34 protein-coding genes are annotated in these 40,600 nt (G+C 71.9%); 23 read left to right on the forward strand and 11 right to left on the reverse strand.

Annotated elements, in window-relative coordinates; genetic code table 11:
- Window positions 1-696, reverse strand: a 696-nt coding sequence (locus C1I95_RS06745; RefSeq protein ID WP_111212902.1) for a maleylpyruvate isomerase family mycothiol-dependent enzyme, incomplete at its 3' end; no start/stop codon positions are given.
- Window positions 697-865: 169 nt separating this feature from the next.
- On the opposite strand from C1I95_RS06745, the gene rsgA reads away from it, so the two are divergent.
- From rsgA to C1I95_RS06760, 3 genes are all read left to right on the forward strand, one after another.
- The gene (gene rsgA / locus C1I95_RS06750) at window positions 866-1,891 is read left to right on the forward strand and encodes a ribosome small subunit-dependent GTPase A (RefSeq protein WP_111212903.1); all 1,026 of its coding nucleotides are present in this window, start codon (window positions 866-868) and stop codon (window positions 1,889-1,891) included.
- 107 nt (window positions 1,892-1,998) lie between these two features.
- Window positions 1,999-4,938 carry an excinuclease ABC subunit UvrA gene (uvrA, locus tag C1I95_RS06755; RefSeq protein WP_111212904.1) on the forward strand — a complete coding sequence of 980 codons (2,940 nt, stop codon included), beginning with the start codon at window positions 1,999-2,001 and terminating at the stop codon, window positions 4,936-4,938.
- Window positions 4,939-5,104: 166 nt separating this feature from the next.
- Window positions 5,105-5,587: a Rieske (2Fe-2S) protein gene (locus tag C1I95_RS06760; RefSeq protein ID WP_111212905.1), complete on the forward strand. Its 483-nt coding sequence runs from the start codon at window positions 5,105-5,107 to the stop codon at window positions 5,585-5,587.
- A 60-nt stretch (window positions 5,588-5,647) separates the two neighbouring features.
- On the opposite strand, the gene C1I95_RS06765 is transcribed toward C1I95_RS06760, so the two are convergent.
- Window positions 5,648-8,920, reverse strand: coding sequence for a penicillin acylase family protein (locus C1I95_RS06765; protein WP_199523630.1), 3,273 nt, complete (start codon window positions 8,918-8,920; stop codon window positions 5,648-5,650).
- Window positions 8,921-9,114: 194 nt separating this feature from the next.
- Between C1I95_RS06765 and uvrC the strand changes: the two genes are divergently transcribed.
- Window positions 9,115-11,184: an excinuclease ABC subunit UvrC gene (gene uvrC, locus C1I95_RS06770; protein WP_111212906.1), complete on the forward strand. Its 2,070-nt coding sequence runs from the start codon at window positions 9,115-9,117 to the stop codon at window positions 11,182-11,184.
- 86 nt (window positions 11,185-11,270) lie between these two features.
- Here the strand turns inward: uvrC and recQ are convergent, their stop codons facing one another.
- Together recQ and C1I95_RS06780 are read right to left on the reverse strand one after the other, a co-directional pair.
- Window positions 11,271-13,172, reverse strand: a complete 1,902-nt coding sequence (recQ, locus tag C1I95_RS06775; protein WP_111212907.1) for a DNA helicase RecQ — start codon at window positions 13,170-13,172, stop codon at window positions 11,271-11,273.
- Window positions 13,173-13,244: 72 nt separating this feature from the next.
- Window positions 13,245-13,880 (reverse strand): hypothetical protein, encoded by a 636-nt coding sequence (locus C1I95_RS06780; RefSeq protein ID WP_111212908.1) that lies wholly within the window; start codon window positions 13,878-13,880, stop codon window positions 13,245-13,247.
- Window positions 13,881-14,118: 238 nt separating this feature from the next.
- On the opposite strand from C1I95_RS06780, the gene rapZ reads away from it, so the two are divergent.
- The 8 genes from rapZ (at window position 14,119) to C1I95_RS06820 (ending at window position 21,145) form a co-directional block, all read left to right on the forward strand.
- Complete coding sequence (rapZ, locus tag C1I95_RS06785; protein WP_111212934.1) at window positions 14,119-14,967, forward strand: RNase adapter RapZ; 849 nt, start codon at window positions 14,119-14,121, stop codon at window positions 14,965-14,967.
- The gene (locus C1I95_RS06790; protein WP_111212909.1) at window positions 14,964-15,938 is read left to right on the forward strand and encodes a gluconeogenesis factor YvcK family protein; all 975 of its coding nucleotides are present in this window, start codon (window positions 14,964-14,966) and stop codon (window positions 15,936-15,938) included. Before rapZ ends, C1I95_RS06790 begins: the two co-directional genes overlap by 4 nt.
- Window positions 15,939-15,992: 54 nt before the next feature.
- Complete coding sequence (whiA, locus tag C1I95_RS06795; protein WP_111212910.1) at window positions 15,993-16,973, forward strand: DNA-binding protein WhiA; 981 nt, start codon at window positions 15,993-15,995, stop codon at window positions 16,971-16,973.
- A gap of 324 nt (window positions 16,974-17,297) precedes the next feature.
- On the forward strand, window positions 17,298-18,302 hold the full coding sequence (gene gap, locus C1I95_RS06800; RefSeq protein ID WP_111212911.1) for a type I glyceraldehyde-3-phosphate dehydrogenase: 1,005 nt from the start codon (window positions 17,298-17,300) through the stop codon (window positions 18,300-18,302).
- The gene (locus tag C1I95_RS06805; protein ID WP_111212912.1) at window positions 18,299-19,522 is read left to right on the forward strand and encodes a phosphoglycerate kinase; all 1,224 of its coding nucleotides are present in this window, start codon (window positions 18,299-18,301) and stop codon (window positions 19,520-19,522) included. The genes gap and C1I95_RS06805 overlap by 4 nt, the downstream gene beginning before the upstream one ends.
- Window positions 19,522-20,313, forward strand: coding sequence for a triose-phosphate isomerase (gene tpiA, locus C1I95_RS06810; RefSeq protein ID WP_111212913.1), 792 nt, complete (start codon window positions 19,522-19,524; stop codon window positions 20,311-20,313). Before C1I95_RS06805 ends, tpiA begins: the two co-directional genes overlap by 1 nt.
- 95 nt (window positions 20,314-20,408) lie before the next feature.
- Entirely contained in the window at window positions 20,409-20,663 is a 255-nt protein-coding gene (gene secG, locus C1I95_RS06815) for a preprotein translocase subunit SecG (RefSeq protein ID WP_111212914.1), read from the forward strand.
- A gap of 137 nt (window positions 20,664-20,800) precedes the next feature.
- Window positions 20,801-21,145, forward strand: a complete 345-nt coding sequence (locus C1I95_RS06820; RefSeq protein WP_111212915.1) for an RNA polymerase-binding protein RbpA — start codon at window positions 20,801-20,803, stop codon at window positions 21,143-21,145.
- 121 nt (window positions 21,146-21,266) lie between these two features.
- On the opposite strand, the gene pgl is transcribed toward C1I95_RS06820, so the two are convergent.
- The 6 genes from pgl to tkt are packed head-to-tail and all read right to left on the reverse strand — an operon-like array spanning window position 21,267 to window position 29,674.
- Window positions 21,267-22,031, reverse strand: a complete 765-nt coding sequence (pgl, locus tag C1I95_RS06825) for a 6-phosphogluconolactonase (RefSeq protein WP_111212935.1) — start codon at window positions 22,029-22,031, stop codon at window positions 21,267-21,269.
- Window positions 22,032-22,089: 58 nt separating this feature from the next.
- Window positions 22,090-23,106 carry a glucose-6-phosphate dehydrogenase assembly protein OpcA gene (locus tag C1I95_RS06830; protein WP_111212916.1) on the reverse strand — a complete coding sequence of 339 codons (1,017 nt, stop codon included), beginning with the start codon at window positions 23,104-23,106 and terminating at the stop codon, window positions 22,090-22,092.
- Window positions 23,107-23,137: 31 nt separating this feature from the next.
- Entirely contained in the window at window positions 23,138-24,652 is a 1,515-nt protein-coding gene (gene zwf / locus C1I95_RS06835; protein WP_111212917.1) for a glucose-6-phosphate dehydrogenase, read from the reverse strand.
- 37 nt (window positions 24,653-24,689) lie between these two features.
- The gene (locus C1I95_RS06840) at window positions 24,690-26,342 is read right to left on the reverse strand and encodes a phosphoglucose isomerase-related protein (protein ID WP_111212918.1); all 1,653 of its coding nucleotides are present in this window, start codon (window positions 26,340-26,342) and stop codon (window positions 24,690-24,692) included.
- A 51-nt stretch (window positions 26,343-26,393) separates the two neighbouring features.
- Entirely contained in the window at window positions 26,394-27,518 is a 1,125-nt protein-coding gene (gene tal, locus C1I95_RS06845; RefSeq protein ID WP_111212919.1) for a transaldolase, read from the reverse strand.
- Between the two features lie 17 nt (window positions 27,519-27,535).
- Window positions 27,536-29,674, reverse strand: coding sequence for a transketolase (gene tkt, locus C1I95_RS06850; protein WP_111212920.1), 2,139 nt, complete (start codon window positions 29,672-29,674; stop codon window positions 27,536-27,538).
- A gap of 266 nt (window positions 29,675-29,940) precedes the next feature.
- Between tkt and C1I95_RS06855 the strand changes: the two genes are divergently transcribed.
- From C1I95_RS06855 to C1I95_RS06865, 3 genes are all read left to right on the forward strand, one after another.
- Window positions 29,941-30,897, forward strand: coding sequence for a heme o synthase (locus tag C1I95_RS06855; RefSeq protein WP_111212921.1), 957 nt, complete (start codon window positions 29,941-29,943; stop codon window positions 30,895-30,897).
- Between the two features lie 272 nt (window positions 30,898-31,169).
- Window positions 31,170-31,505: a hypothetical protein gene (locus C1I95_RS06860; RefSeq protein WP_111212922.1), complete on the forward strand. Its 336-nt coding sequence runs from the start codon at window positions 31,170-31,172 to the stop codon at window positions 31,503-31,505.
- 22 nt (window positions 31,506-31,527) lie between these two features.
- Complete coding sequence (locus C1I95_RS06865) at window positions 31,528-32,445, forward strand: ATP-grasp domain-containing protein (protein WP_111212923.1); 918 nt, start codon at window positions 31,528-31,530, stop codon at window positions 32,443-32,445.
- 28 nt (window positions 32,446-32,473) lie between these two features.
- Here C1I95_RS06865 and C1I95_RS06870 read toward each other — a convergent pair whose 3' ends face one another.
- Window positions 32,474-33,445, reverse strand: coding sequence for a COX15/CtaA family protein (locus C1I95_RS06870; RefSeq protein WP_438941289.1), 972 nt, complete (start codon window positions 33,443-33,445; stop codon window positions 32,474-32,476).
- Window positions 33,446-33,543: 98 nt separating this feature from the next.
- Here C1I95_RS06870 and C1I95_RS06875 point away from each other — a divergent pair, with 98 nt between their 5' ends.
- The 8 genes from C1I95_RS06875 to C1I95_RS06910 all read left to right on the forward strand — a co-directional run bounded on the left by C1I95_RS06875 (window position 33,544) and on the right by C1I95_RS06910 (window position 40,501).
- Window positions 33,544-34,314: a helix-turn-helix transcriptional regulator gene (locus C1I95_RS06875; RefSeq protein ID WP_111212925.1), complete on the forward strand. Its 771-nt coding sequence runs from the start codon at window positions 33,544-33,546 to the stop codon at window positions 34,312-34,314.
- Complete coding sequence (gene sufB / locus C1I95_RS06880; RefSeq protein ID WP_111212926.1) at window positions 34,311-35,741, forward strand: Fe-S cluster assembly protein SufB; 1,431 nt, start codon at window positions 34,311-34,313, stop codon at window positions 35,739-35,741. The genes C1I95_RS06875 and sufB overlap by 4 nt, the downstream gene beginning before the upstream one ends.
- Window positions 35,742-35,818: 77 nt before the next feature.
- The gene (sufD, locus tag C1I95_RS06885; protein WP_111212927.1) at window positions 35,819-36,961 is read left to right on the forward strand and encodes a Fe-S cluster assembly protein SufD; all 1,143 of its coding nucleotides are present in this window, start codon (window positions 35,819-35,821) and stop codon (window positions 36,959-36,961) included.
- Window positions 36,961-37,287 carry a non-heme iron oxygenase ferredoxin subunit gene (locus C1I95_RS06890; RefSeq protein ID WP_111212928.1) on the forward strand — a complete coding sequence of 109 codons (327 nt, stop codon included), beginning with the start codon at window positions 36,961-36,963 and terminating at the stop codon, window positions 37,285-37,287. Before sufD ends, C1I95_RS06890 begins: the two co-directional genes overlap by 1 nt.
- Window positions 37,287-38,060, forward strand: a complete 774-nt coding sequence (gene sufC, locus C1I95_RS06895) for a Fe-S cluster assembly ATPase SufC (RefSeq protein ID WP_111212929.1) — start codon at window positions 37,287-37,289, stop codon at window positions 38,058-38,060. The genes C1I95_RS06890 and sufC overlap by 1 nt, the downstream gene beginning before the upstream one ends.
- Before the next feature lie 25 nt (window positions 38,061-38,085).
- Window positions 38,086-39,426 (forward strand): cysteine desulfurase, encoded by a 1,341-nt coding sequence (locus tag C1I95_RS06900; RefSeq protein ID WP_111212930.1) that lies wholly within the window; start codon window positions 38,086-38,088, stop codon window positions 39,424-39,426.
- Window positions 39,427-39,471: 45 nt separating this feature from the next.
- Window positions 39,472-39,948 carry a Fe-S cluster assembly sulfur transfer protein SufU gene (sufU, locus tag C1I95_RS06905; protein WP_111212931.1) on the forward strand — a complete coding sequence of 159 codons (477 nt, stop codon included), beginning with the start codon at window positions 39,472-39,474 and terminating at the stop codon, window positions 39,946-39,948.
- Window positions 39,949-40,024: 76 nt separating this feature from the next.
- Window positions 40,025-40,501: a metal-sulfur cluster assembly factor gene (locus tag C1I95_RS06910; RefSeq protein ID WP_111212932.1), complete on the forward strand. Its 477-nt coding sequence runs from the start codon at window positions 40,025-40,027 to the stop codon at window positions 40,499-40,501.
- The last annotated feature ends 99 nt before the right edge of the window (window positions 40,502-40,600 follow it).

Genomic DNA, 40,600 nt, shown 5'->3' on the forward strand with positions numbered 1-40,600 from the left:
GGGCAGGTGACCGTCGGGGGTGACGGACAGGGTGGTGCCGGCGCTACGGCCGGTGAGCCAGGCGGCGAGTTCGGCTGCCGGACCGGTGACGACGGGGGCCTGCTCGCGGTCGCCGACCACCAGTTCGTGGCGGCTGCCGTCGAAGCGCAGCACCATCGGCGGGGCGTCGTCGCGGCCGGCGAAGGCGGTGGCCACCTCGTGCAGCAGCCGGTGGCCGAACGCCTCCGACCAGTCCGTCGGCCGGTAGCCGGCGGCCAGGTCGACGTGGTGGATCTCCAGCTCCCGCAGCCGCCCCCAGACCAGCAGGGCGGCCGGCCAGGGGCCCCGTCGGGTCTCGACGGTGGCGCCCCACGCCGGCACCGGCATCGCCGCGACCGCCTCGGCGAACCGGTCCGCGCTGCGGCGCAGGTCGTCCAGGTGCTCCTCGGGTGGCCGGGCCGCGCCGGCCTCGATGTCGGCGGTACGCGCCTCGGCGCTGGCGTACATCGGGATCTGCTCGCCGGTGCGGGCCGAGGTGAGCAGGTTGACGAGACCGTCGGCGTTGCGGGCCAGGTGGGCGAGGACGTGACCGCGGGTCCAGCCCGGCAGCAGCGACGGTGCCGCGAGGTCGGTGGCGTCGAGCCGGGCCGCCGTCCGCAGCAGGCGAGTCGTCGCGTCGTCCACGTCGCCGATCAACAGAAGGGGGTCCATGGTCACGTACCCGACCCTAACCGCCCGCGCGTGCCGCGTCGCCGCGGAATTCACTTCCGGCGCGGCACCGCCGGCCCTACCGTCGAGATGGTTCGCGGCGCCGGAGCGGAGGAGGTGGTGGTCATGCCGGTCACCGCACGTCTGTATCACCCGCACCGACCCTGAACGAGGAGACATGACCGTCACGCTGACCGCCCTGGGTTGGGACACCGACCGGGCGGCGTACCTGCGTCGTATCCGCACCGATCACCGTCCGGGCCGGGTGGCCCGGGTCGACCGCGGCGTCTGCACCGTGCTCGCCGAGGACGGGCCGCTGCGCGCCACGCTGGGCGGGGCCGTGCTGGCCGCCGCCGTGGGCGATGCCACCAGACTGCCCTGTGCCGGCGACTGGGTGCTGCTCGGCACCTGGCCCGACGGGCGGGTGACGGTGGAGGCGGTGCTGCCCCGGCGTACCGCACTGATCCGCCGGACCGCCGGCAAGGACGCCGGCGGCCAACTGCTGGCCGCCAACCTGGACACCGCCGCGGTGGTGGAGCCGGTGCACCCCGCGCCGGACGCCGGCCGCATCGAGCGGCTGCTCTCCCTGGTGCACGAGTCGGGCGCCCGGCCGCTGGTCGTGCTGACCAAGACCGACCTGGCGGCCGACCCGGCGGCGGTGGCCCGCCAGCTCGCGGCCGTCGCGCCCGGGGTGCCGGTGCTGCCCATCAGCGCCGAGCGCGGCACCGGGCTGGACCCGCTGCGCGCCGAGGTGGCCCCGGGGCGGACCCTCGGCCTGCTCGGGCCGTCCGGGGCCGGCAAGTCGAGCCTGGTCAACGCGCTGGCCGGGGCGGTGGTGATGCCCACCCAGGCGATCCGCCGGGTCGACGGCAAGGGCCGGCACACCACCACCTGGCGGGCGCTGGTGCCGCTGCCCGGCGGTGGTGCCGTGCTGGACACCCCCGGCGTCCGGGCGGTCGGCCTGCTGGACGGTTCGGCCGGGCTCGATCGGGCCTTCGTCGACATCGCCGACCTCGCCGCCGGCTGCCGGTACGGCGACTGCGGGCACGAGACGGAGCCGGGCTGCGCGGTGCGCGAGGCGCTGGAGTCCGGCGCGCTGACCGCCCGGCGGTGGGAGAGCTGGCGTCGGCTGCAAGGCGAGGTCGCCCACGAAACCCGCCGCCGCGCCACCCGCCCGATCCGCCGACGGGGAAAGTTGTCGTAGGGCGGGTCTACAGTTGCCGGGGCGCGTTTCCGCGCCGGCACAACCGCTCGGATCACCCCGAAGCGGACAGATCCTCCTCTTCATTCTCACCCGGGAGTACACGGACCGTGGCCGACCGTCTGATCATCCGTGGCGCACGTGAGCACAACCTGCGTGACGTCAGCCTCGACCTGCCCCGGGACGCCCTGATCGTGTTCACCGGGCTGTCCGGGTCGGGCAAGTCGAGCCTGGCCTTCGACACGATCTTCGCCGAGGGGCAGCGCCGGTACGTCGAGTCGCTGTCGTCGTACGCCCGGCAGTTCCTCGGCCAGATGGACAAGCCGGATGTCGACTTCATCGAGGGCCTGAGCCCGGCGGTCTCCATCGACCAGAAGTCGACCTCGCGCAACCCCCGCTCCACCGTCGGCACCATCACCGAGGTCTACGACTACCTCCGGCTGCTCTTCGCGCGGGTCGGTGAGCCGCACTGCCCGGTCTGCGGCGAGCGGATCTCCAAGCAGAGCCCGCAACAGATCGTCGACCGGGTCCTCGCGATGGCCGAGGGGACCCGGTTCATGGTGCTCGCCCCGGTGGTGCGGGGCCGCAAGGGCGAGTACGTCGACCTGTTCGCCGAGCTCCAGGCCAAGGGGTACGCGCGAGCCCGGGTCGACGGCGTGGTGCACCAGCTCACCGAGCCGCCGAAGCTCAAGAAGCAGGAGAAGCACACCATCGAGGTGGTGATCGACCGGCTCAGCGTCAAGCCGAGCGCCAAGCAGCGGCTGACCGACTCGGTCGAGGCGGCGCTCGGCCTGTCCGGTGGTCTGGTGCTGCTCGACTTCGTCGACCTGGCGGAGGACGCCCCCGACCGGGAGCGCCGCTACTCCGAGCATCTGGCCTGCCCCAACGACCACCCCCTCGCCATCGAGGATCTCGAGCCCCGAGTCTTCTCGTTCAACGCGCCGTACGGCGCCTGCCCGGAGTGCACCGGCCTGGGCACGAAGAAGGAGGTCGACCCGGAGCTGGTCGTGCCGGACCCGGAGCGCACCCTGCGCGAGGGCGCGCTCCAGCCCTGGGCGACCGGGCACAACCTGGAATACTTCCTGCGCCTGCTGGAGGCGCTCGGCGAGGCGGAGCGCTTCGACGTCGACACGCCCTGGCGGGCCCTGCCGTCGCGGGCGCAGAAGACCATCCTGCACGGCTCCGACGACCAGGTGCACGTGCGCTACCGCAACAAGTACGGCCGGGAGCGCTCGTACTACACCGGCTTCGAGGGCGTGGTGCAGTGGATCGAGCGCCGGCACTCGGACACCGAGTCGGAGTGGTCGCGGGACAAGTACGAGGGCTACATGCGCGACGTGCCGTGCGCGGCCTGCGGCGGTGCCCGGCTCAAGCCCGAGGTGCTCGCGGTCACGCTGGCCGGGCGCAGCATCGCCGAGGTCTGCAACCTGTCGGTGGGCGAGTGCGCCGACCTGCTGGCCGGCATCGAGCTGACCGACCGGCAGAAGCTGATCGCCGAGCGGGTGCTCAAGGAGATCAACGCCCGGCTGCGGTTCCTGCTCGACGTCGGGCTGGACTACCTCTCCCTGGACCGGCCGGCCGGCACCCTCTCCGGCGGTGAGGCGCAGCGCATCCGGCTGGCCACCCAGATCGGTTCCGGTCTGGTCGGCGTGCTCTACGTGCTGGACGAGCCGTCGATCGGGCTGCACCAGCGGGACAACCACCGGCTGATCGAGACCCTGGTCCGGCTGCGTGGCCTGGGCAACACGCTGATCGTGGTCGAGCACGACGAGGACACCATCCGCACCGCCGACTGGATCGTCGACATCGGTCCCGGCGCGGGCGAGCACGGCGGCCAGATCGTGCACAGCGGCTCGGTGCCGGCGCTGCTGGCGAACCCGGAGTCGGTGACCGGGGCGTACCTGTCGGGGCGCCGGGAGATCCCGACGCCCACGGGCCGCCGCCCGCAGACGCCGGGGCGGGAGCTGGTGGTGCACGGCGCCCGCGAGCACAACCTGCGCAACCTGACCGTGAGTTTCCCGCTGGGCCAGCTGATCGCCGTCACCGGGGTCAGTGGCTCCGGCAAGTCGACCCTGGTCAACGACATCCTGTACGCCGTGCTGGCCAATCAGGTCAACGGCGCCCGGCTGGTGCCCGGCCGGCACACCCGGGTCGCCGGGCTGGAGCACGTGGACAAGGTCGTCGGGGTCGACCAGTCGCCGATCGGCCGTACCCCACGGTCCAACCCGGCCACCTACACGGGCGTGTGGGACCACGTACGCAAGCTGTTCGCCGAGACCACCGAGGCCAAGGTCCGGGGGTACGGTCCGGGCCGGTTCTCGTTCAACGTCAAGGGTGGCCGCTGCGAGGCGTGCTCCGGTGACGGCACGATCAAGATCGAGATGAACTTCCTGCCCGACGTGTACGTCCCGTGCGAGGTCTGCAAGGGCGCCCGGTACAACCGGGAGACCCTGGAGGTGCACTACAAGGGCAAGACCGTCTCCGACGTGCTGGAGATGCCGATCGAGGAGGCGGCCGAGTTCTTCTCCGCCATCCCGGCCATCCACCGGCACCTCAAGACGCTGGTGGACGTGGGCCTCGGCTACGTACGGCTGGGCCAGCCGGCGCCGACCCTCTCCGGCGGTGAGGCGCAGCGGGTCAAGCTCGCCTCGGAGTTGCAGAAGCGCTCCACCGGGCGGACGGTCTACGTGCTCGACGAGCCGACCACCGGCCTGCACTTCGAGGACATCCGCAAGCTGCTGCTGGTGCTGGAGGGCCTGGTCGACAAGGGCAACACGGTGATCACGATCGAGCACAACCTCGACGTGATCAAGAGCGCCGACTGGCTGATCGACATGGGTCCCGAGGGCGGCCACCGGGGCGGCACGGTGCTCGCCACCGGCAGCCCGGAGGAGGTCGCCGAGGTCGCCGAGAGCCACACCGGGCAGTTCCTGCGTACCGTGCTCAAGCTCGACGGTTCGGCGAAGGGCGCGGCGGCGGCCACCGCCCGGGCGGCCAAGGCCAACGGCAGCAGGTCCCGCGGCGGCCGGAAAGCCGCCGCAGCCCGCTGAGCCGGGCGCCCCGGTGCGCCGTGGTGCGGTGCGGTGGCGTCCCGCTGGCCGTCGCGCCGCCGCCGGCGAGTAGCCGATCGGGTGAACCGCCGGGCAGAGTGGTCCGGGTATGTGAACGTAGCCACGGATCATGCACGGTGGTGGCCGAACAGACAGGAGTGCTGGCATGAGTGACGATCAGGTGCTCGCCGGACCGGAGATGCGTACCCGCCGAGCCCTGCTCACCGGTGCGGGCGCGGTCGGTGCGGCGGTGGTCCTGGCCGCGTGCGGCGGTGAGGGCACCGGCAACGGCTCGGCGCCGACCAGCGGCGGACCGCAGGTCACCAACACCGGCGACGCCGGCGGCGCGGACCGGAAGGGCGCCCAGTCGCTGGCCAAGACCCAGGACATCCCGGTCGGCGGTGGCGCGGTCTTCGCCGCCCAGGGCGTGGTGATCACCCAGCCCGCCGCCGGCCAGTTCAAGGGCTTCGATCCGATCTGTACGCACCAGGGCTGCCCGGTGTCGAACGTCGACGGCGGCACCATCAACTGCACCTGCCACGGCAGCAAGTTCTCCATCGAGGACGGCTCGGTCAAGGCGGGCCCGGCCACCACGCCGTTGGCGGCCAAGGAGATCAAGGTCAGCGGCGACCACATCTCGCTGGCCTGAGGCACCCACTGGCGGTCGGCAGCGGCCGGGGCGGCTCCGCCCCGGCCGCGATCGCCGATCTCAGTGGGCGTACCCGGACAGCTCCCACAGCGAGAAGCCGTACGAGGTGCCCCGGGTCAGGCCGTACATCCGCACGTACCGGGCCTGCTGCGGGGCGAACGCGATGACGTCGGTGCCGCCGTCGCCCGCCGTGGTCGACCAGACCTCCCGCCAGTTGGTGCCGTCGCTGGAGACCTCGATCCGGTACGACCGGGCGTACGCCGCTTCCCAGGCCAGCACCACCCGGCCGATCTGCCGTACGGTGCCCAGGTCCACCCGGATCCACTGGTTGTCCGACCAGGAACTGGCCCACCGGGTGCCGAGGTCACCGTCGACGGCCCGGGCGGCGCCGTTGCCGAGCTGACTGCTGGAGGCCGTCACCGGCCGTCCGACGGTGAGGTTGGTCAGGTCGTCGCCGCGCCGGGCCGGGAACGAGGCGACCTGCTGGTAGGTGGGACGGTTCTGCCAGGCGATGGTGGCGTGCTTGATCCCGCCCAGCGGGGACTGGATGATCGCGTCCGCGCACCACTGGTTGCCGGCGGCGCAGCTGGCGTCGCCCGGGTAGACCTGGGCGGCCGGCGTCGCCGCCGCCGTGCGCAGGGTGTCGAGCAGGATCTGCCGGCAGGAGCCGAGGTTCCCGTCGCCGCAGAAGGCCCGCCCGGGGCCCCCGGCGACCGGGTCACCCAGGACCGCCCGCAGGTCCTTGTCGACGTACCCCCACCAGCCGTACTGGAACGACGAGCCCTTGTGCGTCTGGGCGCTGTTCGCCGACGACGGCAGGTTCGACACGTCGCCCTGCTGAAGGCCGGACGGTGATTCGTTGACCTGCATCGTGTTGACCAGGGACTGGTAGAGGTCCGCGCCGAGCGGATCACGGAACATGCCCCGTACCAGCAGCGGCCACCACGCGTCGAAGGTGCGGATCGCCTCGGCGTGCTGGTACACCTTGGCACCCTTGGCGGTCTCGACCCGCAGCGCGCCGGCCTGCCGCCAGGCCTTCAGCCGGCTGATCTCGGTGGCCAGCGCGCCGTCGGTGACGGGCTGGCTCTCCAGCACCCGGATCAGCTCGCCGAGCACCTCGGCTCCGCGCAGGTCGGTCAGGCCGGCCCGCTGCACCAGCTCGGTCAGCGAGGCCCGGTCGAACTTGCGGCCCGCCGCGACGGCCGCCTTCACCGGCTTGTCCAGCAGGTCACCCCGGTGTACGGCGCCGAAGCTGAAGTTGCCGTCGGCGGCCCCGAAGTCCTTGGCCTGCTTGTTGTTCCAGCTGATGTAGTAGTCCTGGTTGATCGACTGGGGGTGGGCCGAGCGCGGCGCGTAGCGGGCGGTGCCGGCGTCCGGGTCGTAGTCCTGCCACTCGTAGGCGCGTTCGGCTTTCATCGGCAGGTTCGGGTTGGCGCCGGCGGCCCGCAACGGGTTGAGCCCGGAGTTGAAGTACGCCGACTCGGTGGAGTTCACGTAGAACCAGTTGAAGGCGTACTCGACGTGGTGCGCGGAGTTGAGGAACGCCGCGGCGGAACCCATCGCGGTCGGGTCGTTGAACATCTGGAAGCCGATCGCCGAGTCGGCCTCCCGCCCGTACGTGGAGCGCAGCTGGGTGAAGGCGTGCGGTGCGCCGCCGACGGTGCCGCGCCAGGCCACCAGGCCCAGTTTGGTGCGCCAGGCGACCAGCTTGTACGAGCCGGCCGCGGTGCCGTCGGCGGTGGTCGGGTTCCACCGGTTGACGTGGGACAGCTCCTCCATCGCCCGGCACTGCCCGCGGAACAGATAATGGTTGCTGGCCAGCGTCGGTGTCCCGCCGCCGGGCACGCAGAGCGGCACCGCGTAGGTGTCGGTGATGTCGTGGACGGAGGAGGTGGCGCTCCAGGAGTAGTCCTGGCCCCGGCCGAGCAGGACGTACAGGTTGAGTCCGGCGAAGGCGGCTCCCCGGGCGCTGATCCCGGGGCCCTGCAACTCCTGCACCATCAGCAGCTGCGGGGAGAAGTAGCCGGTCTGCGGCCCGAACACCGCGATCGGGTGGCCGGTCGCGGAGTGCGCGGCGGAGATCACCGCCGCGTTGGACATGCCGCGGTGGGCCGGGTCGACGGTCAGCCCGGACAGCGCGGCGGCCAGCTCCGAGCCGCTGTTCGAGGCGGGGGTCGCGGCGGCGGTGGCGGAGCCGGTCGGGTCGGTGAAGATCGGCTCGACCCGGGCGGAGCCGGCATCCGGCAGCGCCACGCTGGGGGCGTCCGGGCTGGCGTCGCCGTACGGGAAGCTCTGCCCGTCGTGCAGGGTCAGCACGGTCTCCGGGTCGTTCTGCCCCCGGAACGCGTTCCACACCCGGTCACCCTCGACCGGGCCGAACTTGGCCCGGGCGGCGATCCGGACCAGCGCGGACTGCATCTCGGTGCCGCCCCCGCCGCCGAACAGGCCGCCGACCACCCCGGCGATCGCGATCAGGTCGGTCGTGGCGAACGGCTTCGGCCCGCCCGCGTTGGTGATCGCGTCGAGGTGCCCGGTCAGCACGTACTCTCCGGGGCAGTTGCGCCCCGCCATACAGGCCCGGATGTACGCGTTGACGCCCGCGACGTACTCCTGCACGTCGGCGTAGAGCTGCTCCCCGCGCGTACCGCCCTTCTGCCGCAGCGCCGTGACCTGGGCCTGGAGGTCCGCCTCGGTGTACGGGGAGGTGCGCCAGACGCTCTGTTCCAGGGCCCGGTTGCCCGGGGCGCCACCGGCGAACGGGGTCAGGGTGCCCCGGCCGACGTGCCGCAGCAGGTCCATGGTGAAGAGCCGGTCCTCGGCTCCGGCGTACCCGGTGCCGTACATGGTGCCGCCCCGGGTGGTGCCGGTGATGTGCGGGACGCCGGTCGCCTTGTCCCGCACGATGCGCACGTCGGAGCGCGGGGAGTAGTCACGTTCGACCTGGCTGGGCGGCACGCCGAAGGTGGCGTCGTGGAAGAAGGTGCTGATCTGGTCCGCCCGGAGGCCGGCGTAGCCGTAGACGAGGTCTGCGTACTTGTCGAGCTGGTCGGCGGAGTGCCGGGGCAGGGTGCCGAAGGCCTGGTTGCCCAGGATCTCGACCAGGGTGGCGTTGCCGTTCTGGCCGGGCGGCAGGATCTCCGAGCACTCACCGAGGCAGTAGTCGTTGGCGGCGAAGGCGCTGGCGACGTTCGTGGCGAGGGCGCTGGACGCGACGGCGGACCCGGTGGTGGCCGCGGCGGTGGCGGTGGTCGGGACGGCGACGAGGGACGCAGCGACGGCGATGGCGGTGGTCGCGCCGGCGAGCAGCCGGCGGGTGGCGGTGTGCGTAGTCATGGCGATCCTCTGTGGACGGGGGGCCATCGGGCGGGATCATTACATGAAGAACATTCGGTTACTGGATGGTAGGCTCCGCCGCGCGATATTGGAAGGCGTCAATCAGGACGCGCCGGTCGGTTCGGTGCGGCGGTCACCGGATCGGCCACCCGGGGATGATCTGGGCTGTCGGGGGTGCGGACTAGTCTCGGAGTGTGGCTGATCCGTCGACCTACCGTCCCGCGCCGGGCACGATCCCCGAGGCGCCGGGGGTCTACCGTTTCCGCGACGGCACCGGCCGGGTGATCTACGTCGGCAAGGCGAAGAACCTGCGCAGCCGGCTCAACTCCTACTTCGCCGACGTCTGGGGGCTGCACCAGCGCACCCAGCAGATGGTCACCACGGCCGAGGCCGTCGACTGGGTCACCGTCGGCACCGAGGTCGAGGCGCTCCAGCTCGAATACACCTGGATCAAGCAGTACGACCCGAGGTTCAACGTCCGTTACCGCGACGACAAGTCGTACCCCTACCTGGCGGTGACCCTCGACGAGGAATACCCGCGGTTGCAGGTGATGCGCGGCGCCAAGCGCAAGGGGGTGCGCTACTTCGGGCCGTACTCGCACGCCTGGGCGATCCGCGAGACGCTTGACCTGCTGCTGCGCGTCTTCCCCGCCCGGACCTGCTCGGCCGGGGTGTTCAAGCGGGCCGGCCAGGTCGGCCGGCCGTGCCTGCTCGGCTACATCGGCAAGTGCTCGGCGCCGTGCGTCGGCAGCGTGTCGGCCGAGCGGCACCGGGAGATCGTCGATGATTTCTGCGACTTCATGGCCGGGCGCACCGACACCATGGTGCGCAAACTCGAACGCGAGATGACCGAGGCCAGCGCCGAGCTGGAGTTCGAGCGGGCGGCCCGGCTGCGCGACGACATCGCCGCGCTGCGCCGGGCGATGGAGAAGCAGACCGTGGTGCTCGGCGACGGCACCGACGCCGACGTGGTCGCCTTCGCCGACGACCCGCTCGAAGCCGCCGTCCAGGTCTTCCACGTCCGGGGCGGGCGGGTGCGCGGCCAGCGCGGCTGGGTGGTGGAGAAGACTGAGGACCTCACCACGGGCGACCTCGTGCACCACTTCTGCACGCAGGTCTACGGCGGCGAGCACGGCGAGGCCGACGTGCCGCGCGAGCTGCTGGTGCCCGAGCTGCCCGCGGACGCGGACGCCCTGGCCGACTGGCTGACCACCCACCGGGGCAGTCGGGTGGCGCTGCGGGTGCCGCAGCGCGGCGACAAGCGCGCCCTGCTGGAGACGGTGGGCCGCAACGCCACCGACGCCCTGGCCCGGCACAAGCTCAAGCGGGCCGGCGACCTGACCACCCGCAGCAAGGCCCTCGACGAGATCAGCGAGGCGCTCGACATGCGGACCGCGCCGCTGCGCATCGAGTGCTTCGACATCTCACAGATCCAGGGCACCGACGTGGTGGCCAGCATGGTCGTCTTCGAGGACGGGCTGCCCCGCAAGAGCGAGTACCGCCGGTTCATCATCCGGGGCGCCACCGACGACCTGTCCGCGATGTCCGAGGTGCTGCGCCGGCGCTTCGCCCGCTACCTCGACGCCCGCGGCGAGACCGGCGAGGCCGGCATCGAGTCCGCCGTCGACCTCGCCGCCCCGACGGATCCCGCCGCCGCTGCCACGAGCGACGGTGTCGGGCCCGGCGTCAACGGTGTCGGGGCCGCCGGGGTCGAGGGCGATGGCGTTGAGGGCGATGGTGCTGGCGGCGACGAGCCGAGGATAGGGGTGTTGGTCGACCCGACCACCGGCCGGCCGCGCAAGTTCGTGTACCCGCCGCAGTTGGTGGTGGTCGACGGCGGTGCACCGCAGGTGGCCGCCGCCGCCCAGGCCCTCGCCGAGCTGGGCATCGATGACGTGGCGCTCTGCGGCCTGGCCAAGCGGCTGGAGGAGGTCTGGCTGCCCGACGACGAGTTCCCGATCATCCTCCCGCGCGCGTCCGAAGGGCTCTACCTGCTGCAACGGGTACGCGACGAGGCGCACCGCTTCGCCATCACCTTCCACCGGCAGCGCCGCTCCAAGCGGATGACCACCTCCGCGCTCGACAACGTCCCCGGCCTCGGCGAGGTACGCCGCAAGGCGTTGCTGCGCCACTTCGGCTCGCTCAAGCGCCTATCGTCGGCCACCGTGGAGGAGATCACCGAGGTCCCCGGCGTGGGCCGACGTACCGCCGAGGCGATCCTCACCGCGCTCGACGCCGACGGCAAGCAGGTGTCCACCGACTGACCACCGCTCCCCAGCTCCGGCGCGACGGCCGGTTGCCGGGGGCTGGTGTTGGTCGCCGGCCCTGTCGAGCCGACGGCGGCAGCGGGTCAGTCCGAGCCGGCGAGCACCGCGAGGATCTGTTCGCCGTACTTCGCCAGTTTGTTCTCCCCGACGCCGCTGACCTGCGACAGCTCGGCCAGCGAGGACGGGGTGTCGGCGGCGATCTGGCGCAGCGTCGCGTCGTGGAAGACGACGTACGCGGGGACACCCTGCTCCTTCGCGGTCGCCGCCCGCCAGGCGCGGAGCCGCTCGAAGGTGCCGGCCGCCTCCGCCGGCAGCTCGGCGACCATCGTGGCCGCGCCCCGGGGCTTGGCCGCCCGGGCCGATCGCGCCGGACGTGCCGGCTCGCGGCGCAGCATCACCGTGCGCCGCCGGCCGAGCACCTCGGCGCTGGCCTCGGTGAGTGCCAGGGTGCCGTAGTCGCCCTCGACGGCCAGCAGTCCCTCGGCCAGCAGCTGCCGCACCACGCCGCGCCACTCCGCCTCGCTCAGCTCGTCGCCGATGCCGAAGACGGTCAGCGCGTCGTGGCGGTGCTGGACGATCTTGTCGGTGCTGCGGCCGAGCAGGATGTCGACGCAGTGCCCGGCGCCGAACCGCTGGTTGCGCTCCCGATCCAGCCGGAAGACCGTGGAGAGCAGCTTCTGCGCGGCGATGGTGCCGTCCCAGGACTCGGGTGGCTCCAGGCAGGTGTCACAGTTGCCGCAGGTGGCATCGATGCTCTGCCCGAAGTAGTCGAGCAGCTGCACCCGGCGGCAGCGGACCGTTTCGCAGAGCGCCAGCATCGCGTCGAGGTGGGCGGCGAGGTTACGCCGATGGGCCAGGTCGCCCTCCGACGTGTCGATCATCTTGCGCTGCTGCACCACGTCCTGCAGCCCGTACGCCAGCCAGGCGGTGGACGGCAGCCCGTCGCGGCCGGCGCGGCCGGTCTCCTGGTAGTAGCCTTCGACCGACTTCGGCAGGTCGAGGTGGGCGACGAACCGGACGTCCGGCTTGTCGATGCCCATGCCGAAGGCGATGGTCGCCACCATCACCACGCCGTCGGCGCGCAGGAAGCGCTGCTGGTTGGCGGCGCGGGTCCCCGCGTCCAGGCCGGCGTGGTACGGCAGCGCGTCGACGCCGTTGGCGAGCAGGAACTCCGCCGTCTTCTCCACCGAGGCGCGGGACAGGCAGTAGACGATGCCGGCGTCGCCGGGGTGCTCGTCGCGCAGCAGGGCGAGCAGCTGCTTGCGCGCCTCCCGCTTGGGCGCGATGCGGTACTGGATGTTGGGCCGGTCGAAACTGGCCACGAAGTGCCGCGCCTCGGCCAGCTTGAGGCGGGTGGCGATCTCGGCCCGGGTGGCGCTGGTCGCGGTGGCGGTCAGGGCGATCCGGGGTACGCCCGGCCAGCGCTCGTGCAGCATCGACAGGTTCAGGTAGTCCGGCCGGAAGTCGTGACCCCACTGCGACACGCAGTGCGCCTCGTCGATCGCGAACAGGCTGATCCGGCCCCGGTCGAGCAGGTTCAGCGTGGCCCGGCTGGCCAGCGCCTCGGGCGCCAGGTAGAGCAGGTCGATCTCCCCGGCCACGAACTCCGCCTCGACCAGCCGGCGGGTGTCCAGATCCAGCGTCGAGTTGAGGAAGCCGGCCCGGACCCCGACCGCGGTCAACGCGTCGACCTGGTCCTGCATCAGCGCGATCAGTGGCGAGACCACCACGGCGACGCCGTCCCGGACCAGCGCCGGGATCTGGTAGCACAGCGACTTGCCGCCGCCGGTCGGCATCAGCACCAGCGCGTCGCCGCCGGCCACCACGTGGTCGATGACCTCCCGCTGGAAGCCGCGGAAGGAGTCGTACCCGAAGACCCGTCGCAGTGTCCGCAGCGCCGCCGAGTCGTCGTCGCCCGCGTCGATGGTGGCGAAACCGTCAGCGGCTGGGTGGGCGGCGGCAATGAGGTCGGCGGGGGAGGCCATCCGAGGATTCTACGAGCGCTTGCTCGTGCCGTGTGGGGTGCCGCGCCCTCGGCACGGCTCGCGGGCTGACCTTCAGGGTGCCGCCGGGACCGGCACCCGCTTGGCCCAGCGCACCTCACCGTCGACGTCGACGTAGCAGAACGCCACCACCAGGCGCGACGGGTCGGTCAGCGGCAGCGCATCTTGTCCCAGCCGGAACACCGCGACCAGGCTGCCGTCACCGACGGCCCGGGTGGGTACCCCACCGAGATCCGCCGGGTCGGCGGTGTCGGCGGCGGTGCCGGCGAGCCACCCGTAGCGTTCGGACAGCGCCTCGTACGCGTCGGCCCAACTGCGGCCGATGTGACCGGCGGCATCCCAGCCGCCGTACGGGCGGACCACCCGAGCGGGAGTCTCCCGGGTGTCCAGCAGGATCACCTGGTACCTACCCGCCCGACTCGGCCCGGACCAGCGCAGCCGCAGCACGACCGACTGGTTCTCGGGATCGCCGCGGACCTGGTTCTGCGCGTCGGGCCAGCCGAGCGTGGCAGCCGCGCCGGATACCCGCTCGGGCTCGGGTAGACGGGCCTCGACGGTCACCGCGACCTGCTCACCGCCGTGTGCCCACTCGCGCTCGCGCTCGACGAACCGGTCCACCGTGGCCAGCACGGCGACCGTCACCGACACGAGGGCCACCACCCAGCGCAGCCGCGCCCCGTGCCTGCCCATTGCCGGAGGATAACGGCGCAACCCGTCGCCCGCCGTCAGTCAGCCGACAGGCCCGGCGGCGTATCGCACCTCACCCGGGGCCGGCGAGCTAGAGTCGCAGATTGACCGCGCCCGGTCAGCACCGACCGTGGCGCCACGGCTTGGGGGTTGATGGGTGGGCGAGGCGCACACGACCGGTCATCGCGCCGGCGTTCCGGCGGAGCAGTCCGGGACGGCGGCGGGCGAGACGGACACCACACTGGTCGTGGTCACCGGCCTGTCGGGCGGCGGGCGCAGCACCGTGGCCCGGGCCCTGGAGAACGTCGGGTTCTACGTCGTGGACAACCTGCCGCAGGCGCTGCTGCTGGACATGGCCGAGCTGGCCGTGAAGGCCGGTGGGGCGGCCCGGCGTACGGCGATGGTGCTGGACGTGCGGTCCCGGGCCTTCTCCACCGACCTGGCCGAGGCGATCCGGGAGCTGAAGGAGCGCGGCTACGCGCCCCGGGTGATCTTCGTCGACGCCGACGACGAGGTGCTGATCCGCCGGTTCGAGAGTGTCCGGCGGTCGCACCCGTTGCAGGGCGACGGCCGGCTCGCCGACGGTATCGCGGTCGAGCGTGGCCTGCTGGAGGAGGCCCGCGACCAGGCCGACGTGATCATCGACACCAGCCACCTCAACGTCAACCAGCTGCGCCGGCGCATCGAGGAGCTGTTCGGCGGGGAGGACGCCCGCCGGCTGCGGCTGACCGTGATCTCCTTCGGCTTCAAGTACGGCCTGCCGCCGGACGCCGATTTCGTGCTGGACGCCCGGTTCCTGCCCAACCCGTACTGGGTGCCGGAGCTGCGCGAGCACACCGGCCGGGAGGAGGCGGTCAGCGCGTACGTGCTGGGGCAGGAGGGCGCGGACGCCTTCGTCACCGGGTACGCGGACCTGGTCAACGCCACCACCGCCGGCTTCGAGCGGGAGGGCAAGCGGTACCTGACCGTGGCGGTCGGCTGCACCGGCGGCAAGCACCGCAGCGTGGCGATCGCCGAGGAGTTGGCCGCCCGGCTGCGCCGCCTCGGGCTGGCCGCCAACGCCCAGCACCGGGACCTGGGGCGGGAATGACGGTCCGGGTGGTGGCCTTCGGCGGCGGGCACGGCCTGTCCGTCTCGCTGCGGGCGCTGCGCCGCTGCGCTCCGGAGCTGGACCTGGACATCACGGCGGTGGTGACCGTGGGCGACGACGGCGGCTCCAGCGGGCGGCTGCGCGCCGAGCGGGGCGGTCTGCCCCCGGGTGACCTGCGGCAGGCGCTGGTCGCGCTGGCCGGCGACCATCCCGCCACCCGGCGCAGCGCCGGGCTGTTCCAGCACCGCTTCGCCGAGGTGGCCGGCGACGGCGGCCGGGGCGACGGGCTGGCCGGGCACGCGGTGGGCAACCTGGTGCTCTGCGGGCTGATGGAGTCGCTGGGCGATCCGGTGGTCGCCCTGGAACACGCCGGGGCGATGCTCGGCGCGGTCGGTCGGGTGCTGCCGATGTCCTGCCAGCCGGTCGACATCGAGGCTCAGGTACGCGGGGCCGACCCGGGCCGGCCCGACGAGGTGTGCACCGTACGGGGTCAGCACCAGGTCGCGGTCACCACCGGGCGGGTCGAGTCGCTGCGACTCACCCCGCAGGCGCCGGTGGCGTGCCCGGAGGCGGTCGCCGCGATCGGCGTCGCCGACTGGTTGATCTTCGGTCCGGGCAGCTGGTACACCAGCGTGCTGCCGCACCTGCTGGTGCCCCAGTTGGCCGCGGCGATCCTGGCCAGCCCGGCCCGGCGGCTGGTCACCCTCAACCTCGCCGCCGAGAAGGAGACCCTCGGCCTGTCGGTCGCCGACCATCTAGCGGCGCTGCGGTGGTATCTGCCGGAGTTGGCGGTCGACTTCGTGCTCGCCGACTCCAAGGCGGTCGGTGACCCCGAACCGGTCGACGGTGCGGCAGAATCGCTGGGAGCCCGACTGGTCCTCGCCCCCGTCGCGGTCGACGACGGTACTCCCCGTCATGATCCGGCTGCCCTGGGCGCCGCCCTGGTGCCCGTCCTGGGCGCCGATCGTTAGACACGTACGTAATCTCCGGCGACACGCCGGAACCGGTCCGTGAGGGGACGCACAATGGCGATGACGGCTGCGGTCAAGGACGAGCTGAGTCGGGTCGACGTGCCCAAGCCCTGCTGCCGGCGGGCGGAGATGGCGGCGCTGCTGCGGTTCGCCGGTGGGCTGCACATCGTCTCCGGCCGGGTGGTGGTGGAGGCGGAACTCGACACCGGCGCGGTGGCCCGCCGGCTGCGGCGGGAGATCGCCGAGGTCTACGGCTATCCGAGTGAGATCCACGTGCTCGCCTCCGGCGGGCTGCGCAAGGGCAGCCACTTCATCGTCCGGGTGGTCAAGGACGGCGAGGCGCTGGCCCGGCAGACCGGCCTGCTGGACGTGCGGGGCCGGCCGGTGCGGGGGCTGCCGCCACACGTGGTCGCCGCCAACGTCTGCTGCGCGGTGTCGGCGTGGCGGGGCGCGTTCATGGCGCACGGCTCGCTGACCGAGCCGGGCCGCTCCAGCGCTCTGGAGATCACCTGCCCCGGTCCGGAGTCGGCACTGGCGCTGGTCGGCGCGGCCCGCCGGATCGGTATCACCGCGAAGAACCGGGAGGTGCGGGGCGTCGACCGGGTGGTGGTCAAGGACGGCGACGCGATCGCCGCGCTGCTCACCCGGATCGGTGCCCACGCCAGTGTGCTGGCCTGGGAGGAGCGCCGGGTCCGCCGCGAGGTGCGGGCGACGGCCAATCGGCTGGCGAACTTCGACGACGCCAACCTGCGGCGTTCGGCGCGGGCGGCGGTGGCCGCCGCGGCCCGGGTGACCCGGGCCCTGGAGATTCTCGCCGACGACGCGCCGCAGCACCTCACCTCGGCCGGTCAGCTGCGGCTGGAGCACCGGCAGGCGTCCCTGGAGGAACTGGGTGCGCTGGCCGATCCGCCGTTGACCAAGGACGCCATCGCGGGCCGGATCCGCCGGTTGCTGGCGCTGGCCGACAAACGGGCGCGGGACCTGGGCATCCCGGATACCGAAGCGGCCGTCACGCCCGACATGCTCGTGGTCTGATAGGACGGTGGGTCGTCTCGGGGCGGGCCGGCGGGCGCGTCTTGCCGCTGCGCGCCGCCGGGACGGCGCGACGGCCGACGGCACCGGATGGCTACCACCCGGCGCGGCACGGGTCGGCGCGCTCGGATATGGTCGCTGCGTACGGCAAGGGGGCCGGCACCGGCGCCCCCCGCCGTACCCACCGCCTCGGGCGGTCAGGTCCCTCGGACCGCGGCGGGGTGGCCGAGATGAACCGTCAACGGCCGGCTCCAGCGGTCGGCGCACACCACTTCGCCGGCCGAGGGTCTCCACGCCGGCGGACCAAAACGCGAGGAGATGGGACCTGTGACCATCCGGGTTGGCATCAACGGCTTCGGCCGGATCGGCCGCAACTTCTTCCGGGCAGTGCTGGCGTCGGGCGCTGACGTCGAGGTCGTGGCAGTCAACGACCTCACCGACAACGCCACGCTCGCCCACCTGCTCAAGTACGACAGCATCCTGGGTCGTCTGCCGCACGAGGTCAAGGCCACCGCAGACGAGATCACCGTCGGTGGCAAGACCATCAAGGCGTACGCCGAGAAGGACCCGGCCAACCTGCCGTGGGGCGACCTGAACGTCGACGTCGTCATCGAGTCGACCGGCTTCTTCACCGACGCCACCAAGGCCAAGGCGCACGTCGACGGCGGGGCCAAGAAGGTCATCATCTCCGCCCCGGCGAAGAACGAGGACGTCACGGTCGTCATGGGCGTCAACCAGGACCAGTACGACCCGGCCAAGCACACCATCATTTCGAACGCCTCCTGCACCACGAACTGCCTGGCGCCGATGGCCAAGGTGCTGCACGACACGTTCGGCATCAAGCAGGGTCTGATGACCACCATCCACGCGTACACCCAGGACCAGAACCTGCAGGACGCGCCGCACTCGGACCTGCGCCGGGCCCGGGCCGCCGCGCTGAACATCGTGCCGACCTCGACCGGTGCCGCGAAGGCCATCGGCCTGGTGCTGCCGGACCTCAAGGGCAAGCTCGACGGTTACGCGCTGCGGGTGCCGATCCCCACCGGCTCCACCACCGACCTGACCGTCACGGTCGGCCGGGAGACCACGGTGGACGAGGTCAACGCCGCGCTGAAGGCCGCCGCCGAGGGCCCGCTCAAGGGCATCCTGGTCTACAACGAGGACCCGATCGTCTCCGCCGACATCGTCACCGACCCGGCGTCGTGCATCTTCGACGCGCCGCTGACCAAGGTCATCGGCAACCAGGTCAAGGTGGTCGGTTGGTACGACAACGAGTGGGGTTACTCGAACCGCCTGGTGGACCTCGTGAAGCTGGTGGGTAGCTCGCTGTGAGCATCCGTACCCTCGACGACCTGCTCGCCGAGGGGGTGTCGGGTCGGCGCGTGCTGGTGCGCGCCGACCTGAACGTCCCGCTCGACAAGCAGACCGGCGAGATCACCGACGACGGCCGGATCCGCGCCGTGCTGCCGACGCTGGGCGCGCTGGTCTCCGCCGGTGCCAGGGTGGTCGTCTGCTCGCACCTGGGCCGGCCGAAGGGCTCGCCGGATCCGCAGTTCAGCCTCAGTCCGGTCGCCGGGCGGCTCGGCGAACTGCTCGGGGCTCCGGTGCACTTCGCCACCGACACCGTCGGCGACTCCGCCCGGTCCACCGTGGCCGGGCTCGCCGACGGCGAGGTCGCGCTGCTGGAGAACCTCCGCTTCAACAAGGGAGAGACCAGCAAGGACGAGGCCGAGCGGGGCGCCTTCGCCGACGAGTTGGCCGCGCTGGCCGACGCGTACGTGGACGACGCGTTCGGCGCCGTGCACCGCAAGCACGCCAGCGTCTTCGACGTGCCGGCCCGGCTGCCGCACGTCGCCGGCCGGCTGGTGCTGCGCGAGGTGGAGGTCCTCTCCACCCTCACCGCCAACCCCGAGCGGCCGTACGTGGTGGTCCTCGGCGGTTCGAAGGTCTCCGACAAGCTCGCCGTGATCGAGGCGCTGCTGCCGACCGTCGACCGGCTGCTCATCGGCGGCGGCATGTGTTTCACCTTCCTCAAGGCGCAGGGTCACGAGGTGGGCTCCTCGCTGCTGGAGGAGGACATGGTCGAGACCTGCCGCAACCTGCTGGAGCGCTCCGAGGGCAAGATCATGCTCCCGGTCGACGTGGTGGCCGCGGTCGCCTTCGCCCCGGACGCCGAGCACCATGTGGTGCCGGCCGACGGCATCCCCAGCAAGCGGGTCGGGCTCGACATCGGGCCGGAGACCGTGGCCGGGTTCGCCGCCGCGCTCAAGGGGTCGACGGCCGGCGGCCCGACCAACGCCCGGACGATCTTCTGGAACGGCCCGATGGGCGTGTTCGAGATGCCGGCGTTCGCCAACGGCACGCGAGGCGTCGCCGAGGCGATCGCCGAGGCCGACGCGTTCAGCGTCGTCGGTGGCGGTGACTCGGCCGCAGCGGTGCGGCAGCTGGGGCTGGACGAGAAGTCCTTCGGGCACATCTCGACCGGCGGCGGCGCCTCCCTGGAGTACCTGGAGGGCAAGACCCTCCCCGGCATCGCGGCCCTGGAGAACTGATGGCGAGCACTTCCCGCCGGCCCCTGATGGCCGGCAACTGGAAGATGAACCTGAACCACCTCGAGGCGAACCTGCTGGTGCAGAAGCTGGCCGCCAGCCTCAACGAGAAGCAGCTGACCGACGTGGAGACGGTGGTCCTGCCGCCGTTCACCGACCTGCGCACGGTGCAGACCGTGGTGGAGGGGGACAAGCTGCTCATCGGCTACGGCGCGCAGGACGTCTCCCCGCACGCCTCGGGCGCGTACACCGGCGAGATCGCCGGGTCGATGCTGGCCAAGCTGGGCTGCACGTACGTGGTGGTCGGGCACTCCGAGCGGCGGGTCTACCACCGCGAGGACGACGCGCTGGTGGGCGCCAAGGTGCAGGCGGCGCTGACCCACGGGCTCACCCCGATCCTCTGCGTGGGGGAGGGGCTGGACGTCCGGGAGCAGGGCACCCACGTGGCGCACTGCAGCGAACAACTCGACGGGGCCCTGAAGGGGCTGACCGCCGAGCAGGTGACGAAGGTCGTCGTCGCGTACGAGCCGGTCTGGGCGATCGGCACCGGCAAGACGGCCACCCCGGACGACGCCCAGGAGGTGTGCGGCGCGGTGCGGGAGCGGCTCGCCGAGACCTTCGACCAGAGCACCGCCGACCAGGTCCGGATCCTCTACGGCGGGTCGGTGAAGTCGTCGAACGTCGCTGCGATCATGTCGCAGCCGGACGTGGACGGGGCCCTGGTGGGCGGTGCCAGCCTGGACGCCGAGGAGTTCGCGAAGATCTGCCGGTTCCCGGAGCACATCGCCGGCTGATCGCTCGCTATCCTTGACTCCGCCCGTCCGCCGGTCGGTGCCGCCGTGCCCGCACTGCCCGGGCGAGGATCGTAACGAGAGGACTGACCCCCGCCATGCCGATCTGGTTCGCCTACACGTTGATCGTGTTGCTGGTCATTACGAGCGTTCTGCTCACCATGTTCATTCTGCTGCACCGCGGCAAGGGCGGTGGGTTGTCCAGCATGTTCGGCGGTGGCGTCAGCTCCAGCCTTGCCGGCTCGTCGGTGGCCGAGAAGAACCTCGACCGCTACACCGTTCTGGTGGGCATCGTCTGGTTCGCCTGCATTGTCGGGCTCGGGCTCTGGATCCGGCTTGAGGTGGGCGTCTGAGCAGGCCCATCTAGTCGTACAATCTGCGCGCGGTCCGTCACTCGACGGGCCGCGCGCAGTCCGTTTCACCCGCTGCACCGCGTCGCCCGCCGTCCACCCCTCGACGGCGGTCCCCTCCGACGACAGGAGCGAGCGCCGTGTCGAACGGCCACGTCATCCGGGGCGCCCGGGTCGGGTCCGCGCCCCCGCGCCACCCCGAACGTCACCAGCCGGTCCCGTGCCAGTCGGTCAGCTACTGGTGCCGCAACGGGCACCGCACCGACATCCGCATCGTCGCCGACGTACAGGCCCCGACCGTGTGGGACTGTCCCCGCTGCGGGCTGCCGGCCGGCCAGGACGCACAGGATCCCCCGGGCCGGGCCCGGGCCGAGCCGTACAAGACCCACCTGGCGTACGTGAAGGAGCGGCGCACCGAAGCCGAGGGTGAGGCCATCCTCGCCGAGGCCCTGGCCGCGCTGCGGCACCGTCGCGGCACCCGCTGAGCCCGCACCCGTCCCCTCGACCGTCCCGCCGCCGTCCGGCACGCGCCGAGCCCGCTCGCCCGGCGCGGTGTTAAGAGGGGGCCCCTTCACCTCACCAGGCGTTAATAAGGGGCCCTTCCTTTCACCGTAGGCTGCGGAGGCGGGTGGGTACGGAGGCCGCGGCGGCGCGGTCCAGCAACCAGAGGGTGCGGCCGGTGCCCTGCACGCCGGCCGCCGGCACCTGGACCGGCCCGGCGCCGGCCAGCGCCATGCCGACCGCGTGGGCCTTGTCCGCGCCGCTGGCCACCAGCCACACCTCCTCGGCGGTGTTGATCGCCGGCAGGGTGAGGGTGATCCGCACCGGCGGCGGCTTCGGGCTGCCCCGCACCGCGCTGACCGGTCGGCTCTCGTAGTGCACCGGGTGCTCCGGGAACACCGAGGCGACGTGCCCGTCCTCGCCGACGCCGAGCATCAGCACGTCGAAGTGGGGCAGCACGGCGGTGCCCGGCCGGGCCGCCCGGGCGAGTTCGGCCGCGTACCGGGCGGCGGCCTCCTCCGGGTCGGCACCGGCGTCGGAGGCCGGCATCGCGTGGACCCGGGCCGGGTCCACCGGCAGCGCGTCGAGCAGCGCCGCCCGGGCCTGGGTCTCGTTGCGCTCGGGGTCACCGGCGGGCAGGAACCGTTCGTCACCCCACCAGAAGTCCACCCGGGACCAGTCGACCGCGTCCCGGGCCGGCAACGCGGTCACCGCCCGGTAGACCGCCGCGGCGATCCGCCCGCCGGTGAGCACCACCGACGCCTGGCCACGCGCGGCCTGCGCGTCGAGCAGCCGCACCACCAACCGGGCCGCGACGGCCTGCGCCAGCAGGTCGGCGTCGGCGTGGACGGCGACACTCGCCTCACTCATGCTGTCCTTCCGCGACCGCACGGCGGTCGTGTCGTGTCATCTCCCGTTGGGGGGTCGGTCAGGATCCGGTGCTCGTCGTGGAGTGTGCGGTGACCCCCGCCTCGGCCCGCTGGGCGGTGGCCGGATCCTTCCAGACGTGCACCCGCTGGCCGGGACGCAGGTCCAGGCCGGTCAGCCCGGCGGTGGCGCCAAGCGCCTCCGCGTAGACCTGGTCGGAGCCGAGCCGGCGCAGCTCCTCGGCCAACTCGTCGCCGAGCGGTCGGCGCACCAGCGGCAGCACGCGGTCCTCCTGGCCGGTCCGCCGGAAGGTGGCCATGCTGTCGTCGCGGGTCAGCGTCAGCTCGTCACCGTTGGCGCAGCGCAGCTGCACCTCACGCATGCGGGGGAACTCCCGGGTGTGTTCCCAGCGTGGGTCGATGCCGAGCCGGCTGCGCAGCCAGCCGCACATCAGCGCGGCGGTCGGGTCGGTCGGCGGCGCGACCACCGTGGCCTCGGTGAGCTGCGCATCGGTGGTGTCGAACGCGCCGGCGACCAGGGTGCGCCACGGGGTGATCCGGGTCCAGGCGAGGTCGGTGTCGCCGGGGGCGTAGTCCCGGGCGCGCTGCTCCAGCGCCGCGATCGGGTCGGCGGCCTGGGCGGCGTCGGTGATCCGCCGGTCGGCGACCACGCCGAGGAAGTCGGTGGCGATCTCCGCCGGCGGCTCGCCGTGCCACCAGGTCACCACCGGCACGTCCGGCACCAGCAGCGGCATCACCACCGACTCGGCGTGCAGCGCCAGCCGCCCGTACATCCGCGTCACCACGGCCTCGCAGGGGCCCAGCCGCCCGCCGACCACGATCTCCGCGTCGAGCCGGTTGCGGTCCCGGTCGACGTCGGAGCGGACGACCACCAGCAGCCGGCACGGATGCGCGGCGGCGGCGATCGTCGCCGCCGCCTCCGCCTCACGGACCCGCTTCTCGTCCACCACCACGATCAGCGTCAGCGCCATGCCGCTGGCCACTCCGCCGGCGCTGCGCCGCTCGGCGGCGAGTGCCTTGACCACCTCGCTGCCGGTGGTGTCCCACAATCCGATCAACGGAGCCTCCTGGTTTGCTCGCGGTGCTCAGTCACGCCCGCCGCCAGGCCCGGCCTTCGCGGGCCAGCATCTCGTCGGCGGCCCGGGGACCCCACTCGCCGGACCGGTAGGAGTCGGGCTTCGTGCCCTCCCAGGCGTGTTCCAGCGGGTCCACCACGGCCCAGCTCTGCTCGACCTCGGCGGCGTCGGGGAACAGCGTCCGGTCGCCGATCAGTACGTCCAGCACCAGTCGCTCGTACGCCTCCGGGCTGGATTCGGTGAACGCCTCGCCGTACTGGAAGTCCATCGCGATGTCGCGGACCTCCATCGTGGTGCCCGGCACCTTGGAGCCGAACTTGAGCACCACACCCTCGTCCGGCTGGACCCGGATCACCAGCTGGTTGTTGCCGAGCATCTCCATGTCGGCCGGGCTGAACGGCAGGTGCGGCGCCTGCTTGAACATCACCGCGACCTCGGTGACCCGCCGCGGCAGCCGCTTGCCGGCGCGGATGTAGAACGGCACCTCGGCCCACCGGCGGTTCTGGATGCCGAGCCGGACCGCCACGTACGTCTCGGTGGTCGAGGTCGCGGGGACGCCGTCCTCCTCCAGGTAGCCCTTGGCCCGCTGGCCACCGACCCAGCCGGGCAGGTACTGCCCGCGTACGGTGCCCTGCGCGACGTCCTTGGGCAGCGTGATGGCCTTGAGCACCTTGAGCTTCTCGGCCCGGATCTCGTCGGCGTCGAAGCTGGTCGGTTCCTCCATCGCGACCAGGGCGAGCAGCTGTAGCAGGTGGTTCTGCAGCACGTCGCGGGCGGTGCCGACCGAGTCGTAGAAGCCGGCCCGGGAGCCGATCCCGACGTCCTCGGCCATGGTGATCTGCACCGAGTCGACGTACTGCGAGTTCCACAGCGGCTCGAAGAGGCTGTTGGCGAACCGCAGGGCGAGGATGTTCTGGACGGTCTCCTTGCCCAGGTAGTGGTCGATGCGGAACACGTCCTGCCGGGTGAACACGTCGTCGACCAGGTCGTTGAGCGACTTCGCCGACGGCAGGTCGTGCCCGAACGGCTTCTCCACCACCACCCGGCGCCAGCCGCCGCACTTCTCGTTGTCGGCCATGCCGGTGCGGGCCAGCTGCTTGAGCACCACCGGGAACGCCGCCGGCGGGATGGAGAAGTAGAACGCGGCGTTGCCGTGGATGCCGTGGCTGTCGCGCAGGCTCTCCAGACAGTGCGCGAGGTTGTCGAAGGCGGCGTCGTCGTCGAACGAGCCGCCGACGAACTTGATGTTGTGCTCCAGCCGCGACCAGACCTCCTCCCGCCACGGGGTCCGGGAGTGTGCCTTGGCCGCCTCACGGGCCAGCGACGCGAAGTCGCCGTCGCCCCAGTCCCGCCGGGCGAACCCGACCACCACGAAACCGGGCGGCAGCAGCCCCCGGTTGGCCAGGTCGTACACCGCGGGCAACAGCTTCTTCTGGGCCAGGTCGCCGGTCACCCCGAAGATCACCAGAGCACACGGCTCCGGGATCCGCGGTAACCGCCGGTCCTGCGGGTCGCGCAGCGGGTTCACGCCGCCTCCTCGCTCCGCTCGTCCACATCGTTCATCGTCATGCCCGTAGCGACCCGACCGCATCGAGCAGCTGGGCCAGGCCCGCCGACCGCTCGGTCAGGTGCAGGCGCAGCAGCGGGCGTTCGCGACCGGCCAGGGCTCGACGGTCGCCGGCGGCCTGCGCCGCCTGAAGTTCCCCGAATGAGTACGGCTTTCCGGGCACCGGCAGATCAACGTCGACCGTACCGGTCACCTGAAGAAAGCTACCCACCTGTGGACCGCCCTTGTGGTACTGCCCGGTGGAGTGCAGGTAGCGCGGGCCCCAACCGAAGGTGACCGACCGGCCGGTGACCTCGGCCAGCAGCGGACGCAGCCGGGCCGCGTCGGCGTCGGCGTGCCGGTCGAGGTACGCCGTCACCGCCAGGAAGCCCCCGTCGTCGAGCCCGCCCAGCAGGTGACGCAGCGCGCCGGCCAGGTCGCCCGGGGCGCCCGGGGGTGCGTACACCTCGATCGCGCCCTCGACCGACGACGGCGCCGGTGCCGGCGGCGGACCCTCGGCCAGGATCGCCGCGGTGTGTTCCTTGGACTCGGTCACGTTCGGCTGGTCGAACGGGTCGACCCCGAGCACGGTGGCGGCGACCGCGGTGGCGTACTCCCAGGCCAGGAACTGGGCACCGAGCGGGCCGTTGACCGCGACGTCGGGTGCCGTGCCGGCGCCGGGCACGGCACCGGCGGCGAGTGCGCCCCCGTAGCTGACGGTGAGCACATCGGTGCCGGTCAGCCCGGGGCTGTCCGGCGACTCGACCACCACCGGCAGGATGCCCTGGCCGCCCTTGCCGGTGGACTCGGCGAGCAACTGCTCCAGCCAGTCGCCGAGCCCTTCGACGCCGGTGCCGTCGGGCACCAGCGCGACCTTGTCCCGCCCGGCAGTGGCGGCCGCGGCGAGCGCGGCACCCAGCGCCAGGCCGGGATTGCCGTCCACCCGGTCCAGCGACGCCGCGAACGCCTCGGCCTGGTCGAGCAGGTCGGCCACCGGTACGCCGGCCAGTGCGCACGGGACCAGCCCGAACGCGGTCAGTGCCGAGAAGCGCCCGCCCACCTCGGGATCGGCCAGCACGGTGATCGCGCCCAACTCGGCCGCGACCGCCTCCAGCGGCGAACCCGGGTCGGTGACCACGACGAAGTGCCGCCCCGCCTCGGCCTCGGTCAGCCCGGCGTCCAGGAACGCCTGCCAGTAGGCGCGCCGGTGGCTGTCGGTCTCCACCGTCGTGCCGGACTTGCTGGCCAGGACGACCACCGTGCGCGCCAGCCGGTCGCCGAGGGCGGCGCGGACCTGCCCCGGATCGGTGGTGTCGAGCACGGTCAGCGGCCGACCGGTGGTGCGCGCGATGACCTCCGGCGCGAGCGACGAGCCGCCCATGCCGGCGAGCACCACGTGATCCAGGTCGGCCAGTTCCGTGGTCAGCTCGGCGAGCTGGGGGAGCAGCTCGCGACTGCGGCGGTGGGTGTCCACCCAGCCGAGCCCGGCGCGGGCGCCGGCCGCCGCCTCCGGGCCCCACAGCGTCGGGTCCTTGGCGGCCAGCCGGCCCGGTACGCCGGAGTCGACAAGTGCCTGCCGGGTGGACGCTGGCGCGCTGCCGTCGACGGCGAGCGCGCCGTACACCGCGAGACCGCCGGCGGCCTCGGCCGGTGCGGCCAGCAGCTCACCCACGCCGCCACCCCGTCACCGGGGCGGCGGCGTGGGGAACGCCGGGTCGTACCGTCACCCATTGCCTCCGGCCTTGGCCGCGGCCAGCGACTTGCGTACGCCGTCGGCGAGCTCGTTCCAGCTCGCCTCGAACTTCTCCACGCCCTCCCGCTCCAGCGTGTCGATCACGTCGGCCAGGTCCACGCCCACCGACAGCAGGTCGGCGAAGACCTGCCGGGCGTGGTCGTACGCGTCGGTGATGGTGTCCGGGCGGGTCTCGCCGTGGTCGGCGTAGGCGTGGATGACCGATTCCGGCATGGTGTTGACCGTGCCGGGGGCGATCAGCTCCTCGACGTAGATGACGTCCCGGTAGTCCGGGTTCTTCGTCGAGGTGGACGCCCACAGCGGCCGCTGCGGGTGCGCCCCGGCGTCGGCCAGGGCCTGCCAGCGGTCGGTGGAGAAGACCTCGCCGTAGCGCTCGTAGGCCAGCCGGGCGTTGGCGACGGCAGCCTTGCCGCGCAGCGCCTTGGCCGGCTCGGAGCCGATCTTCTCCAGCCTCTTGTCGACCTCGCTGTCGACCCGGGAGACGAAGAACGAGGCCACCGAGCCGATCTTCGACAGGTCGTGGCCGTTGGCCTTGGCCTGCTCCAGACCGGCGAGGAACGCCTCCATCACCTGCGAGTAGCGGTCCAGCCCGAAGATCAGCGTGACGTTGACGCTGATCCCCTCGGCCAGCGTGGCGGTGATCGCCGGCAGGCCGGCCTCGGTCGCCGGGATCTTGATGAACAGGTTCGGTCGGTCGACCAGCCACCACAGCGCCTTGGCCTCGGCGACGGTCCGCTCCGACTCGTGGGCCAGCCGCGGGTCCACCTCGATGGAGACCCGGCCGTCCACGCCCGCGCTGGCGTCGTACGAGGGGCGCATCACGTCGCAGGCCCACCGCACGTCGTACGTGGTGATCATGCGGACGGCCTCTTCGATGTCCACGCCCCGGACGGCCAGGTCACGCAGCTGCCAGTCGTACTCGTCGGCGTCGCTCAACGCCTTGGCGAAGATGGTCGGGTTGGTGGTCACCCCGACCACGTGCTTCTCCCGGCGCAGCTGGTCAAGCCCGCCAGAAGTCAGCCGTACCCGGGAAATGTCGTCGAGCCAGACCGCCACTCCCGCGGCGCTGAGCTCGCCCAGCCTGTCGGTGGTCATGTGCACCCACGCTCCCCTCAGTTGCCGGTGGTGAAACCGGTGATGTCACCGACCCGGGTCTGCGCCGCGTGCGCGGCGGCGACGATCCGGTCGGGGGTGAAGCCGAACTGCTCGAAGAGCACCGAGTGCGGGGCACTCGCTCCGTAGTGCTCCAGGCTGACGCTCTCGCCGCAGTCGCCGACGATCCCGTGCCAGGACATCGCGATGCCCGCCTCCACGCTCACCCGGGCCTTTACCCCGCGCGGCAGCACCGACTCCCGGTATACCTCGTCCTGCGCGAAGAACCACTCCTGGCAGGGCATCGAGACGACCCGGGTGGGGGTGCCGTCGGCCTCCAGCCGGTCCCGGGCGGTCAGGCAGAGCTGCACCTCCGAGCCGGTGCCGATGATGATCACCTGCGGCTTGCCGTTGGACGCCTCGGCCAGCACGTAGCCGCCCCGGGCGACGCCCTCGGCCCCGGCCAGCGTCGACCGGTCCAGGGTCGGCAGCGGCTGCCGGCTCAGCGCCAGCGCGGTCGGCCGGTCGGTGTGCTCCAGCGCCTGCCGCCAGGCCCACGCCGTCTCGTTGGCGTCGGCGGGGCGGACCACGTCCAGGCCGGGGATGGCCCGCAGCGCGGACAGGTGCTCCACCGGCTGGTGGGTCGGGCCGTCCTCGCCGAGGCCGATGGAGTCGTGCGTCCAGACGTAGACCACCGGCAGCTTCATCAGTGCGGCCAGCCGCACCGAGGGACGCATGTAGTCGCTGAACACCAGGAAGGTGCCGCCGTACGGGCGGGTGCCGCCGTGCAGGGCGATGCCGTTGAGGATCGCGCCCATGGCGTGCTCGCGGATGCCGAAGTGCAGCGTCCGGCCGTACTCGTGGCCGGGGAACTCCTTGGTGGCGTACTGGCTGGGGACGAAGGACGGCTCGCCCTTCATCGTGGTGTTGTTGCTCTCAGCCAGGTCCGCCGAGCCGCCCCACAGCTCCGGCAGCACCGGTGCGAGCGCGGCCAGCACCTTGCCGGAGGCGGCCCGGGTGGCGACGCCCTTGGCGTCGGCGGGGAACTCGGGCAGCGCGTCGGCCCAGCCCTCGGGCAGCGTCCGCCCGGCCAGCCGGTCGTACAGGGCGCGGCGCTCCGGGTTGGCGGCGGCCCAGGCGTCGAAGGCGGCCGTCCACTGCTGCTGCGCGGCCTCGCCACGGCCGAGCGCCTGCCGGGTGTGGCCGAGCACCTCCTCGGTGATCTCGAACGATCCGGCCGGGTCGAAGCCGAGGACCTGCTTGGTGGCGGCCACCTCGTCGGCGCCCAGGGCCGAGCCGTGGATCTTGCCGGTGTTCTGCTTGTTCGGCGCCGGCCAGCCGATGATGGTGCGCAGCGCGATGAACGACGGCCGGCCCGTCTCGGCCCGGGCGGCCAGCAGCGCCTGGTACAGCTCCGCCACGTTCTCGTGGTAGTCGCCCTGGTCGGCGTCGCCGCGCCGCCAGTCGACGGTCTGCACGTGCCAGCCGTACGCCGCGTAGCGGGCCGCCACGTCCTCGCTCTTGGCGATGCGGGTGTCGTCCTCGATCGAGATCTCGTTGTCGTCGTAGATCAGGCAGAGGTTGCCCAGCTGCTGGTGGCCGGCCAGGGCGCTGGCCTCGTGGCTGATGCCCTCCTCGATGTCGCCGTCCGAGACGATGCACCAGATGTCGTGGTCGAAGACCGATTCGCCGGGCTCGGTCTCCGGGTCGAACAGGCCGCGCTCGCGGCGCGCCGCCATCGCCATGCCGACGGCGTTGCCGAGGCCCTGCCCGAGCGGGCCGGTGGTGGTCTCCACGCCCGGGGTGTGCCTGTGCTCCGGGTGGCCCGGGGTGAGCGAGCCCCACTGGCGCAGCGACTTCAGGTCGTCCAGGCTCAGCGGGTAGCCGGTGAGGAAGAGCTGGATGTAGAGGCTCAGGCTGGAGTGGCCGGCGGACAGCACGAAGCGGTCCCGCCCAGGCCAGTGCGGATCGGCCGGGTTGTGCCGCATGACCCGGTTGAACAACAGGTACGCCGCGGGGGCGAGGCTCATCGCCGTGCCCGGGTGGCCGTTGCCGGATTTCTCCACGGCGTCCATGGCCAGCACGCGGACGGTGTCCACGGCACGGCGGTCGAGGTCGGACCAGTCAAGAGCGGGGTGCTCGGGTCGGTTGGCAGCCACGGTGGTTTGTGCTCCTCGGCGAGATGGGCGGAACCCTCACTGGTGACCCTATCGAGCGCTCCTAAACGTGCGCCCGAGGATCTCAGCATGCTGGTCTGTACGTTTCCGGCCGGCCCACCGGTTCAGCCGCTGGTGTGACGGCCCGCACCGTTGCCGGGTCGCCCGGGCAGCCAAAACGACAACGCGTAGTGTGTGTGGCGGTGTGTGGACCCGAGCCGGGTTCGGCCGCCCTGACCTCCCCTGCCGACGCCGGAAGGTGGCAATCCGTGAGCATGATCACCGAGCGCCCCGTCAGCGACCCTGCCGGGCAGACGCCGGTGCGCACGGCGGAGAAGGCCCCGGCCGGCTCTCGTGACCTGCGGGCGGTCGTGGCGGCGTACGTGTCGCTGACCAAGCCGCGGATCGTGGAGCTGCTGCTGGTCACCACGGTGCCGGCGATGATGCTCGCGCACGGCGGGATGCCGTCGCTGTGGCTGGTCGCGGTGGTGCTGGTCGGCGGCTCGCTCGCCGCCGGCGCGGCCAGCGTGCTCAACTGCTACATCGACCGCGACATCGACCAGCTCATGCGGCGGACGAAGCGGCGGCCACTGCCGGCGCACACCGTGACGCCGCGCAACGCCCTGATCTTCGGGCTGGTGCTGGCGGCGGTGTCGATCGCGCTGATGGCGGCCTTCACCAACCTGCTCGCCGCCGGGCTCACGCTGGCCGCGATCGTCTACTACGACCTGGTCTACACGCTGTGGCTCAAGCGCACCACGGCGGCGAACACCTTCTGGGGCGGTGCCTGCGGCGCCGCGCCGGTGCTGATCGGCTGGGCGGCGGTGACCGGCTCGCTGTCGCCGGTGGCCTGGGCGCTGTTCGGGGTGGTCTTCTTCTGGCAGATGCCGCACTTCTACCCGCTGGCCATGAAGTACAAGGACGACTACGCCCGGGCCGGCATTCCGATGCTGCCGGTGGTGGCCTCGGTGCGGCGGGTCAACGCCGAGATCGTGCTGTTCGCCTGGCTGACGGTGCTGACCTCGCTGGCGCCCTGGGCGCTCGGTCTGAGCCCGGTCTACGGCGTACCGACGCTGGTGGTGGGCGCGATCTTCCTGGTCGAGGCGCACAAGCTCGCCGGCCGGGCCAGCCGGGGCGAGGCGGTCAAGCCGATGCGGCTGTTCCACTGGTCGACCACGTACCTGACCATCGTCTTCGCCGCCGCCGCGCTGGACGCCCTGATCTGATCCGGAAGGGTTCCTTCCTGATCTTCGCCGGATAGATCGTGACGGAGGCGGTGTTGTCTGTTTTGTCGCCACATCTTCCGGCACGGTGGGACGGGTCTCAATCGATCAGCTAGATCCGGTTAGGGGCAATCTGCGGCGTCACATCGTCCTCCTTGATCCCGATAAAACCGGGCAAAAAACCTTTGCTCTTCCTTAAACCGGCAGGTAATCGGTATCACAAAACCTTCACGGTTCTCGCCCTACCGGGTTCCCGTCTGCTTAGGCTTCGCGTCATGGCAGATGGTTCCGATACGACGCTGACGGCTGATCAGGCCGCCTCCGCACCGGCCCCCAACGGGCTCGTCGCGGGTATCAAATCGTTCGCCGCCGGGCACGGCGGGGCGAAGGCGGTCATCGAGTACGTCGGCAAGCGCGGCGCACGCATCGTCCTGGTGGGTTCGGACGGCGCGTGGGGCGACCAGTTCGCGGAGGACACGGTCGTGGCCCGCGAGGCCTGCGCCAAGGCCGGAGTCGCCGTGGAGAACGCCTGGGAGCGGGAGCTGATGGACCAGATGCGCCCGAGCAACGACCTCTGGCGTTCGATGGCGCGCCGCACGATGGCCCGTTGAGATAGACACCGAGACAGATAAGTTGACCAACCACCACCTGACGACCCGGGGGGAACCCCGGGTCGCTCTCGTCACCTGCACCGAACTGGCCGACCTCGACCCGGACGACCGCCTCGTGCTGACCCCGCTCGCCGCCCGCGGCGTCCGCGTCGAGCCCGTCGTGTGGGACGACCCGGCGGTCGACTGGGCCGGGTACGACCTGGCCGTGCTCCGCTCGCCCTGGGACTACATGTCCCGGCGCGACGAGTTCGTCGCCTGGGCCGCCCGGGTACCCCGACTGGTCAACCCGGCCGACGTGGTGCGCTGGAACACCGACAAGCGCTACCTCGACGAGCTTTCCGCGGCCGGCGTGCCGACGGTGCCCACCGGCTGGGTGGTGCCCGGCGAGCCGTGGCAGCCGCCCGCCGACCGGGGCGAGTACGTCATCAAGCCCGCCGTCAGCGCGGGCAGCCAGGACACCGGCCGCTACGACCTGGCCGACCCGCTGCACCGGGAACTCGCCCTGGCCCACGTGCACCGGCTCGGTGCCGCCGGCCGGGTGACCATGGTCCAGCCGTACCTGACCGCGGTCGACACCGCCGGCGAGACCGCGCTGCTCTTCCTGGCCGGTCCGGAGGGCCTGGCCTTCAGCCACGCCATCCGCAAGGGGCCGCTGCTGACCGGCCCGGACGAGGGCGTCGAGGGGCTCTACAAGCCCGAGGAGATCACCGCTCGGACGGCCGAATCGGCAGAACTCGAGGTCGCGGAGAAGACGCTCGCGGCGGTGCCCGGTGGGTCGGGTCGGCTGCTCTACGCCCGGGTGGACCTGATTCCCGGCCCCGACGGCACGCCGGTACTGGTGGAGCTGGAGCTGACCGAGCCCTCGCTGTTCATCGGGTACGCCGACGGCGCCCCCGACCGCCTGGCCGACGCCGTCCTCACCCACCTCGCCCGCGCCTGACGGGCGGCCGCCCGTGCGGCGGGTGACTTCAGGCGTGGGCCGGGACGGGTTCCTCGGCCGGCGTGGCGGTCCCGGTCGGGGTCGCGTCGACCGGGCGGCGTTCGCGGGTCGACCAGAGCACCGACAGGGTGGCGAGCCAGACCAGGCAGGAGCCGAGCATGTGGGCGCCCACCAGCAGTACGGGCAGGTTGGTGAAGTACTGCACGAAGCCGATCACGCCCTGGGCCAGCTCGACCAGCAGCAGCGTGCGGGCGGCGCGGACGACGTGGGCCGGCGCGCCGATCGCCCGCAGGGCCAGCCACAGGCCCACGGTCAGGCCGACGAGCAGGAAGACCAGGTCGGCGTGCACCTGGGAGATCGTCTGGGGGTCCAGGCCGTTGCGGATCGCGTCGGCGTCGCCGGCGTGCGGTCCGCTGCCGGTCACCGCGACCCCGACGACGATCACCGCCGCGCTGGACACCACGGTGAGCCAGGTCAGGGTCCGCAGTGCGGGTGGCACCAGCGCGATCTTGGGGCCGTCCGGCTCGCGAACCCGGCGCCAGAGGGCGTACGCGACGAGGAGCAGCAGCATCGAGACCACGAAGTGGATGCCCACGATCGAGGGGTGCAGCTGGGTGCGTACGGTGATCCCGCCGATCACGGCCTGCGCCACGATGCCGAGGACGACGGCCAGCGCGAGCGGCACCACGCCGCGCCGGCGCGGCCGGTGGGCCAGCGCGGCCAGCAGGGTGGCACCCGCGATCAGCACCAGCACGAAGGTGAGCAGCCGGTTGCCGAACTCGATCACCCCGTGCACGCCCATCTCGGCGGTGGCGGTGTACGACTCGTCGGTGCACCGGGGCCAGGTCGGGCAGCCCAACCCGGAGGCGGTCAACCGGACCGCCCCGCCGGTGACGACGATCGCCGCGTTCGCGACGATGTTGGCGTACGCGAGGCGGCGTAGCAGAGTGGCGGAGACCGGGAATCGGACAGGTCGCTTCACGAAGCGAATCCTACGCACCGTAGTTGACCCCGATCGGGTGACTCCGCCCGCGCGGTGGTTCGGATCACCGGACCCCGCGTTTGCAGGCCCCTGGCGAATTACGTAACGTGGGTGTTGTGAAAAAGGCGGCAGGGCTCTCCGGGCACCAGCCGGCGGCTGACCTGGCCGCCGGTCGGTCGGTGCCGGCCGCGTCCGGCAATGTCGCCGACCTGTCGACCCGGGACCGGGTCACCCAGCTGCTGCTGGAGCGGCGTGCCGTCACCGCCGCCCAACTGGGCGACGCGCTGGGGCTCAGCCCGGCGGCGATCCGCCGGCACCTCGACGCGATGCTCGCTGACGGTGACGTGGTCGCCCGTGAGCAGACCGTACGCGGTCACCGGGGGCGGGGTCGCCCGGCCAAGGTGTTCCTGCTGACCGACGCCGCCCGCAGCCGGTGTGGCGCACACCACTACGACAACATGGCCACCGCCGCGCTGCGCTGGATCGCCCGCACCGGTGGCTCGCAGGCGGTGGAGCGGTTCGCCGCCGAGCAGGTGGCTGCCCTGGAGGCCCGCTGCCAGGCGGCTCTGGCCGACGCCGGCGACGATCCGATGGCCCGCGCGGAGGCACTCGCTGCCGCGCTGACCGCCGAGGGATACGCTGCCAGTGCGTCCACGATCGCTTCCGGCGGCCAGCTCTGCCAGCACCACTGCCCGGTGGCGCACGTGGCCGCCGAGTTCCCCCAGCTGTGCGAGGCCGAGACCACGGTGATCTCCCGCCTGGTCGGCACTCACGTGCAGCGCCTGGCCACCATCGCGCACGGCGACGGGGTGTGCACCACGCACATCCCGGCTCAGCCGCCTGCCCAGTCCGGTAAGACCGTCACCACTGTGAGGACAGATAGATGACCGAGCAGATCGTCCAGCCCCTGACCCAGGAGGAGCAGCTCGCCGCCCTGGGCAACTACGAGTACGGCTGGGCCGACCCGGACGTCGCCGGGGCCGCCGCCCAGCGCGGCCTCAGCGAGGCGGTGGTGCGGGACATCTCGGCCAAGAAGAACGAGCCCGCCTGGATGCTCGACCTGCGGCTGAAGGGCCTGCGGCTGTTCGGTCGCAAGCCGATGCCGGCCTGGGGCGCCGACCTCACCGGGATCGACTTCGACAACATCAAGTACTTCGTGCGCTCCACCGAGAAGCAGGCCGCCAGCTGGGAGGACCTGCCCGAGGACATCAAGAACACCTACGACAAGCTGGGCATCCCGGAGGCGGAGAAGCAGCGGCTGGTCGCCGGTGTCGCGGCCCAGTACGAGTCCGAGGTGGTCTACCACAAGATCCGTGAGGACCTGGAGGAGCAGGGTGTCCTCTTCCTGGACACCGACACCGCCCTCAAGGAGCACGAGGACGTCTTCAAGGAGTACTTCGGCACGGTGATCCCGGTCGGCGACAACAAGTTCGCCGCGCTGAACACCTCCGTGTGGTCCGGTGGCTCGTTCATCTACGTGCCGAAGGGCGTGCACGTGGAGATCCCGCTGCAGGCGTACTTCCGGATCAACACCGAGAACATGGGCCAGTTCGAGCGGACGCTGATCATCGTCGACGAGGGTGCGTACGTGCACTACGTCGAGGGCTGCACCGCGCCCATCTACTCCTCGGACTCGTTGCACAGCGCCGTGGTGGAGATCATCGTCAAGAAGAACGCCCGGTGCCGCTACACGACCATCCAGAACTGGTCGAACAACGTCTACAACCTGGTCACCAAGCGCGCGGTCTGCCACGAGGGCGCGACCATGGAGTGGATCGACGGCAACATCGGCTCCAAGGTGACCATGAAGTACCCGGCGGTCTACATGACCGGCGAGCACGCCAAGGGCGAGGTGCTCTCGGTGGCCATGGCCGGCGAGGGCCAGCACCAGGACGCCGGCGCCAAGATGGTGCACGCCGCGCCGCACACCAGCAGCACCATCGTGTCGAAGTCGATCGCCCGGGGCGGCGGCCGGACCTCGTACCGGGGCCTGGTGCAGGTGCTGGAGGGCTCGCACAGCAGCGCCAGCACGGTCAAGTGCGACGCCCTGCTGGTCGACACCATCTCCCGCTCCGACACCTACCCGTACGTCGACATCCGTGAGGACGACGTGTCGATGGGGCACGAGGCCACCGTCTCCAAGGTGAGCGAGGACCAGCTCTTCTACCTGATGAGCCGGGGCCTGAGCGAGGACGAGGCGATGGCGATGATCGTGCGTGGCTTCATCGAGCCGATCGCCAAGGAACTGCCGATGGAGTACGCCCTGGAGCTCAACCGCCTGATCGAGCTGCAGATGGAGGGCGCGGTCGGCTGACCCCGCCCGGCGGGCCGGCCCGCGCCGGCCCGCCACCCGAGCACCAGAACGCCGTCGCAAAACAGACCAAGGACGAGATGACTACCCAGGCTTCCGCGCCGCCGACCACCAAGTCGCAGGCGCTGCGCTCGTACGACGTCGCCGACTTCCCGGCCCTCACCGGCCTGGAGGAGGAGTGGCGCTTCACCCCGCTCAAGCGGCTGCGCGGGCTGGTCGGTGCCGACCGGACCGCCACCGGCACGGTCCGGCACGAGTACGCCGACCTGCCCGAGGGCGTGACCGTCGAGCGGATCGGCACCGACGACCCCCGGCTGGGCAGCGTGCTCACCCCGGTCGACCGGGTCAGCGCGCTGGCCTACAGCGGGACCGGGCAGGCCCTGCTGGTGCGGGTGGCGCAGGACGCCGTGGTGAGTGGCCCGACCATCCTGCGGGCGATCGGCGAAGGCAGCGAGGGCCTGGCCTTCGGGCACACCTTCGTCGAGGTGGGCCGGTTCGCCGAGGTGATCATCGTGCTGGAGCACGTCGGGTCGGTGACCCTCGCGGACAACGTCGAGGTGTCGGTGGGTGACGGGGCGAAGCTGACCCTGGTCACCGTCGCCGACTGGGCCGACGACGCGGTGCAGGCGCAGCACCTGAAGGTGAAGCTGGGCCGCGACGCGCGGGTGCAGCACGTCCAGGTCACCCTCGGTGGCGACCTGGTCCGGCAGTACACCACCGTCGAGTACACCGACCGGGGCGGCGAGGCCGAGCTGTACGGCGTCTACTTCGCCGACTCCGGCCAGCACCTCGAGCACCGCCAGCTGGTCGACCACACCGTGCCGGACTGCCGCAGCTACGTCGGCTACCGCGGCGCGTTGCAGGGGGAGAGTGCCCACACGGTCTGGGTCGGCGACGTGCTGATCCGCGCCGAGGCGACCGGCACCGACACGTACGAGATCAACCGGAACCTGCTGCTCACCGACGGCGGGCGGGCCGACTCCGTACCGAACCTGGAGATCGAGACCGGCGAGATCGCCGGTGCCGGCCACGCGAGCGCCACCGGCCGCTTCGACGACGAGCAGCTCTTCTACCTGATGGCCCGGGGCATCCCGGAGGCCGAGGCGCGCCGGCTGGTGGTCCGTGGCTTCTTCGCCGAGCTGCTGAACAAGATCCCGGTCGAGGAGCTGCGCGATCGGCTCGGCGAGGCGATCGAGGCCCGGCTCACCAAGGCCGGCGCCTGATGATCCGCATCTGCGCCGTCGAGGACGTGCCGAAGGGCACCGCGATCAGCGCCGACGTGGACGGCACCCAGATCGCCCTCGTGCATGGCGAGGACGAGCAGTTCTACGCCGTGCACGACGAGTGCTCGCACGCGGCCGTCGCGCTGTCCGAGGGCGAGGTCGAGGGCTGCACGCTGGAGTGCTGGCTGCACGGTTCCCGATTCGACCTGCGTACCGGTGCGCCGACCGGGCTGCCCGCGACCGAACCCGTACCCGTCTACCCCGTCGAAGTCCGCGACGGCGACATCTACGTCAGTCTGACGCCGAGCAATGGAGTGACCCGATAATGAGCACCCTGGAGATCCGTGACCTGCAGGTGTCGGTCAAGCTGCCCGAGGGTGAGCTCAAGCCGATCCTGGCCGGTGTCGACCTGATTGTGAAGTCCGGGGAGACCCACGCCATCATGGGCCCGAACGGCTCCGGCAAGTCGACTCTGGCGTACTCGATCGCCGGCCACCCGAAGTACGAGATCACCGGCGGTTCGGTGACCCTGGACGGCGTGGACGTGCTGGAGATGTCCGTCGACGAGCGGGCTCGGGCCGGCCTCTTCCTGGCCATGCAGTACCCGGTCGAGGTGCCCGGCGTGTCGGTGGCGAACTTCCTGCGTACCGCCAAGACCGCGATCGACGGCGAGGCGCCGAAGCTGCGCACCTGGGGCGGCGAGCTGCGCGGTGCCATGGAGCGCCTGCACATGGACCCGGCCTTCGCCCAGCGCAACGTCAACGAGGGCTTCTCCGGCGGTGAGAAGAAGCGGCACGAGATCGTGCAGCTGGAGCTGCTCAAGCCGAAGATGGCCATCCTCGACGAGACCGACTCCGGCCTCGACGTGGACGCGCTGCGCGTGGTCAGCGAGGGCGTGAACCGGGTGCGCGACACCGGCGACACCGGCCTGCTGCTGATCACCCACTACACCCGGATCCTGCGCTACATCAAGCCGGACTTCGTGCACGTCTTCGTGGCTGGCCGGATCGTCGAGCAGGGCGGCCCGGAGCTGGCCGACAAGCTCGAGGAAGAGGGCTACGAGCGGTACGTGGCCGGGGCCGGCTCGGCGCGGGCCTGATCCGAAGGAAGGGCCGGTCACGACGATGACCACCATCGCGATCCCGCCGGGGATGCCGCAGTACGACGACGTGCCCCGCTACGACGTGGCGGCGGTACGCGCCGACTTCCCGATCCTCGGTCGGGAGGTCAACGGGCATTCGCTGGTCTACCTCGACAGCGCCAACACCTCGCACAAGCCGCGCCAGGTGCTGGACGTGCTGCGCGAGCACTACGAGCGGCACAACGCCAACGTGTCCCGGTCGGTGCACACGCTGGGCACCGAGGCCACCGAGGCGTACGAGGGGGCCCGGGCGAAGGTCGCCGCGTTCGTCAACGCGCCGAGCGTCGACGAGGTGGTGTTCACCAAGAACTCCACCGAGGCGATCAACATCGTGGCGTACGCCTTCTCCAACGCCTCGCTGCGACCCGACGCCTCTGCGCTGTCTGCTCCGTCCCGGGGACGCGGGACGGACGATCGGTTCCGGCTCGGGCCGGGCGACGAGGTGGTGATCTCCGAGATGGAGCACCACTCGAACATCGTCCCGTGGCAGTTGCTCTGCGAGCGCACCGGCGCGACGCTGCGCTGGTTCCCGGTCACCGACAACGGCCGGCTGGACGAGTCGGGCCTGACCGACCTGGTCAACGAGCGGACGAAGATCGTCTCGCTGGTGCACATGTCCAACATCCTCGGCACGGTCAACGCCACCTCGCGGATCACCGCGCGGGTCCGCGAGGTGGGGGCGCTGCTGCTGCTCGACTGCTCGCAGTCGGTGCCGCACATGCCGATCGACGTGGTCGACCTGGACGCGGACTTCATCGTCTTCACCGGGCACAAGATGTGCGGCCCGACCGGCATCGGGGTGCTCTGGGGGCGCTCGGAGCTGCTCGCGGCGATGCCGCCGGTGTTCGGCGGCGGCTCGATGATCGAGACGGTGGCGATGGGCGGCTCGACGTACGCCGCGCCGCCGGCCCGGTTCGAGGCGGGCACCCCGCCGATCGCCGAGGCGGTCGCGCTCGGCGCGGCGGTGGACTACCTCACCGGCATCGGCATGCGGGCGATCCAGTGGCACGAGAAGCAACTGACCGCGTACGCGCTGGACGCCCTGGCCACCGTGCCGGGCCTGCGGATCTTCGGCCCGGAGGTGCCGGTCGGCCGGGGCGGCACCATCTCCTTCGCCCTGGGCGACGTGCACCCGCATGACGTCGGGCAGGTGCTCGACTCGCTCGGTGTGCAGGTGCGGGTGGGCCACCACTGCGCCCGGCCGGTCTGCACCCGGTTCGGGGTGCCGGCGACGACCCGGGCCTCGTTCTACCTCTACACCACCACCGAGGAGATCGACGCCCTGGTGGCCGGGCTGGAGCAGGTGTGGAAGGTGTTCCGATGAGCCGGGCGACGCCGGAGCCCGGCGAGTCGACGGGAGTTCAGCCTGATGCAGCTTGAGTCTCTTTACCAGGAGATCATCCTGGACCACTACAAGCACCCGCACGGCCGCGGCCTCCGCGACGCCGCCGACCCGGCGGACCAGGTCGGCGAGGCGCACCACGTCAACCCGACCTGCGGCGACGAGGTGACCATCCGGGTGGCCACCGACGGCGAGCTGCTGCACGACGTGTCGTACGACGGGATGGGCTGCTCGATCAGCCAGGCGTCGGCGAGCGTGCTGCACGAACTGCTGGTCGGCCGGGGCGCGGTCGAGGCGTTCGAGGTGCATGAGGCGTTCGTGGCGCTGATGTCCGGTCGTGGCCAGGTCACGCCGGACGAGGACGTGCTCGGCGACGGGGTGGCGTTCGAGGGAGTCGCCCGCTATCCCGCCCGGGTCAAGTGCGCGCTGTTGCCGTGGATGGCCTTCAAGGACGCCGCGGCACGCGCCGGTGTGGGCGCGAGCCCGACAGAGGTGAAGGCATGAGCGAGCGTCAGCGAGCGAATCATCGACACGGTGTGCTGGTGCCTCATGCCGGCGCCCAGCGAAGCGAGGTGAGGGCATGAGTGAAAACATCGCCACCGAGGCGAACTCGGCGGCTGGCGAGGGCACGGTGACCGGTCCGGCGGCCACGGAGGGTGCCGTCGCCGACGGCACCACGCCCGCGGCCGGCGGCTCGGCCGACGGCGCCGCCGGCGGCTCGGCCGACGGCGGCAAGGCCGCCGTCGCCGACATTGAGGAGGCGATGAAGGACGTCGTCGACCCGGAGTTGGGCATCAACGTGGTCGACCTCGGCCTGCTGTACGGCGTCCACGTCGACGACCAGAACGTGGCCACCCTGGACATGACGCTGACCTCGGCGGCGTGCCCGCTGACCGACGTGATCGAGGACCAGACCCGCCAGGCGCTGACCACCGGGCCCGGCGGCGGGCTGGTCAACGAGATCCGGATCAACTGGGTCTGGCTGCCGCCGTGGGGGCCCGACAAGATTACTGACGAGGGCCGGGATCAGCTCCGCTCCCTCGGCTTCAACGTCTGACCGACGCCGTCACCCGTCGAGCGCGGCGCCCTTTGGGGCGCCGCGCTCGACGCATCTCCACCCCGCGTACCCGGCGTGCCCCGCGCTGCGGACCTCGCG

Origin of the sequence: Micromonospora craterilacus (genome assembly GCF_003236315.1) — a bacterium.
In the GTDB taxonomy this organism is placed as follows: domain Bacteria; phylum Actinomycetota; class Actinomycetes; order Mycobacteriales; family Micromonosporaceae; genus Micromonospora; species Micromonospora craterilacus.

Coding starts and splice junctions, on each gene's coding strand:
- C1I95_RS06900 (WP_111212930.1), top strand. CDS start 38,086: ATGACCACCATCGCGATCCCGCCGGGGATGCCGCAGTACGACGACGTG.
- tal (WP_111212919.1), bottom strand. CDS start 27,518: ATGACCACCGACAGGCTGGGCGAGCTCAGCGCCGCGGGAGTGGCGGTC.
- rsgA (WP_111212903.1), top strand. CDS start 866: ATGACCGTCACGCTGACCGCCCTGGGTTGGGACACCGACCGGGCGGCG.
- C1I95_RS06890 (WP_111212928.1), top strand. CDS start 36,961: ATGATCCGCATCTGCGCCGTCGAGGACGTGCCGAAGGGCACCGCGATC.
- recQ (WP_111212907.1), bottom strand. CDS start 13,172: ATGGCCTCCCCCGCCGACCTCATTGCCGCCGCCCACCCAGCCGCTGAC.
- C1I95_RS06910 (WP_111212932.1), top strand. CDS start 40,025: ATGAGTGAAAACATCGCCACCGAGGCGAACTCGGCGGCTGGCGAGGGC.
- C1I95_RS06760 (WP_111212905.1), top strand. CDS start 5,105: ATGAGTGACGATCAGGTGCTCGCCGGACCGGAGATGCGTACCCGCCGA.
- sufU (WP_111212931.1), top strand. CDS start 39,472: ATGCAGCTTGAGTCTCTTTACCAGGAGATCATCCTGGACCACTACAAG.
- C1I95_RS06780 (WP_111212908.1), bottom strand. CDS start 13,880: ATGGGCAGGCACGGGGCGCGGCTGCGCTGGGTGGTGGCCCTCGTGTCG.
- whiA (WP_111212910.1), top strand. CDS start 15,993: ATGGCGATGACGGCTGCGGTCAAGGACGAGCTGAGTCGGGTCGACGTG.
- C1I95_RS06765 (WP_199523630.1), bottom strand. CDS start 8,920: ATGACTACGCACACCGCCACCCGCCGGCTGCTCGCCGGCGCGACCACC.
- secG (WP_111212914.1), top strand. CDS start 20,409: ATGCCGATCTGGTTCGCCTACACGTTGATCGTGTTGCTGGTCATTACG.
- C1I95_RS06790 (WP_111212909.1), top strand. CDS start 14,964: ATGACGGTCCGGGTGGTGGCCTTCGGCGGCGGGCACGGCCTGTCCGTC.
- sufD (WP_111212927.1), top strand. CDS start 35,819: ATGACTACCCAGGCTTCCGCGCCGCCGACCACCAAGTCGCAGGCGCTG.
- C1I95_RS06860 (WP_111212922.1), top strand. CDS start 31,170: ATGGCAGATGGTTCCGATACGACGCTGACGGCTGATCAGGCCGCCTCC.
- pgl (WP_111212935.1), bottom strand. CDS start 22,031: ATGAGTGAGGCGAGTGTCGCCGTCCACGCCGACGCCGACCTGCTGGCG.
- sufC (WP_111212929.1), top strand. CDS start 37,287: ATGAGCACCCTGGAGATCCGTGACCTGCAGGTGTCGGTCAAGCTGCCC.
- sufB (WP_111212926.1), top strand. CDS start 34,311: ATGACCGAGCAGATCGTCCAGCCCCTGACCCAGGAGGAGCAGCTCGCC.
- tpiA (WP_111212913.1), top strand. CDS start 19,522: ATGGCGAGCACTTCCCGCCGGCCCCTGATGGCCGGCAACTGGAAGATG.